This window comes from Pseudomonas sp. NPDC087185 (assembly GCF_044744955.1).
GTDB lineage: Bacteria > Pseudomonadota > Gammaproteobacteria > Pseudomonadales > Pseudomonadaceae > Aquipseudomonas.
The window spans coordinates 27114-83001 of sequence record NZ_JBIUZK010000005.1; the positions used below are offsets into that span (position 1 = coordinate 27114).

General features: G+C 63.9%; 51 protein-coding genes, 1 other RNA gene and 1 pseudogene (1 of these 53 running past the window's edge). 37 read left to right on the forward strand and 16 right to left on the reverse strand.

Going from position 1 to position 55888, the window contains the following annotated elements:
• On the reverse strand, nt 1-1237 hold a 1237-nt coding region (locus ACIPIJ_RS17735; RefSeq protein ID WP_401079001.1), incomplete at its 3' end, for a retention module-containing protein.
• Nucleotides 1238-1589: 352 nt separating this feature from the next.
• Here ACIPIJ_RS17735 and ACIPIJ_RS17740 point away from each other — a divergent pair.
• The 7 genes from ACIPIJ_RS17740 to ACIPIJ_RS17770 all read left to right on the forward strand — a co-directional run bounded on the left by ACIPIJ_RS17740 (nt 1590) and on the right by ACIPIJ_RS17770 (nt 10447).
• Entirely contained in the window at nt 1590-2927 is a 1338-nt protein-coding gene (locus tag ACIPIJ_RS17740) for a TolC family outer membrane protein (protein ID WP_401079003.1), read from the forward strand.
• Between the two features lie 43 nt (nt 2928-2970).
• The gene (locus tag ACIPIJ_RS17745) at nt 2971-5127 is read left to right on the forward strand and encodes a type I secretion system permease/ATPase (protein WP_401079005.1); all 2157 of its coding nucleotides are present in this window, start codon (nt 2971-2973) and stop codon (nt 5125-5127) included.
• 7 nt (nt 5128-5134) lie between these two features.
• Nucleotides 5135-6493, forward strand: coding sequence for an HlyD family type I secretion periplasmic adaptor subunit (locus ACIPIJ_RS17750; protein ID WP_401079840.1), 1359 nt, complete (start codon nt 5135-5137; stop codon nt 6491-6493).
• A gap of 269 nt (nt 6494-6762) precedes the next feature.
• Entirely contained in the window at nt 6763-7662 is a 900-nt protein-coding gene (locus ACIPIJ_RS17755) for a TauD/TfdA dioxygenase family protein (RefSeq protein ID WP_401079008.1), read from the forward strand.
• Nucleotides 7663-7679: 17 nt separating this feature from the next.
• On the forward strand, nt 7680-8699 hold the full coding sequence (locus ACIPIJ_RS17760; RefSeq protein ID WP_401079010.1) for an ABC transporter substrate-binding protein: 1020 nt from the start codon (nt 7680-7682) through the stop codon (nt 8697-8699).
• Nucleotides 8700-8705: 6 nt separating this feature from the next.
• Nucleotides 8706-9569 carry an ABC transporter ATP-binding protein gene (locus ACIPIJ_RS17765; RefSeq protein ID WP_401079013.1) on the forward strand — a complete coding sequence of 288 codons (864 nt, stop codon included), beginning with the start codon at nt 8706-8708 and terminating at the stop codon, nt 9567-9569.
• Nucleotides 9570-9583: 14 nt separating this feature from the next.
• Nucleotides 9584-10447 carry an ABC transporter permease gene (locus ACIPIJ_RS17770; protein ID WP_401079016.1) on the forward strand — a complete coding sequence of 288 codons (864 nt, stop codon included), beginning with the start codon at nt 9584-9586 and terminating at the stop codon, nt 10445-10447.
• Nucleotides 10448-10501: 54 nt separating this feature from the next.
• On the opposite strand, the gene ACIPIJ_RS17775 is transcribed toward ACIPIJ_RS17770, so the two are convergent.
• The gene (locus ACIPIJ_RS17775) at nt 10502-11059 is read right to left on the reverse strand and encodes a WYL domain-containing protein (protein WP_401079018.1); all 558 of its coding nucleotides are present in this window, start codon (nt 11057-11059) and stop codon (nt 10502-10504) included.
• A 206-nt stretch (nt 11060-11265) separates the two neighbouring features.
• On the opposite strand from ACIPIJ_RS17775, the gene ACIPIJ_RS17780 reads away from it, so the two are divergent.
• From ACIPIJ_RS17780 to ACIPIJ_RS17815, 8 genes are all read left to right on the forward strand, one after another.
• The gene (locus ACIPIJ_RS17780; RefSeq protein ID WP_401079021.1) at nt 11266-12060 is read left to right on the forward strand and encodes a tetratricopeptide repeat protein; all 795 of its coding nucleotides are present in this window, start codon (nt 11266-11268) and stop codon (nt 12058-12060) included.
• Nucleotides 12061-12234: 174 nt separating this feature from the next.
• Nucleotides 12235-12687, forward strand: coding sequence for a MarR family winged helix-turn-helix transcriptional regulator (locus ACIPIJ_RS17785; protein ID WP_401079024.1), 453 nt, complete (start codon nt 12235-12237; stop codon nt 12685-12687).
• Nucleotides 12684-14771 carry an FUSC family protein gene (locus ACIPIJ_RS17790; RefSeq protein WP_401079027.1) on the forward strand — a complete coding sequence of 696 codons (2088 nt, stop codon included), beginning with the start codon at nt 12684-12686 and terminating at the stop codon, nt 14769-14771. Before ACIPIJ_RS17785 ends, ACIPIJ_RS17790 begins: the two co-directional genes overlap by 4 nt.
• The gene (locus tag ACIPIJ_RS17795; RefSeq protein ID WP_274908143.1) at nt 14768-14980 is read left to right on the forward strand and encodes a DUF1656 domain-containing protein; all 213 of its coding nucleotides are present in this window, start codon (nt 14768-14770) and stop codon (nt 14978-14980) included. Before ACIPIJ_RS17790 ends, ACIPIJ_RS17795 begins: the two co-directional genes overlap by 4 nt.
• The gene (locus ACIPIJ_RS17800; protein ID WP_401079030.1) at nt 14977-15852 is read left to right on the forward strand and encodes an efflux RND transporter periplasmic adaptor subunit; all 876 of its coding nucleotides are present in this window, start codon (nt 14977-14979) and stop codon (nt 15850-15852) included. The genes ACIPIJ_RS17795 and ACIPIJ_RS17800 overlap by 4 nt, the downstream gene beginning before the upstream one ends.
• Nucleotides 15849-17267 carry an efflux transporter outer membrane subunit gene (locus ACIPIJ_RS17805; RefSeq protein ID WP_401079033.1) on the forward strand — a complete coding sequence of 473 codons (1419 nt, stop codon included), beginning with the start codon at nt 15849-15851 and terminating at the stop codon, nt 17265-17267. Before ACIPIJ_RS17800 ends, ACIPIJ_RS17805 begins: the two co-directional genes overlap by 4 nt.
• A gap of 179 nt (nt 17268-17446) precedes the next feature.
• Nucleotides 17447-19387, forward strand: a complete 1941-nt coding sequence (locus ACIPIJ_RS17810; RefSeq protein WP_401079036.1) for an FTR1 family protein — start codon at nt 17447-17449, stop codon at nt 19385-19387.
• Nucleotides 19388-19461: 74 nt separating this feature from the next.
• Complete coding sequence (locus tag ACIPIJ_RS17815) at nt 19462-19914, forward strand: YaiI/YqxD family protein (protein ID WP_401079039.1); 453 nt, start codon at nt 19462-19464, stop codon at nt 19912-19914.
• On the opposite strand, the gene elbB is transcribed toward ACIPIJ_RS17815, so the two are convergent.
• Nucleotides 19915-20580 carry an isoprenoid biosynthesis glyoxalase ElbB gene (gene elbB / locus ACIPIJ_RS17820; protein WP_401079042.1) on the reverse strand — a complete coding sequence of 222 codons (666 nt, stop codon included), beginning with the start codon at nt 20578-20580 and terminating at the stop codon, nt 19915-19917.
• Between the two features lie 113 nt (nt 20581-20693).
• On the opposite strand from elbB, the pseudogene ACIPIJ_RS17825 reads away from it, so the two are divergent.
• Nucleotides 20694-21320: pseudogene (locus ACIPIJ_RS17825) on the forward strand (sterol desaturase family protein); the annotation flags it as partial.
• Between the two features lie 501 nt (nt 21321-21821).
• Here ACIPIJ_RS17825 and ACIPIJ_RS17830 read toward each other — a convergent pair.
• Nucleotides 21822-22466 (reverse strand): DedA family protein, encoded by a 645-nt coding sequence (locus ACIPIJ_RS17830; RefSeq protein ID WP_401079045.1) that lies wholly within the window; start codon nt 22464-22466, stop codon nt 21822-21824.
• Between the two features lie 215 nt (nt 22467-22681).
• Here ACIPIJ_RS17830 and ppk1 point away from each other — a divergent pair, with 215 nt between their 5' ends.
• The gene (gene ppk1 / locus ACIPIJ_RS17835) at nt 22682-24922 is read left to right on the forward strand and encodes a polyphosphate kinase 1 (protein ID WP_401079048.1); all 2241 of its coding nucleotides are present in this window, start codon (nt 22682-22684) and stop codon (nt 24920-24922) included.
• Here ppk1 and ppx read toward each other — a convergent pair.
• Entirely contained in the window at nt 24909-26411 is a 1503-nt protein-coding gene (ppx, locus tag ACIPIJ_RS17840) for an exopolyphosphatase (RefSeq protein ID WP_401079051.1), read from the reverse strand. The two genes, ppk1 and ppx, sit on opposite strands and share 14 nt — an antisense overlap.
• A 243-nt stretch (nt 26412-26654) precedes the next feature.
• Here ppx and trxA point away from each other — a divergent pair, with 243 nt between their 5' ends.
• From trxA to ACIPIJ_RS17865, 5 genes are all read left to right on the forward strand, one after another.
• Complete coding sequence (gene trxA, locus ACIPIJ_RS17845; protein ID WP_401079054.1) at nt 26655-26984, forward strand: thioredoxin TrxA; 330 nt, start codon at nt 26655-26657, stop codon at nt 26982-26984.
• A 227-nt stretch (nt 26985-27211) separates the two neighbouring features.
• Entirely contained in the window at nt 27212-28471 is a 1260-nt protein-coding gene (gene rho, locus ACIPIJ_RS17850; protein WP_003253661.1) for a transcription termination factor Rho, read from the forward strand.
• Between the two features lie 160 nt (nt 28472-28631).
• The gene (gene ubiD, locus ACIPIJ_RS17855; RefSeq protein WP_401079057.1) at nt 28632-30098 is read left to right on the forward strand and encodes a 4-hydroxy-3-polyprenylbenzoate decarboxylase; all 1467 of its coding nucleotides are present in this window, start codon (nt 28632-28634) and stop codon (nt 30096-30098) included.
• On the forward strand, nt 30098-31066 hold the full coding sequence (locus ACIPIJ_RS17860) for a CDP-6-deoxy-delta-3,4-glucoseen reductase (protein WP_401079060.1): 969 nt from the start codon (nt 30098-30100) through the stop codon (nt 31064-31066). Before ubiD ends, ACIPIJ_RS17860 begins: the two co-directional genes overlap by 1 nt.
• Nucleotides 31067-31313: 247 nt before the next feature.
• Nucleotides 31314-31964: a gamma-glutamylcyclotransferase gene (locus ACIPIJ_RS17865; protein ID WP_401079062.1), complete on the forward strand. Its 651-nt coding sequence runs from the start codon at nt 31314-31316 to the stop codon at nt 31962-31964.
• 76 nt (nt 31965-32040) lie between these two features.
• Here ACIPIJ_RS17865 and ACIPIJ_RS17870 read toward each other — a convergent pair whose 3' ends face one another.
• Nucleotides 32041-33018, reverse strand: a complete 978-nt coding sequence (locus ACIPIJ_RS17870; protein WP_401079065.1) for an NADPH:quinone oxidoreductase family protein — start codon at nt 33016-33018, stop codon at nt 32041-32043.
• A 156-nt stretch (nt 33019-33174) separates the two neighbouring features.
• Here ACIPIJ_RS17870 and ACIPIJ_RS17875 point away from each other — a divergent pair, with 156 nt between their 5' ends.
• Nucleotides 33175-33579 (forward strand): flagellar basal body-associated protein FliL, encoded by a 405-nt coding sequence (locus ACIPIJ_RS17875; protein ID WP_401079066.1) that lies wholly within the window; start codon nt 33175-33177, stop codon nt 33577-33579.
• 113 nt (nt 33580-33692) lie between these two features.
• On the opposite strand, the gene ACIPIJ_RS17880 is transcribed toward ACIPIJ_RS17875, so the two are convergent.
• Complete coding sequence (locus ACIPIJ_RS17880) at nt 33693-34145, reverse strand: EVE domain-containing protein (RefSeq protein WP_401079069.1); 453 nt, start codon at nt 34143-34145, stop codon at nt 33693-33695.
• Nucleotides 34146-34323: 178 nt separating this feature from the next.
• Between ACIPIJ_RS17880 and ACIPIJ_RS17885 the strand changes: the two genes are divergently transcribed.
• Nucleotides 34324-34473 (forward strand): hypothetical protein, encoded by a 150-nt coding sequence (locus ACIPIJ_RS17885; protein WP_401079072.1) that lies wholly within the window; start codon nt 34324-34326, stop codon nt 34471-34473.
• A gap of 17 nt (nt 34474-34490) precedes the next feature.
• On the opposite strand, the gene ACIPIJ_RS17890 is transcribed toward ACIPIJ_RS17885, so the two are convergent.
• From ACIPIJ_RS17890 to ACIPIJ_RS17905, 4 genes are all read right to left on the reverse strand, one after another.
• A complete protein-coding gene (locus tag ACIPIJ_RS17890) occupies nt 34491-35099 on the reverse strand; it encodes a 5-formyltetrahydrofolate cyclo-ligase (RefSeq protein ID WP_401079074.1) in 609 nt (202 codons plus the stop codon).
• A gap of 71 nt (nt 35100-35170) precedes the next feature.
• Nucleotides 35171-35350, reverse strand: a non-coding RNA gene (gene ssrS / locus ACIPIJ_RS17895) — 6S RNA.
• Nucleotides 35351-35367: 17 nt separating this feature from the next.
• Entirely contained in the window at nt 35368-35688 is a 321-nt protein-coding gene (locus ACIPIJ_RS17900) for a cell division protein ZapA (RefSeq protein ID WP_346615249.1), read from the reverse strand.
• Nucleotides 35685-35867, reverse strand: a complete 183-nt coding sequence (locus ACIPIJ_RS17905) for a TIGR02449 family protein (protein WP_401079841.1) — start codon at nt 35865-35867, stop codon at nt 35685-35687. The genes ACIPIJ_RS17900 and ACIPIJ_RS17905 overlap by 4 nt, the downstream gene beginning before the upstream one ends.
• 181 nt (nt 35868-36048) lie before the next feature.
• On the opposite strand from ACIPIJ_RS17905, the gene ACIPIJ_RS17910 reads away from it, so the two are divergent.
• The 10 genes from ACIPIJ_RS17910 (at nt 36049) to gcvP (ending at nt 48317) form a co-directional block, all read left to right on the forward strand.
• Complete coding sequence (locus ACIPIJ_RS17910) at nt 36049-36603, forward strand: YecA family protein (protein WP_401079076.1); 555 nt, start codon at nt 36049-36051, stop codon at nt 36601-36603.
• Nucleotides 36604-36625: 22 nt separating this feature from the next.
• Complete coding sequence (gene pepP, locus ACIPIJ_RS17915) at nt 36626-37960, forward strand: Xaa-Pro aminopeptidase (RefSeq protein ID WP_401079079.1); 1335 nt, start codon at nt 36626-36628, stop codon at nt 37958-37960.
• Nucleotides 37957-39156 (forward strand): 2-octaprenyl-6-methoxyphenyl hydroxylase, encoded by a 1200-nt coding sequence (gene ubiH / locus ACIPIJ_RS17920; RefSeq protein WP_401079082.1) that lies wholly within the window; start codon nt 37957-37959, stop codon nt 39154-39156. The genes pepP and ubiH overlap by 4 nt, the downstream gene beginning before the upstream one ends.
• Entirely contained in the window at nt 39153-39635 is a 483-nt protein-coding gene (locus ACIPIJ_RS17925) for a DUF4442 domain-containing protein (RefSeq protein WP_401079084.1), read from the forward strand. Before ubiH ends, ACIPIJ_RS17925 begins: the two co-directional genes overlap by 4 nt.
• A 9-nt stretch (nt 39636-39644) precedes the next feature.
• Nucleotides 39645-40862, forward strand: a complete 1218-nt coding sequence (locus tag ACIPIJ_RS17930; RefSeq protein WP_401079842.1) for a 2-octaprenyl-3-methyl-6-methoxy-1,4-benzoquinol hydroxylase — start codon at nt 39645-39647, stop codon at nt 40860-40862.
• 97 nt (nt 40863-40959) lie between these two features.
• On the forward strand, nt 40960-41961 hold the full coding sequence (locus ACIPIJ_RS17935) for an extracellular solute-binding protein (protein ID WP_401079087.1): 1002 nt from the start codon (nt 40960-40962) through the stop codon (nt 41959-41961).
• A gap of 90 nt (nt 41962-42051) precedes the next feature.
• The gene (locus ACIPIJ_RS17940; protein ID WP_401079089.1) at nt 42052-43674 is read left to right on the forward strand and encodes an ABC transporter permease; all 1623 of its coding nucleotides are present in this window, start codon (nt 42052-42054) and stop codon (nt 43672-43674) included.
• Between the two features lie 123 nt (nt 43675-43797).
• Nucleotides 43798-44880 (forward strand): glycine cleavage system aminomethyltransferase GcvT, encoded by a 1083-nt coding sequence (gene gcvT / locus ACIPIJ_RS17945; protein ID WP_401079092.1) that lies wholly within the window; start codon nt 43798-43800, stop codon nt 44878-44880.
• Nucleotides 44881-44927: 47 nt separating this feature from the next.
• Nucleotides 44928-45311, forward strand: a complete 384-nt coding sequence (gene gcvH / locus ACIPIJ_RS17950) for a glycine cleavage system protein GcvH (RefSeq protein ID WP_401079094.1) — start codon at nt 44928-44930, stop codon at nt 45309-45311.
• A 132-nt stretch (nt 45312-45443) separates the two neighbouring features.
• Nucleotides 45444-48317: an aminomethyl-transferring glycine dehydrogenase gene (gcvP, locus tag ACIPIJ_RS17955; protein WP_401079097.1), complete on the forward strand. Its 2874-nt coding sequence runs from the start codon at nt 45444-45446 to the stop codon at nt 48315-48317.
• A gap of 110 nt (nt 48318-48427) precedes the next feature.
• Here gcvP and ACIPIJ_RS17960 read toward each other — a convergent pair whose 3' ends face one another.
• The 3 genes from ACIPIJ_RS17960 to ACIPIJ_RS17970 form a co-directional block, all read right to left on the reverse strand.
• Complete coding sequence (locus ACIPIJ_RS17960) at nt 48428-48742, reverse strand: DUF2388 domain-containing protein (RefSeq protein WP_401079100.1); 315 nt, start codon at nt 48740-48742, stop codon at nt 48428-48430.
• An 89-nt stretch (nt 48743-48831) separates the two neighbouring features.
• Nucleotides 48832-50502 (reverse strand): GspE/PulE family protein, encoded by a 1671-nt coding sequence (locus tag ACIPIJ_RS17965; protein ID WP_401079103.1) that lies wholly within the window; start codon nt 50500-50502, stop codon nt 48832-48834.
• Between the two features lie 97 nt (nt 50503-50599).
• Nucleotides 50600-50917, reverse strand: coding sequence for a hypothetical protein (locus tag ACIPIJ_RS17970; RefSeq protein WP_401079105.1), 318 nt, complete (start codon nt 50915-50917; stop codon nt 50600-50602).
• Between the two features lie 126 nt (nt 50918-51043).
• On the opposite strand from ACIPIJ_RS17970, the gene ACIPIJ_RS17975 reads away from it, so the two are divergent.
• Nucleotides 51044-51514: an Lrp/AsnC family transcriptional regulator gene (locus ACIPIJ_RS17975; protein ID WP_401079108.1), complete on the forward strand. Its 471-nt coding sequence runs from the start codon at nt 51044-51046 to the stop codon at nt 51512-51514.
• Nucleotides 51515-51553: 39 nt separating this feature from the next.
• Here the strand turns inward: ACIPIJ_RS17975 and ACIPIJ_RS17980 are convergent, their stop codons facing one another.
• Nucleotides 51554-52930, reverse strand: coding sequence for an inorganic triphosphatase (locus tag ACIPIJ_RS17980; protein ID WP_401079110.1), 1377 nt, complete (start codon nt 52928-52930; stop codon nt 51554-51556).
• Between the two features lie 115 nt (nt 52931-53045).
• Here ACIPIJ_RS17980 and argE point away from each other — a divergent pair, with 115 nt between their 5' ends.
• Both argE and argA read left to right on the forward strand, forming a co-directional pair.
• Nucleotides 53046-54188, forward strand: a complete 1143-nt coding sequence (argE, locus tag ACIPIJ_RS17985) for an acetylornithine deacetylase (RefSeq protein ID WP_401079112.1) — start codon at nt 53046-53048, stop codon at nt 54186-54188.
• 125 nt (nt 54189-54313) lie between these two features.
• Nucleotides 54314-55612, forward strand: coding sequence for an amino-acid N-acetyltransferase (argA, locus tag ACIPIJ_RS17990; protein WP_401079114.1), 1299 nt, complete (start codon nt 54314-54316; stop codon nt 55610-55612).
• A 67-nt stretch (nt 55613-55679) separates the two neighbouring features.
• On the opposite strand, the gene ACIPIJ_RS17995 is transcribed toward argA, so the two are convergent.
• Nucleotides 55680-55888, reverse strand: the 3' end of a protein-coding gene (locus ACIPIJ_RS17995) for a glutamine synthetase family protein (RefSeq protein ID WP_401079116.1). The gene runs 1168 nt beyond the window's last position; 209 of the gene's 1377 nt are visible here — the last part of the coding sequence; its start codon lies beyond the right edge, outside the window — the gene reads right to left on this strand; its stop codon occupies nt 55680-55682.

Genomic DNA, 55888 nt, shown 5'->3' on the forward strand with positions numbered 1-55888 from the left:
TGATGGTCTGGCCATTGGACAGGGTCACGGTCACCGGGGTCTGGGCAGGGTTGCTCAGGGTCACGGTGTAGGTGATCACGCCGCCTTCGGTCACGCTCGGCGACGCGGTGAGGGTGGCGGTGGTGGTGTCGACCGAGTCGTTGATCACGGTCTCGGCAGGCGCCGGGTTCGGCGTCAGTTGCTCGAAGTTGCCACCGGTAGCGCCGGTGATGGTGGTGCTGACCGTCGAGCCATTGTTGTAAACGTCATTGGCCGGAGTCTGGAAGTCCACGGTGCCGGTGGTCTTGCCCGCTTCAACGGTGATGGTCTGGCCATTGGACAGGGTCACGGTCACCGGGGTCTGGGCAGGGTTGCTCAGGGTCACGGTGTAGGTGATCACGCCGCCTTCGGTCACGCTTGGCGACGCGGTGAGGGTGGCAGTGGTGGTATCGACAGTATCTGTAATTTGCGTAACCGCCGGGTTTTGCGGCAGCGTCACGATCAGGTTGCCACCCCCCGTCGTACCGGTAACGGTCGTGGAAATCTGGCCGCCATCAATGTACGGCGTGTCGTTCGCCGGGATGTTCACATTGACGCTGCCGCTGGTCTGCCCGGCGGGAATGATGATCACCGCGCCGTTCGACAGGGTCACGGTCAGGTTCGCGGACGGTGCCTGGCCAACGGTGGCGGTATAGACGATTACGCCACCCGCTTCGGAAATGGAAGGGGTGGCGCTCAGGGTAAGCCCGGTATCAATCAGGGCATTGGCGTTGGTATCCAGCGCACCTGTTTCTTCCGTGTCCAGCCCGGCGGCAAAGGCCAGGGGGTCGGTTGGGAAGCCAATGGTCGGGTCCACGCTGCCCGCCGTGGCATCGAGCATCACGAAACTGTGGCCGCCACCTGCTGCGCCACCACCACCCGCGGCGGCGCCGGCTGCGGGAGCCTCCAGCTCGGTAGTCGGGTCGACACCCGAGGCAATCGCCTGCTGCAGTTCTTCCACCGACGGTGCTGCCTGCGCAGTGGCCTGGTTCAGGTCAGTGCTGCTGTCGGGCGCATCGGCGCTCCACTGGGTATCACGGCCCAGGTCGAGCAAGCGGCCATCGGCCAGCTCAAGGGTAACGGCGCCGCCCGGGCCGGTGAAAACTTCTTCACCAGCCAGCAGGCGATCGCCCTCGATCAATACGCGCCGGATGCCTTCTGGGGATACTGCGATGACTTGGCCAACAATGCTTTTAACGATGGCAACAACGCTGCTCATTAGACTCTCCGGGTTACCCGATGTGATCTGTTTCCATGTTCCGAGCGGCATGCGTGGGCCGCTGCTGACGGAATGGGTGTCGATAATATTTCCGACATATTTGACGTCAAAAACCCGTCTATAACTGTCGGCGATTAACTTTATGCCAAACTATTGACCTTATGGTCGCCATCCTAAACAATCGGCAATGTAATGTCACATTGATATTTGAACGTTTGCCATCCCTTCCTTTAGTACTAATACCAGTGCCCCTTCGGAAGCTGCTCATCGGTCAAATCAGGTTGCCATTTTCCAGGCCTGAACCGCTTCGACCGTGATTCAGGACAACAGCGCCCTCGGGGATCAGTAAAAAATGCGTGCGTCACTGTTTACCGCTCTTCCACTCGCCTTTGCCGCCTCTTTCGTACAAGCACAAACCTTGCCCGAAGCCATGCAGAAAGCCCTCGAGGTGCACCCGGAAATCCAGGCCGGGGTCAACGCCCGGGTCGCTGCGGACTATCAACTGCGGGCTGCCAAGGGCGGCTATTTGCCGCGGGTCGACGTGACCGCCGGCTACGGCCGCGAAGGCACCGATAGCCCTAGCACCGGCAACCGTTGGGAAACCCTCAACCGTGGTGAGTCAGCAATCCGACTGCGCCAGATGGTATTTGACGGTTTTGCCACCTCCAGCGAGGTGGGCCGTCAACAAGCCACCGCCAATGCCCGTGCCTACTCGCTGATGGGTACCTCCGAACGCACCGCGCTCGACGTGGCCCAGGTCTACCTGGATGTCCTCACGCGCCGCGAGATGGTGCGCCTGGCCCAGGAAAACCTGCGCAATCACGAACGCATCCTCGACCAGATCTCCTTGCGTACCAGCCGTGGTGTCGGCCGCCTTGCCGACCTCGACCAGGCCGAGGCGCGCCTGGCCCAGGCCCGCAACAACCTGATCACCGAGCAGACCAACCTGGCTGATGCCAACACCAACTACCTGAGCGTGGTTGGCCAGATGCCGGACGAACTCAGTGCCCCTGCGCCGTTCATCGACCTGCTGCCGGCGTCGCTGGATGAAGCGCGTGCGCAGATGGTGGAAAGCAGCCCGGTGTTGCGTTCGGCCGAGTCGGACATCGCCGCAGCTGAAAAGCAGTACGACGCCGCCAAGTCGAGTTTTTATCCACGCTTCGATGCAGAGCTTGGACGAACGGCCGATAACAACATAGACGGCACCGTCGGCCACAACAACGAGTGGCAGGCCATGCTGCGCATGAACTTCAACCTGTATGCCGGTGGCAGCAACAAGGCCGACCTGGAATCCAAGTCGTACCTGGCCAACCAGGCGCTGGACATCCGCAACAACGCCCTGCGCCAGCTCAATGAAGAGCTGGGTCTGGCCTGGAATGCGCAAGAGAATGCCAACGCCCAGGTGCCGATCGCCCAGCAGTACGTCGACCACAGTAACCGAGTGCGTAGCGCCTACCAGCAGCAGTTCAGCCTGGGTGAGCGTACGCTGCTCGACCTGCTCGACAGCGAAAATGAAACCTTCACTGCCCAGCGTCGTCTGGTGGAAGTGAAGAACATACAATTGTTTACTCAATACCGAATCAAGGCGACCATTGGTCAACTGCTCAAGAGCCAGGGCGTCGTAGCACCGATGGCCACCGTTGTGCAGAATGACCTGAAACCGCGAGTGAACCTGCCCGGCTTGAACTGAGGCGCACCCGCACCATCTACCGCAAGGATGAAGAGAGCGCCGCGTGGAATCCGAAGTCAGTCGAGTCCAACTCAGCCACGATCCACGCAGTCAGCATGACGATCCCTTGCTGGACAGTCTGCTGACCCTGTGTGTCCTGCATCAGAAGCCCGCCAGCCGGGCCATGCTGACCACCGGCCTGCCGTTGCCCGCGCAGCGCTTGAGCCCCGAGCTGCTGCCGCGTGCCGCTGCCCGGGCCGGCCTGCAGGGGCGCCTGCTGCAGCGCAAGCTGGAGCAGATCCCGAAGATCGCCATGCCGGCCATGCTGCTGCTCAAGGAGGGCCGCAGCGCCGTTCTTCTGGGCTGGGAGAATGACGACACCGCGCGCCTGCTGCTCAGCGAGAGCGACGGCGGTGAGGTGCTGGTCAGCCGCGATGCCCTGCAGGACGACTACAGCGGCAAGGTGTTCTTCGCCCAGCCGCAGCACAAGTTCGACGTCAACCACGGCAACCTCATACCGCGGGCCAAGTCCTGGTTCCGCGATACGCTGTTGCGCAGCAAATGGCTGTATATCGATGCCATCGCCGCCAGCCTGGTCATCAACCTGATTGCCTTGGCGGCGCCGCTGTTCGTGATGAACGTGTATGACCGCGTGGTGCCCAACCAGGCCACCTCGACGCTGTGGGTACTGGCTGCAGGCATCGGTTTCGCCTACCTGTTCGACCTGATTCTCAAGGGCCTGCGCGGCCTGTGCCTGGACCTTGCCGGCAAGAAGACCGACCTGATCATCTCGGCGACGCTGTTCGAGCGTATTGTCGGCATGTCGATGAAGTACCGCCCGGCGCGGGTCGGCAGCTTTGCCCAGAATATCCACGAGTTTCAGGGCCTGCGTGATTTCCTCGCCTCGCTCACGCTCACTACGCTGATCGACCTGCCGTTCACCCTGCTGATCCTGCTGGTCATCGCCATCATCGGCGGGCACCTGGTGTGGATCCCGATCCTTGCCTTCCCATTGGCCCTGGGCATCGGCTATGCCCTGCAGAAGCCGCTGATGGCGACCATGGAACGCACCATGGCGCTGGCCTCGGAGCGTCAGTCGAGCCTGATCGAAACCCTGGCTGGGCTGGACGCGGTCAAGGTCAACAACGCCGAGAGCGAGCGCCAGTACATGTGGGAGCAGACCCTCGGCACCCTCAGCCGCCTGGAACTGCGGGTGAAGGTGTTGTCGAGCCTGGCCATGAACATCACCCTGCTGATCCAGCAGCTGGCGGGCGTGGCGATGATCTGCGTCGGCGTGTACCTGATCATCGACGGCAACCTGAGCATGGGCGGCCTGGTGGCCTGCTACATGCTCAGCGGCCGTGCACTCGGCCCGTTGAGCTCGCTGAACGGGCTGCTGGCGCGTTACCAGCAGGCCAAGGTGACCATGGTCGCCACTGACCAGATGATGGAGCTGCCGCAGGAGCGCAACTTCGAAGAGCGCCCGCTGAGCCGGCAGGTGCTGCAGGGCGCGGTCGAATTCCGCGGCGTCGAGTTCACCTACCCCAACCAGCAGAACCAGGCGCTCAAGGGCATCAACTTGACTATTCGCCCTGGCGAAAAGGTCGGCATCATCGGCCGCAGCGGCTCGGGCAAGAGCTCGCTGGCCAAGCTCATCGTCGGTCTGTATGAACCGGACAACGGCTCCTTGCTGGTCGATGGCGTGGACATCCGCCAGATCGACGTCAGCGAGTTGCGCCACAACATCGGCTACGTGCCCCAGGACATCCAACTGCTGGCCGGCACCCTGCGCGACAACCTGGTCAGCGGCGCCCGCTACATCGAGGACGAGCTGATCCTGCAGGCCGCCGAACTGGCCGGGGTGCATGAGTTCGCCCGCCTGCACCCCGACGGCTACGAGCTGCAGGTCGGCGAGCGTGGCCAGAACCTTTCCGGTGGCCAGCGGCAGAACGTCGCCTTGGGCCGTGCGTTGCTGCTCAACCCGCAGATCCTGCTGCTCGACGAGCCCACCAGTGCCATGGACAACACCGGCGAAGAGCGCCTCAAGCAGCGCCTGAGCGCGGTGGTCGAAGGCAAGACGGTATTGCTGGTCACGCACCGGGCGTCGTTGTTGTCGCTGGTGGACCGGTTAATCGTCATCGACCGTGGACAGATCGTCGCGGATGGCCCGAAAGCCGCCGTCATGGATGCGCTGAAGAAGGGGCAGATCAGTGTTGCATAAGCTGGGTATGGGGCGTTTCAAGGACAATCTGCGCCGCTACTTCAAGGGCTCCGAGTCACTGGCCGGGCAACCCTTGCCCGAAGTCAACAAGGCGCTGATCGAAGATGCGCCACGCATCGTACGCCTGACCATCTGGGGCATCATCGCCTTCTTCCTGGTCATGATCATCTGGGCCAGCGTGGCACCCATCGACGAGGTCACGCGCGGTGAAGGCAAGGCCATCCCGTCCTCCAAGGTGCAGAAAATCCAGAACCTGGAGGGCGGCATCGTCGCCCAGATCTACGCCAAGGAAGGGGAGATCGTCGAGATCGGCCAGCCGCTGCTGCGCCTGGATGAAACCCGCTTTGCTTCCAATGTCGACGAAACCGAGGCGTCGCGCCTGGCCATGGCCCTGCGCGTGCAGCGCCTGAGTGCCGAGGTGGACGACAAACCGCTGCAAATCGACGAAGAGCTGCGCAAGGCCGCCCCCAGCCAGGCCGCCAGCGAGCAGTCGCTGTACCAGAGCCGGCGCCAGCAGTTGCAGGACGAGATCAGCGGCCTGGAGCAGCAACTGGTGCAGAAGCAGCAGGAATTGCGCGAGTTCACCTCCAAGCGCGCCCAGTACGCCAACAGCCTGCAGTTGCTGCGCCAGGAGATCGCCATGTCTGAGCCACTGGTGGCCCAGGGTGCGATTTCCCAGGTTGAAGTGTTGCGCCTGCGCCGCGCTGAAGTGGAAAACCGCGGCCAGATGGACTCCACCGCATTGGCCATCCCCCGTGCGGAAGCGGCCATCAAGGAAGTGCAGAGCAAGATCGAGGAAACCCGCGGCAAGTTCCGCAGCGAGGCACTGACCCAGCTGAACGAAGCCCGTACCGAGCTGAACAAGGCCACCGCCACGGGCAAGGCGCTGGATGATCGGGTCAGCCGTACCATGGTCACCTCGCCGGTGCGCGGTATCGTCAAGCAGTTGCTGGTCAACACCGTCGGCGGTGTGATCCAGCCGGGCAGCGACATCATCGAGATCGTGCCACTGGACGACACCTTGGTAATCGAGGCGAAGATCCTGCCCAAGGACATCGCCTTCCTCCATCCGGGCCAGGAAGCGACGGTCAAGTTCACCGCCTATGACTACACCATCTATGGTGGGATGAAGGCGAAGCTGGAGCAGATCGGTGCCGATACCATCACCGATGAAGACAAGAAGACCACCTATTACCTGATCAAGCTGCGTACCGATAAAAGCCACCTGGGCACCGATGAGAAACCGTTGCTGATCATCCCCGGGATGGTGGCCACGGTGGATATCATGACCGGCAAGAAGACCATCATGAGCTACCTGCTCAAGCCGATCATGAAAGCCCGCTCGGAGGCCCTGCGCGAGCGCTGATCGCTGGCTCACCTTCATGGCCTTGACTGGCCTCTTCGCGGGCAGGCCCGCGAAGAGGCCAGCACGGACAGCACCAAAATTGGGCAAGGCCCCCTTCATATCGTTATTCTTTAACGGTATTTAAATTATTCTTCTTATGACTTTATAGTCACCCCACTGCGTACCCGTCGACCAATCGATGCGCCGCACGACTTGAACCCACACGGGAAATCCCCGTGCGTTTCTGATCGTTGCGCGCCTTGAAGTCGCGCACTGCGTGGGAGTGAACAATGTCCGCCGCCTCGAACGCCTTGTCGTCCATCGACAGCGCCCAGCCGCAAATCTTCGAAATCCGCCCGTTCTCCGGTGCCGTCGGCGCCGAGATCATCGGCCTGGACCTGGCCAAACCAGTCACCGCCGAGGATTTCCAGCGTATTCATCGCGCCCACCTCGACCACCATGTGCTGGTGTTCCGCGACCAGCGCATCAGCCCTGAACAACAGATCGCCTTCAGCCGCCGCTTCGGCGAGCTGCAGATCCATGTGCTCAAACAGTTCCTGCTCGCCGGCCACCCCGAGATCCTGATCGTCTCCAACATTGTCGAGAACGGCCAGAACATCGGCCTGGGCGATGCCGGCAAGTTCTGGCACTCGGACCTGTCGTACAAGGAACTCCCCAGCCTCGGCTCCATGCTGCACGCCCAGGAGCTGCCCAGCGAAGGCGGCGATACCCTGTTCGCCGACATGCACAAAGCCTGGGACGCAGTGCCTGAAGCGCTGCGCCAGGTGGTCGAGGGCCGCAGCGCCGCTCACTCCTACACCGCCCGTTATGCCGAGACCAAGTTCGAAGGTAACTGGCGCCCGACCCTCACCGCAGAGCAACTGGCGCAGGTCAAGGAAGTCATCCATCCGGTGGTGCGTACCCACCCTGAAAACGGCCGCAAGGCGCTGTTCGTCAGCGAAGGTTTCACCACCCGTATCGTCGGCCTGCCGGATGACGAAAGCCGCGACGTGCTGCAGCAGCTGTATGCCCTGAGCGTGCTGGAGCAGAACATCTACCGCCACCAATGGCAGCCCCACGACCTGGTGTTCTGGGACAACCGTTCGTTGATCCACCTGGCCGCAGGCTGCCCCGGGCACCTGCGACGCAAACTGTTCCGCACCACCATCCAGGGCGATGCCCCGTTCTGACGACTGAGGAATCCATCATGCGTAAATCCATCAGCCGCCTGGCGGCAAGCATCGGCCTGGGCGCAAGCCTGGTCGTCGGCAGCCTTGCGGCGCCCACCGTGGCCCATGCTGAAGGCGAGATCCGTATCGCCGAACAGTTCGGCATCGTCTACCTGTTGCTCAACGTGGTGCGTGACCAGCACCTGATCGAGAAGCACGGCAAGGAGCAAGGCATCGACATCAAAGTCGATTGGGCCCAGCTGTCGGGCGGCGCGGCGATCAACGATGCGCTGCTGTCCGGTTCGGTCGACATCGCCGGTGCCGGCGTCGGCCCGCTGCTGACCGTGTGGGACCGTACCAAAGGCCGGCAGAACGTCAAGGCCGTGGCTTCGCTGGGCAACTTCCCGTACTACCTGGTCAGCAGCAACCCGAATGTGAAGACCATCGCCGACATCTCCGACAAGGACCGCATTGCCGTGCCGGCCGTGAGTGTCTCGGTGCAGTCGCGCTTCCTGCAGTACGCCGCCGCCCAGCAGTGGGGCGACAAGGAATACAACCGCCTCGACAAGTACACCCTGGCCGTGCCGCACCCGGACGCCACCGCCGCCTTGCTGGCCGGCGGCACCGAGCTCAACGGGCACTTCTCCAACCCGCCGTTCCAGGACCAGGCGCTGGCCAACAAGGACGTGCACGTGGTGCTCAACAGCTATGACCTGCTGGGCCCCAACTCGCCGACGCTGCTGTTCGCCACCGAAAAATTCCGCAACGACAACCCCAAGACCTACAAAGCCTTCGTCGATGCCTTGGCAGAGGCTGCGGACTTCGCGCAGAAAGACAAGGCAGCTGCGGCGGACACCTACATCCGCGTGACCAAGGCCAAGATCGACCGCGACGCGCTGATCAAGCTGATCGACAACCCGCAGTACGAGTTCACCGTCACACCGAAAAACACCTACAAGCTGGCCGACTTCCTCTATCGAGTGGGCGCCATCAAGCACAAGCCGGAATCGTGGAAGGACTACTTCTTCCAGGATGAACGCCCGCTGCAAGGGAGCTGACCGATCATGACCGCCCCATTGCCAGGCCACACGGCCAGCAACCTGAGCCGTGTCGCGACACCGCCATTACTTCAGGTGGACAACCTGAGCCTCGAATACCGCACCGCGCAGCGCGTGGTGCGGGCCACCCACCAGGTCAGCTTCGAAGTCGACCGTGCCGACCGGTTCGTATTGCTGGGCCCCTCGGGGTGCGGCAAATCCACGCTGCTCAAGGCCGTGGCCGGGTTTATCAGCCCACAGGAAGGGCAGATCCTGCTGCAGGGCCAGCCGGTCAACGGCCCAGGCCCCGATCGCATCGTGGTGTTTCAGGAGTTCGACCAGCTGCCGCCGTGGAAGACGGTGAAGCAGAACGTCATGTTCCCGTTGCGGGTGTCGGGCCAGCTCAAGCGCGCCGAGGCCGAAGAGCGGGCGTTGCATTACCTGGACAAGGTTGGCCTGGCGGCATTTGCCGACGCCTACCCGCACACCCTGTCGGGCGGGATGAAAGCGCGTGTGGCCATCGCCCGGGCGCTGGCCACGCAACCGAAGATCCTGCTGATGGACGAGCCGTTCGCCGCGCTCGATGCGCTGACCCGCCGCAAGATGCAGGAAGAACTGCTGCTGCTGTGGGAGGAAGTGCGCTTCACCTTGCTGTTCGTCACCCACTCCATCGAGGAGGCGCTGGTGGTCGGTAACCGCATCCTGCTGCTGTCGCCGCACCCGGGGCGGGTGCGGGCTGAGGTGCACAGCCACCAGTACGACCTCGGCAGCCTGGGTGCGAGTGACTTCCAGGCCAGCGCACGGCGTATCCATCGCCTGCTGTTCGACGAGGCCGAGGCCCCCGAGCAACCAGACGACCTGGGCTTCAACGACATCCGCATCGCCTACTGACAGGAGCTTCAGTCATGACCACTAGACCTGTACGTCAGGAATACGAGGTGCAGCTGGAGCCGCTGCTCAGTGTGCCTCTTGAACGCAACCTGCCGCTGGCCCAGCGCCTGTGGCAGCAGGGTTGGTTGCGCAAGGCGGTGATCCTCGTGGTGATCGCTGCGCTGTGGGAAGCCATCGCCCGCTACCAGGGCAATGACTTGCTGCTGCCGACGTTCCTGCAGACGGCGGCAGCGCTGTGGGACGGCCTGGTCAGCGGCGAATTGCCGGCCAAGGTCGGCGTGTCGCTGGTGATCCTGCTCAAGGGTTACCTGTTGGGTATCATCCTGGCCTTCGGCCTGACCAGCTTGGCCGTGTCGACACAGCTGGGGCGTGACCTGCTGGGCACGCTGACCTCGATGTTCAACCCATTGCCGGCGATCGCCCTGCTGCCGCTGGCCTTGCTGTGGTTTGGGCTGGGCGACAACAGCCTGATCTTCGTGCTGGTGCACTCGGTGCTCTGGGCGCTGGCGCTGAATACCTACGCAGGCTTTCTCGGCGTGTCGGAGACCCTGCGCATGGCCGGGCGCAACTATGGCCTGAAAGGGCTGAGGCTGGTGCTGCACATCCTGGTGCCTGCTGCGCTGCCGTCGATCCTGTCCGGGCTGAAAATCGGCTGGGCGTTTGCCTGGCGTACCTTGATCGCCGCCGAGCTGGTGTTCGGTGCCAGCAGCGGCAAGGGCGGGTTGGGCTGGTACATCTTCCAGAACCGCAACGAGCTGTATACCGACAAGGTGTTTGCCGGGCTGGCGGTGGTGATCCTGATCGGCCTGCTGGTCGAAGGGCTGGTGTTCAATACCCTGGAGCGGCTGACGGTTCGGCGCTGGGGCATGCAGCGGTAAAAAGCCTGTAATGGCTCCTTCGCCGGCAAGCCGGCGATGGGGCGGTGCAGGCAACTAGTTCTGGTACTGGGCGGCCGCACTGCTCAGGGTTTTGGCGATCTCATCCCGCAGCCCTACCGGCTGCTCCACCTTTACCCCATCCCCCTGGCTCAACACCCACCAGCGCAGCGCCCAGCCATCCTCCACCGTTGCCTGCAGCCGATGCCCCTGCTCCAGGGCCGTCAGGCGCATATCCGCGCTCAAAGGCGTGTCCCGTAGCTGCCGCGCCACCGGGTCGCTGACCCAGGCTTGCAGCTCCAGCCCATCACCTTGCGGCGGCTGTAGCGTTTCACCCCGTAGATATCCCTGCAGATCGAAGTTCCCTCGCAACTCGCCCACGGCACTCGCCGACCAATGCCAACCAAACGGAATGCTCTTGTCATTACGCTCCAGCGGGAAGATCAGCGACAGCTCGTTGAGGTCGCGCTCCACTGTGCGTTTGCTGACATTGAAGCCCACATCACGCAGGCGCCACACCAGCTCGGCGCTGGTGATGCCCGGCGAGCGGCTGGGTAGTTGGCGCAGCAGCGCCCACTGACGGCTGAGGGTGGCGCGGGTCGTGGCGAACGGCAAAAGGTAACGTCCTTGTCTAGGCTTGCCGCATCAGGATGGCGGCATGAGCAGGTCATGGCAATTAGCCACGACCCCCTCAGATCAAGGTTCCGCCATTTGGTTGCCTTGCGCCGAATCGTTCGCGACAGGTTTTGACGTGACGTCGCGCAGAATCACGCCTCATCACAGCCGCGGTCGGGGCTGTGGGTCGTTCAATGAGGATGAACATGTCTGCTGTCAGCAATATCCATTCGCTGCTCGCCCGTCTGCTGCCAGAGCAGGTCATTCCCGCCCCGACACCTGCCGGGAGGCGGCAGCGGCTGTTCGCCGGCGTAGGGTTGCCTAGCCAACGGGCGCTGCTGGTCAGCCGCCTGGACGAAGCGGCGGACCTGCAGGCGGTGTTCGCCGACCTGCGCCAGCAGGCGCTGGCCGGCAACGTGGCAGCGCTCAATGACCTCGGCTGGGTCTGGCTCAATGGCAAGTACTGGCGTGCCGACACGGTGCTGGCCGGGCATCTGCTGCGCATGGCCGCTTTGCAGGGGAATGCCGCAGCCTGGTTCAACCTGGGGCAGCAGCACTACTTCGGCAAAGGTATCGAGGTCTCCTACGTGCAGGCTGCGGAGTGTTATCGCCAGGCCTTTGACCGGGGCATGCTGCATGCCGCCGCCGCGCTGGGTGACCTGTACGAGGAAGAGGTCTGCGATGCCGAGTTTGGCTGGCAGGTCGACCTGGCCCAGGCTTATCAGTGGTTTCTTCGTGGTGCAGAGCGCGGCGAAGCGCGCTGCCGGTTCGAGGTGGGCTACCGGCTGTTACATGGTTTGCATGTGGACGCCGATACCAAGGCGGCGCTGTATTGGCTGGAGTTGGCGGCGGCGACCGGGGTGATGCAGGCGGCCGAGGAACTGGCGGTGCATTTCAGCAGGCGGGATGGCGCGCGGTATCTGGATTGGCGGGATCGGGCAGTGCAAATGGGCAGCACACTGGCGTTGGCGATGAAGCTGGAGGACCAGATCCAGCCCTGACTGATGGATTGGCTTCTTCGCGGCTAAACCCGCGAAGAGGCCTGAACAGTGGCCGTAGAAACTGCCAAATGAACAACAATTCATCCAACCCCCCCGTCGCCCCCGGTTGACGAGAGGGGGAGGGCCAGGCGTATATTGATAGTTAGCAAACTATGAATATCCTTGGTTCCTCAGATGACGCTTGATTCCCTGCGCCTGCAAGTCAGCACCGGCATGGTCGTTGCCGCCCGCCATTGGCGGCGGATCTGCCATACGGCCTTGACCAGCTACGGTATCTCCGAGGCCTGCGCCGCCCCCCTGCTGATGATCGTGCGCCTGGGCGATGGCGTGCACCAGGTCGCCGTGGCCCAGGCTGCGGGCCTGGAAAGCCCATCGCTGGTGCGCCTGCTCGACCAGCTGTGCAAGGCCGGCCTGGTGTGCCGCAGCGAGGACCCCCTCGACCGCCGCGCCAAGGCCCTGAGCCTCACCACCGAAGGCCGCGCCCTGGCCGAAGCCATCGAAGCCGAACTGGTGCGTGTACGCCACGACGTGCTGCAGGGCATCGACGAGGCCGACCTGCAAGCTGCCTTGCGCGTGCTGCGCGCCTTCGAGGCCGCAGGCCTGGGCGGCACTGGCGGGGTGGCATGAACGGTTTCTTCAGTTCGGTACCGCCCGCTCGCGACTGGTTCTACGGCGTGCGCACCTTTGCCGCGTCGATGATCGCCCTGTACATCGCCTTGTTGATGCAGCTGCCGCGCCCGTACTGGGCGATGGCCACCGTCTATATCGTCTCCAGCCCGTTTGTCGGGCCAACCAGCTCCAAGGCGCTGTACCGCGCCGTGGGCACGCTGCTGGGTGCCGGCGGTGCCATCTTCCTGGTGCCGCCCCTGGTGCAGTCGCCCTTGTTGCTGACGGTCGCCATCGCCTTGTGGACAGGCACCCTGCTGTACCTGTCACTGAACCTGCGCACGGCCAACAACTACGTGCTGATGCTGGCTGGCTACACGCTGCCGATGATCGCCTTGGCGGTGGTTGACAACCCGTTGGCGGTGTTCGACGTAGCCTCGTCCCGTGCGCAGGAAATCTGCCTGGGGATTGTCTGCGCCGCAGTCGTTGGCGCGATCTTCTGGCCACGCCGGCTGGCGCCGGTGGTGGTCGGCGCCACGGGCAGCTGGTTCGGCGAAGCGATCCGCTACAGCGATACCTACCTCGCCCGTGATGTGGCCGCCGACAAGGTGGGCGGCATGCGCGGTTCCATGGTCGCCACGTTCAATTCGCTGGAGTTGATGATTGGCCAGCTCGGCCACGAGGGTGCCGGCCCGCATACCCTGAAGAACGCCCGCGAACTGCGCGGGCGGATGATCCACCTGCTGCCGGTGATCGATGCCCTCGACGATGCCCTGGTGGCGCTCGAAGGGCGTGCCCCTGCGCAATTCGCCCAGCTGCAACCGGTGCTCGACGGCGCCCGCGAATGGCTCAAAGGCACCGCCGACAATGCCTCGGTCGCACGCTGGGCCGCCCTGCACGAGCAGATCGACCGCCTGCAACCCGGCGCCGCCGCGCTCGACCAGCGCGCCGAGTTGCTGCTGTCCAACGCGCTTTACCGCCTGACCGAATGGGCCGACCTCTGGCAGGACTGCTGCACCCTGCAACATGCCCTGCGCACCGATGACCCCAAGCCGTGGCGTGCGGTGTACCGCCACTGGCGCCTGGGGCGCCTGACGCCGTTCTTCGACCGTGGCCTGATGCTCTACTCGGTGCTGTCCACCGTGCTGGCAATCATCGTTGCCTGCGGCCTGTGGATCGGCCTGGGCTGGAACGACGGCGCCAGCGCGGTGATCCTGGCCGCCGTGTCGTGCAGCTTCTTCGCTGCGATGGACGACCCGGCACCGCAGATCTACCGGTTCTTCTTCTGGACGTTGATGTCGGTGATCTTCTCCAGCCTGTACCTGTTCCTGGTGCTGCCCAACCTGCACGACTTCCCGATGCTGGTGCTTGCCTTCGCCGTGCCGTTCATCTGCGTCGGCACGCTGACCGTGCAGCCGCGTTTCTATTTGGGCACCTTGCTGACCATCGTCAACACCTCGACCTTCATCAGCATCCAGGGCGCCTACGACGCCGACTTCTTCAGCTTCCTCAACGCCAACCTGGCCGGCCCCGTGGGGCTGCTGTTCGCCTTCATCTGGACGCTGGTGATGCGCCCGTTCGGCGTCGAACTGGCGGCCAAGCGCATGACCCGCTTCGCCTGGCGCGACATCGTCGAGATGACCGAACCGGCGACCCTCGCCGAGCACCGTCAGGTCGGCGTGCAGATGCTTGACCGCCTGATGCAGCACCTGCCGCGCTTGTCGCAGACCGGACAGGACAGCGGCGTGGCGCTGCGCGACCTGCGTGTGGGCCTGAACCTGCTTGACCTGCTGGCCTACCTGCCCCGTGCCGGCAGCCAGGCCCGTGAGCGCCTGCAAACGGTGATCGAAGAGGTCGGCGGCCACTACGCCGCCTGCCTGCGCGCCGGCGAGCGCCTGCATGCCCCGGCGGCGCTGCTGCGCAACATGGAGCGCGCGCGCCTGGCGCTGAACCTGGATGAGTTGTACGAACGCGGCGATGCCCGCACCCACCTGCTGCATGCCCTGAGCGGCCTGCGCCTGGCGTTGTTGCCGGGTGTCGAGGTGATGCTCGAGCCAGCCGAACAACCGCAACTGCCCCCCGGCCTGGACGGAGCGCCCCTGTGATCGGTGAACTGGATATCAGCGGGGTATTCCTGCCCACGCTGCTGGTGATGATGTTTGGTACCTACCTGCTGTTTCTTGGGGTGCATGCGGTGCTGGTGCGTGTGCATTTCTACCGCCTGGTCTGGCACCGGGCGTTGTTCAATGTTGCCCTGTATGCCGTGCTGCTTGGCGCGGTGGACCACTTTTGCCGAAGCCTGATGCTGCCATGAAAAAACCTTTGCTGACCTTGGGCCGCGTGGTCCTGACCTTGCTGGTAGTGACCTTTGCCGCCGTGCTCGTGTGGCAGATGGTGGTGTACTACCTGTTCGCCCCCTGGACCCGCGACGGCCACATCCGTGCCGACGTGATTCAGATCGCCCCGGATGTTTCCGGGTTGATCCAGAAGGTCGAGGTGCGCGACAACCAGACCGTCAAGCGCGGTGACGTGCTGTTCACCATCGACCAGGACCGCTTCACCCTGGCCTTGCGCCAGGCCAAGGCGACCCTCGGCGAGCGTCAGGAAACCCTGGCCCAGGCCTCCCGCGAAGCCCAGCGCAACCGCAAGCTGGGCAACCTGGTGGCAGCCGAGCAGCTGGAAGAAAGCCAGTCCCGCGAAGCCCGTGCCCGCTCGGCGGTCAGCGAGGCCCAGGTGGCGGTGGACACCGCCCAGCTCAACCTCGACCGTTCAGTGGTGCGCAGCCCGGTGGACGGCTACCTCAACGACCGCGCCCCGCGCAACCACGAATTCGTCACTGCTGGCCGCCCGGTGCTGTCGGTGGTCGACAGCGCTTCGTACCACGTCGATGGTTACTTTGAAGAAACCAAGCTGGGTGGCATCCACATTGGCGATGCCGTGGACATCCGCGTGATGGGCGACAACACTCGCCTGCGCGGCCATGTGCAGAGCTTCGCCGCTGGCATCGAAGACCGTGACCGCAGCAGCGGCGCCAACCTGCTGCCCAACGTCAACCCGGCGTTCAGCTGGGTGCGCCTGGCCCAACGGATCCCGGTGCGTATCGCCTTCGACCAAGTGCCGGAAGACTTCCGCATGATCGCCGGGCGCACCGCCACGGTGTCGATCATCGAGGGTCAGCAGCCATGAAGCAGCTGATCCTGGCTGGTTTCTGCCTGTCGCTGGGCGCTTGCATGATGGTCGGCCCGGACTACGAACTGCCCAAGGACGCGGCCGTGCAGCGCAGCGACCTCAACGGCCCGCTGCGCCAGGATGCCGACAGTGTGGTGTCGGCACCGGTGCCCGAGGACTGGTGGCAGCTGTATCAGGATCAACGGCTCAACGCGCTGGTGCGCCAGGCGCTGAGTGCCAACACCGAACTGCGCGTGGCAGCGGCCAACATCGCCAAGGCCCGCGCGCAGGTTGAAGTGGCCGAATCGCAGGGCGGCTTCAGCGGCGGCGTCAAAGCCGGTGCGCAGCGCCTGCAGGAGTCCGGTGAAGCCTTCCTGCTGACCGAGAAGGTGCCGGTGGCCAATATCGGCGAGGCAATCATCAGCGCGTCTTACCAGTTCGACCTGTGGGGCACCTTCAAGCGTGGTACCGAAGCCGCCAAGGCCAATGCCGACGCGGTACAGGCCGCTGCCGACACCGCGCGCATCACCCTGGTGGCCGATGTAGTCAAGGCCTACACCCAGGTGTGCTCGGCCAACGAGGAATACCACATCGCCCGCGAGTCGCTCGACCTGCAGCAGCAGAGCGTCCAGCTCAACCAACGCCTGCGCGATGCGGGCCGCGGCGACGAAACCCAGGTCACCCGCTCGCAGACCCAGTTCAAGTCGCTGCGCGCCGAGTTGCCGCGTTTCAAGGCCGAGCGTGAAACGGGCCTCTATACCCTGGCGGCGCTGCTGGCCAAGCCGGTGGAACAACTGCCGGCAGGCACGGCCGATTGTGCCGAGTTGCCGCACCTCAACCAGTTGGTCCCGGTCGGCGACGGTGCCGCACTGCTCAAACGCCGCCCCGACGTACGCCAGGCCGAACGCCAACTCGCAGCCGCCACCGCGACCATCGGCGTGGCCACCGGTGCGCTGTACCCGGACATCAGCATCGGTGCCCAGGTCGGCACCATCGGTATTCTCGAGAACCTGGGCGAGCCTGCAACCAACCGCTGGGGCTTTGGCCCGCAGGTCAGCTGGAGCATCCCCACCAACGGCACCCGTGCGCGCATTCGTATGGCTGAGGCTTCGACTCAAGCCGCGCTGGCGCATTTCGATGGGGTGGTACTGAACGCCATCCGCGAGACCCAGACCCGCCTGGCGCAGTACAGCGCCTTGCTGGACCGGCGTGATGCGTTGGCCGAGGCGGAGAAGTCGGCCAAGGAAGCAGCGGACCAGACGCACCGCTACTACCAGGCCGGGCGCGAATCGTTCCTGGCGGACTTGCAGGCAACGCGGACCTACACCGACATGCGTGCCCAGCTGGCAGCGGCGAACAGCCAAGTGGCGGTGGGGCAGATTGGCGTGTTCCTGGCACTGGGCGGTGGCTGGAAGGATACCGCCAAGCCTTGAGGCCCACTCGCCGGCAAGCCGGCTCCCACAGGTACAGCACTGCTCCGAGGCTCGGTGCAATCCCTGTAGGAGCCGGCTTGCCGGCGATGGGCAGCAAAGCAGACCCATCGCTGGTTTGTTGCAAGATTTTTCATGAAATCCGCCCACAACCCTTGAGGCAAGCAAAGTGGAAGTGAACAATGTTCTCTTTCGCATTTCCCTTGAGACTGGCCATGAAAACCCGTTCCCGTCTGTTCGCCTGGTTGCCGGCTGTGCTGCTCGGCCCGGTGCTGGCGCTATGCAGCTCCCTGGCCCAGGCCGAAGCACCTGCCGAGGCCACCAAGGCCCTGCACCTGCTTGACTACATCGGCGCCGACTACCCGCCGACCGTGAGCGACGGCAAGGTCGTCGACAGCGGCGAATACCGCGAGCAACAGGAATTCAGCGGGGTTCTGGCCGACCTGGTCAAAGGCCTGCCGGCCAATGCCGAACAAAATGCTCTGGAGCAAGGCGTTGAAGACCTGCGCCAGGCTATCGAGCAACGCCAGGAAGGCGCCGCCGTCGCCAAGCAGGCCCGCCAGCTGGGCGCGCGCCTGGCGGTGGCCTACGAGGTCAGCCAGGCCCCGGTCATTACCCCGGACCCAGCCCGTGGTGCTTCGCTGTATGCGCAGAACTGCTCGATCTGCCACGGTGACACGGGTGCAGGCGATGGCCCCGCTGGCGTCGGCCTGGAGCCGGCACCGGCCAACCTGCGCGACGTCGCGCGCCTCGACCAGCTGAGCCTGTTCGACCTCTACAACACCCTGGCGCTGGGCATCGACGGCACCGAAATGCCGTCCTTCGCCGACCAGCTCGATGACCGCCAGCGCTGGGACGTGGCGGCCTACATTGCCAGTTTCACCGCCAATCCGCAGGCAGCCAAGGGTGACAAGGCCTGGAACCTGGCCGACCTGGCCCGCCAGACCCCGGCTGAAGTCGCCAGTACCGAAGGCGCCGCAGCCGTGGAGGCATTCCGCGCCCAGCGTGCCCAGCCGCCACAGGTCAAGCGTGGCCCCGCGCAGTTGCTCGAATACACCGCCAGCACCCTGGACAAGAGCCTGGCAGCTTACCGCGCAGGCGATCACGACCAGGCCTATGACCTGTCGGTAGCGGCCTATCTGGAGGGCTTCGAGCTGGTGGAAAGCTCGCTGGACAACATCGACACCCAGGCACGCAAGGACACCGAAAAATCACTGATGGCCTACCGTCAGTCGCTGCAGGACGGCTTGCCGGTCGCCCAGGCAGAGCAGCGGCTGACCGAGGCCAAGGCCAAACTCGACCAAGCCTCCAAATTGCTGGGCAGCGATGGCCTGAGCTGGTCGCTGAGCTACATCTCGGGCCTGCTGATCCTGCTGCGTGAGGGCCTTGAAGCGATTCTGGTGCTGGCCGCAATCCTGGCCTTCCTGCGCAACACCGGCCAGCAATCAGCAGTGCGTAGCGTCAACATCGGCTGGGGCCTGGCGCTGGTCGCCGGTTTTGCCACCTGGGCCCTGGCGGCCTATGTGATCGATGTCGGCGGCGCCCAGCGTGAGCTGCTGGAAGGCTGCACGGCGCTGTTCGCGGCGGTGATGGTGCTGTGGCTCGGCGTGTGGATGCACGACCGCCGCCATGCCGCCGCCTGGCAGGACTACATCAAGAGCAGCCTGGTCAGCGGCGGCGGGCGTTTCGGCTTTGCCGTGCTGGCGTTCTTCTCGGTGTACCGCGAGCTGTTCGAAGTGATCCTGTTCTATGAAACCCTGTGGCTGCAGGCCGGCCCGGCCGGTCATCAAGCGGTGATGGCCGGTGGGGCGACGGCGCTGGTGCTGCTGGTGGGTCTGGCCTGGGTAATCTTGCGTGGTTCGGCAAAACTGCCGCTGTCGCTGTTCTTCAGCATCAACGCCGCCTTGCTGTGCGCGCTGTCGGTGGTGTTTGCCGGGCATGGCGTGAAAGCGCTGCAAGAGGCCGGCGTGCTGGGCACGCGGCCGGTGGCGTTCTTCGAGTTCGACTGGCTGGGGATTCATGCCGATGCATACTCGCTGGCGGCACAGTCGGTGGCGTTGCTGGCGATTGTGGTGCTTTATGGGCGTAGTCGCCTGGCAGAGAAGCGCCGGGCTGCTGTTTAGTCGTTGATGCTGCCGGCCACATCGCGGGTTTACCCGCGAAGCGGCCGGCACAGATCTGAGGAGAGAATTGCTACATGCGCATATGGATCGACGCCGACGCCTGCCCCAAGGCAGCCAAGGACCTGATCGTCAAATTCGCCCTCAAGCGCAAGCTCGAGGTGATCATGGTGGCCGGCCAGGCCGTGGCCAAACCGGCGTTCGCCGTGGTACGGCTGATCGTGGTGCCCAGCGGCATGGACGCCGCCGACGATTACCTGGTCGAGCATGCCGTGCCTGGCGAACTGGTGATCTGCAGCGATGTACCGCTGGCCGACCGGCTGATCAAGAAGGGCGTCGCGGCGCTGGACCCGCGTGGCCGCGAGTTCGACGAACGCAACATGGGCGACCGCCTGGCCGCGCGCAACCTGTTTACCGAACTGCGCGAGCAGGGCCAGGTAGGTGGTGGGCAGGCGCCCTATGGCGAACGCGAGAAGCAGGCGTTCGCCAACGCGCTGGACCGTATCCTCACGCGCCTCAGCAAGGGCTGATCAGTCGCCCTCGTGGGTCAATTCCAGCACCCGGTCCACCAGCTTGTAGATGCCGCCAGCCGCCTCGCTGATCGACTTGGCTACCATGTACGCCGGGGTGGTCACCAGCTTGCGCTGGGTGTCTTCAACGATGTCATGCACATCACACTCTTCATGGGTGCCGCCCATCTTGACCACCGCGGCGGCGGTGCCGGCATCGTTACCGATGGTGCACACCACGCCCGGGCCATAGATTTTCGCCGCCAGCGCCGGTGAGATGCAGATCAGGCCGACCGGCTTGCAGGCCTCGGCAAAGGCTTCAGCCAGGGCCAGGACATCCGGCTGTACCGTGCAATCGGTACCTTCCACGGCAAAGTTGGACAGGTTTTTCGCCGCACCAAAGCCGCCAGGCACGATCAGCGCATCGAAGTCTTCAACCTTGGCTTCACGAATGTCCTTCACCTCGCCACGGGCGATACGCGCCGACTCCACCAGCACATTGCGCGACTCGGGCATCACTTCGCCGGTGAGGTGGTCGATCACATGCATCTGCGCGATGTTCGGGGCAAAGCACTGCACCTGCGCGCCGCGCTGGTCGAGGCGCAGCAGGGTGATCACGCTTTCATGGATTTCGGCGCCGTCGTAGACGCCACAGCCGGAAAGTATCACCGCTACTTTTTTCGTCATGCTCATTACTCCAGTGTCGAGGCGCTAAATGTCCTCTAGTTTGGCAGATGTGGCCATAGGGATTGCCGTGGGTGCATCCTAATCTCTGTGGATACCCTTCGAGGCTGCTGTCCATGGACCTGATTCTGCTGGCCGTGCCGTTTTTCTTCGTGTTGATCGCGGTTGAACTGGTCGCCGACCGTGTGCGTGGCCAGCGCAATTTCACCCTGGCCGACTCGATCAACAGCCTGAGCACCGGCGTGCTGTCCACCAGCACCGGCTTGCTGACCAAAGGGGTGGGGCTGCTGACCTACGCGCTGGCCTGGGAGCACCTGGCGTTGCTGCGTTTGCCGGCGAACGCCTGGTGGGCCTGGCTGCTGGCCTTCGTGCTCTACGACTTCTGTTACTACTGGCTGCACCGCCTGGGCCACGAGCGCAACGTGCTGTGGGCAGCCCATTCGGTGCACCACCAGAGCGAGGAGTACAACCTCACCACTGCGCTGCGCCAGACCAGCAGCGGCTTCCTCTTTTCGTGGATCTTCTACCTGCCGTTGGCACTGGTCGGCGTGCCGCCTTTGGTGTTCATCACCGTGGCGTCGCTCAACCTGCTGTACCAGTTCTGGGTGCATACCCGGCACATTCCCAAGTTGGGCTGGCTTGAATGGGTGCTGATCACGCCGTCCAACCATCGCGTCCACCATGCGCAAAATCCTGTTTACTTGGATCGTAACTACGGCGGTGTGTTCATTCTTTGGGACCGCCTGTTCGGCACCTTCAAGGAAGAAGACCCGGCCGAGCCTGTGGTGTTTGGCGTGACCACGCCGCTGGCCAGCTGGAACCCGCTGTGGGCCAACCTGCAGTTCTACGCCCAGCTCTGGGGCGACGCCCGGCGCACCGAACGCCTGTGGGACAAGCTGCGCATCTGGTTCATGCCCACCGGCTGGCGGCCGGCCGATGTGGCTGCGCGTTATCCACAGGCCAAGCAGAACCTGGCGCTGTTCCGCAAATTCGAGATCGCCCTGGGAAGGGCGCAGCAGGTTTATGTGGTGCTGCAGTTCGCCGTCTACGTGGCGTTGGGCAGTTACCTGATGGACGCCGCCGAACGCGTGCCGACAGCGGCCCTGGTGCTGGGTGGGGCGGTGATGGCGCTGGGGTTGTTCGCCTTGGGCGCGGCCCTTGAGGACAGGCCGTGGGCAGGGCGCCTGGAGCTGGCGCGCCTGCTGGTGAATGCGCCGGCCTTGTACCTGGCCGGCGCGCTGGGCTTATGGGCGGTTACGCCTCTGGCCTGGTTCCTGCTCGTGTTTTACAGCCTGCTCAGCCTCTGGGGCCTGGCTCGCTGCCGCCGCCTTGCGCTCCGCGCGCAGCGTGCGGAAGCGTCGGCGCAGCCACAGCAGGGCACCCAGCAGCAGCAGGCCGCCGAGCACCCATAGCTCGTACTTCTTCACATTGCCCAGCATGCCTTCGAGAATGGCCCCAAAGTGGTACGCGGCAGCGCCCAGGGCCAAGGCCCAGATGGCCGCGCCGATGCCGTTGAGCAGCAGGTAGCGGCGCGGCGGGTAGCCGGACAGGCCGATGGCCACCGGCATGACCGTGCGCAGGCCATAGACGAAGCGGAAACTCAGCACCCAGATGTCGGGGTGGCGGCGAATATGCTCCAGCGCGCGATCCCCCATGGCCTGCCAGCGTGGCTTGCGCGCGAGGATTTTGCGCCCGTGGCGGCGGCCCATGAAGTACCACAGCTGGTCGCCGGCGTAGCTGCCGAAGAACGCCACGATCACCACCAGGCTGATGTCCATGTACCCGCGGAACGCAAGAAACCCTGCAAGCACCAGGATGGTCTCGCCTTCAAAGAAGGTGCCTAGAAAAAGGGCAAAGTAGCCGAAATCCTGCAGGAATTGTTGAAGCATTTTCTGAGGTGCTGGCGAAATGAACGCGCAGCCTACCCCTTCGCGCGCATTCGTGAAAGTGTCCAAATGTGTCTCGACGTGAACAATTCCTACAAGGACAATGGCTTTGCCCTCAAGCTGCGGCTTGCATCAGTCTGTAACACAGACGTCATAATGGCTGCTTATCGTCCCGCTCAATAGATGATAGGGCGTTAACGTCCTCCAGGAACGTCCAGATGAATAATGAAGCGCTTACACCTGTCGTGATCAAGGATGCCGAGGCTGTCCCCGAAGAGCGGGTGCAGACCCCGCCCGATCTGCCAGAGCCCCCGGAACCCGTGGCCGAGGCCGTTGCCGCAGCCGCACCGGTGCATGCGCCCGCGCCGGCCATCGCCATCCCGAGCCTGGACGACAGCAGCCTGTACATTCATCGTGAGCTGTCGCAACTGCAGTTCAACATCCGCGTGCTGGAGCAGGCGCTGGATGAGTCCTACCCGCTGCTCGAGCGCCTGAAGTTCCTGCTGATTTTCTCCAGCAACCTCGACGAGTTCTTCGAGATCCGCGTGGCGGGCCTGAAGAAGCAGATCAACTTCGCCCGCGAACAGGCCGGTGCCGATGGCCTGCAGCCGCACCAGGCGCTGGCGCGCATCAGCGAGCTGGTGCACATCGAAGTGGAGCGTCAATACGCAATCCTCAACGATGTGTTGCTGCCGGAGCTGGAAAAGCACGCTATCCGCTTCATCCGTCGCCGTTACTGGACGCCCAAGCTCAAGGCCTGGGTTCGCCGCTACTTCCGCGATGAGATCGCGCCGATCATCACGCCGATCGGCCTCGACCCGACCCACCCGTTCCCGTTGCTGGTGAACAAGAGCCTCAACTTCATCGTCGAACTCGAAGGCGTCGACGCCTTCGGCCGCGACTCGGGCCTGGCGATCATCCCGGCACCGCGCCTGCTGCCGCGTGTCATCCGCGTGCCGGAAGAGGTTGGCGGCGCGGGCGACAACCACGTGTTCCTGTCATCGATGATCCACGCCCATGCCGACGACCTGTTCCAGGGCATGAAGGTCAAGGGCTGCTACCAGTTCCGCCTGACGCGTAACGCCGACCTGGCGCTGGACTCCGAAGAAGTCGACGACCTGGCCCGCGCCCTGCGCGGCGAGCTGTTCTCGCGCCGTTACGGCGATGCCGTGCGCCTGGAAGTGGCCGACACCTGCCCGAAACACCTGTCCGACTACCTGCTCAAGCAGTTCAGCCTGAGCGAGAGCGAGCTTTACCAGGTCAACGGCCCGGTCAACCTGACCCGCCTGTTCAGCATCACCAGCCTGGACAGCCACCCGGAGCTGCAGTACACGCCGTTCACCCCGGCGATCCCCAAGCTGCTGGTGAATGCCGACAACATCTTCAGCGTGATCAGCAAGCAGGACATCCTGCTGATGCACCCGTTCGAGTCCTTCACCCCGGTAGTCGACCTGCTGCGCCAGGCCGCCAAGGACCCGCACGTGCTTGCCGTGCGCCAGACCTTGTACCGTTCCGGGGCCAACTCGGAAATCGTCGACGCGCTGGTCGATGCGGCGCGTAACGGCAAGGAGGTCACTGCGGTGATCGAACTGCGTGCGCGTTTCGACGAGGAGTCCAACCTGCAGATGGCCAGCCGCCTGCAGGCCGCTGGCGCGGTGGTGATCTACGGCGTGGTCGGCTTCAAGACACACGCCAAGATGATGCTGATCCTGCGCCGCGAGCAGGGCGAGATCGTCCGCTACGCGCACCTGGGTACCGGTAACTACCACGCCGGCAACGCCCGCCTGTACACCGACTACAGCCTGCTGACCTCCGACGATGCCCTCACCGAAGACGTCGGCAAGCTATTCAGCCAGCTGATCGGCATGGGCAAGACGCTGCGCATGAAAAAACTGTTGCATGCGCCGTTTACCTTGAAAAAGGGCATGCTCGACATGATCGCCCGGGAAACCCAGTTCGCCCTGGATGGCAAGCCCGCGCACATCATCGCCAAGTTCAACTCGCTGACCGACGCCAAGGTCATCAAGGCGCTGTACAAGGCCAGCCAGTCGGGCGTGAAGATCGACCTGGTGGTGCGTGGCATGTGCTGCCTGCGCCCAGGCATCGCGGGGGTGTCGCACAACATCCAGGTGCGCTCGATCATCGGCCGCTTCCTCGAACACACCCGGGTGTTCTACTTCCTCAACGGCGGCGAAGAGCAGATCTACCTGTCGAGCGCCGACTGGATGGAGCGCAACCTCGACAAGCGTGTCGAGACCTGTTTCCCGGTGGAGGGCAAGAAGCTGCTGCTACGGGTGAAGAAGGAGCTGGAAGGTTACCTGACTGACAACACCCATGCCTGGACGCTGCAGCCTGACGGGCGCTACGTGCGCAGCAGCCCGACCGGCAACCAGAACCCGCGCAGTGCCCAGGCAACCCTGCTGGAGCGCCTGAGCAACCCGGTCCTCAACGTACGCTGAGGACGAAATTGACCCGGGCCAGCCACTCCGCCTCGTTGGCGAAGTCGGCCTGGGTCAGCTGGTTCTGCTCCAGCCAGCCCTGCGGGAAGACCACGTCGAGGCTGTTGTTGGCGGCCTCAAGCTGGACCTTCGGCATCTGTTGGGTACCACGGATGTGATGGAACAGGATGGCGAAGCGCAGCAGCACGCACAGGCGCAGCAGCTTCACACCTTCATCGCCCAGGTCGGCGAACTTCTCCTTGGGGATGTTGCGGCGGTGGCCACGCACCAAGAGCGCCATCATCTGCTGGTCTTCACGCGAGAAGCCCGAGAGGTCGGAGTGCTCAATCAGGTAGGCGCCATGCTTGTGGTAGTGGTAGTGGGCAATGTCCAGGCCAATTTCGTGAATTTTGGCTGCCCAGCCCAGTAGATCGCGCCAATTTCCCTCTTCAAGGTCCCACGCCTTGGCTACCTGGTCGAAGGCGTGCAGGGCCTTGCGCTCGACGCGTGCAGCCTGGCCATGGTCGACGTGGTAACGCTCCATCAGCGAGTTAAGGGTGCGCTCGCGCACGTCTTCATGGTGGTGGCGGCCGAGCAGGTCGAACAGCACGCCTTCTCGCAGGGCGCCGTCGCAGTGGTCCATGCGTTGCAGTTCCAGCGCGTCGAAAATCGCTTCGAGAATCGCCAGGCCGGCCGGGAAGATGGTGCGCCGGTCGGGTTTGACGCCGTCGAAATCGATCTTGTCGACCTCACCGAGCTTGAACATCTTGCGTTTGACCCAGGCCAGGCCGTCGGCATTGACCTCGCCACTCCCCAGGCCCCCGGCCTTGATTGCGGCGCCGATGGCGCGGATGGTCCCGGAGGAGCCGATGGCTTCGTCCCAGGTCAGGCGGTGCAGGGCGTTTTCGATGCTCATCAGTTCCAGGCGCGCAGCGGTGTAGGCTTGGGCGTAGCGTGCCGGGGTGATCTTGCCGTCGCGGAAATAACGCTGGGTGAAGCTGACGCAGCCCATCTGCAGGCTTTCGCGCAGCAGCGGCTCGAAGCGCTGGCCGATGATGAACTCGGTGCTGCCGCCGCCGATGTCGGCGACCAGGCGTTTGCCGGGGGTATCGGCCAGGGTGTGGGAGACGCCCAGGTAGATCAGGCGCGCTTCTTCACGGCCTGAGATCACCTCGACCGGGTGCCCAAGGATCGCCTCGGCACGCTGGATGAATTCGTTGCGGTTGCGCGCTTCGCGCAGGGCATTGGTGCCAACGATGCGCACGGCGCCCGCAGGCATGCCGTTGATCAGTTGGGCAAAGCGCTTGAGGCATTCAAGGCCGCGCTCCATCGCTTCTTCGCTGAGCATGCGCGCTTCGTCGATGCCGGCGGCCAGCTGAACCTTTTCGCCGAGACGCTCGAGAATGCGGATCTCGGTATGGTGAGCCTTGGCCACGACCATGTGGAAACTGTTGGAGCCGAGGTCGATGGCGGCGATCAGGGACAGGTTCTTCGCGGTGGTATGCGGCATGATCTGGGGGTTCTCGGTCGTTAACCTGGCAATCGTGCCACGATCCGGGGCTGTCGCCAACGCGCGGCACGCCAAGGCTTGATACAAGGCAATGTGCCATTCGATGGTATGACACTTGTGTGACGGTTTCGATTCGTGGCGTCTTGCACAACTATAGTGACACTCAATCGTCCGCGGCTTCCTGTAGACCGTGGGTGCGGCTATCATGGGCCACGTTTTTTGCTTACGACCCTGGAGATATCCATGAGCAGCGATCTGATCAAACACGTCACCGACGCCACCTTCGAGGCCGAAGTCCTGCAAGCCCAAGGCCCGGTGCTGGTCGACTACTGGGCTGAATGGTGCGGCCCATGCAAGATGATCGCGCCAGTCCTGGACGACATCGCTTCCACCTACGAAGGTAAACTGACCGTCGCCAAGCTGAACATCGACGACAACCAGGAAACCCCGGCCAAGCACGGCGTGCGTGGCATCCCGACGCTGATGCTGTTCAAGAACGGCAACGTCGAGGCCACCAAGGTCGGCGCACTGTCCAAATCACAGCTGCAAGCGTTCCTCGACGCCCACCTGTGATGTGAAAAAGCCCCGGAAATACCGGGGCTTTTCTTTTCCAACCCACTAGACGTCGAAAAAAGCAAGTGTTACATTCGGCCTCGCACTGCTTCTCCAGTGCCCCCTGCACGCCGTCGCCGACGCACTCCTAATTAGAATCTGTGCGCGATCCTATCGCCTTCTAGCGGCGCGGCTTCATTAAGCCAGAAGCTTAATCCTCCCTCATACATGATTACGTCACTCCCCTTATGAACCTGACTGAACTCAAGCAAAAGCCGATTACCGATCTGCTGGAAATGGCCGAACAGATGGGCATCGAAAACATGGCCCGTTCGCGCAAACAGGACGTGATTTTCGCCCTGCTGAAGAAGCACGCGAAAAGCGGCGAAGAGATCTCGGGTGACGGCGTGCTGGAGATTCTCCAGGATGGTTTCGGTTTCCTGCGTTCCGCTGATGCGTCCTACCTGGCCGGCCCTGACGACATCTACGTCTCGCCCAGCCAGATCCGCCGCTTCAACCTGCGTACCGGCGACACCATCGTCGGCAAGATCCGCCCGCCAAAGGAAGGGGAGCGTTACTTCGCCCTGCTGAAGGTCGACACGATCAACTTCGATCGCCCGGAAAACGCGAAGAACAAGATCCTGTTCGAAAACCTGACGCCGCTGTTTCCGAACAAGCGCTTGAAGATGGAAGCCGGCAACGGTTCCACCGAAGACCTGACCGGCCGCGTCATCGACCTGTGCGCCCCGATCGGCAAAGGCCAGCGTGGCCTGATCGTCGCCCCGCCGAAAGCGGGTAAAACGATCATGCTGCAGAACATCGCGGCGAACATCACCCGTAACAACCCCGAGTGCCACCTGATCGTTCTGCTGATCGACGAGCGCCCGGAAGAAGTGACCGAAATGCAGCGCACCGTGCGCGGCGAAGTGGTCGCCTCGACCTTCGACGAGCCGCCGACCCGCCACGTGCAGGTTGCCGAGATGGTCATCGAGAAGGCCAAGCGCCTAGTCGAGCACAAGAAGGATGTGGTCATCCTGCTCGACTCCATCACCCGTCTGGCGCGGGCTTACAACACCGTGATCCCGAGCTCCGGCAAGGTCCTGACCGGTGGTGTCGACGCTCACGCCCTGGAGAAGCCGAAGCGCTTCTTCGGCGCCGCGCGTAACATCGAGGAAGGCGGTTCTCTGACCATCATCGCCACCGCGCTGGTTGAAACCGGCTCGAAGATGGACGAAGTGATCTACGAAGAGTTCAAGGGTACCGGCAACATGGAGCTGCCCCTGGACCGTCGTATCGCCGAGAAGCGTGTATTCCCGGCCATCAACATCAACCGCTCCGGCACCCGCCGCGAAGAGCTGCTGACCGCTGATGATGAACTGCAGCGCATGTGGATCCTGCGCAAGCTGCTGCACCCGATGGACGAGATCGCCGCCATCGAGTTCCTGGTCGACAAGCTCAAGCAGACCAAGACCAACGACGAGTTCTTCCTGTCGATGAAGCGCAAGTAAGCGGTTAGCTCGTTCAAGTAATGATTGGGGCTGCTTCGCAGCCCATCGCCGGCAAGCCGGCGATGGGGCGCGAAGCGGCCCCAAGTCATTTTTGGCCATTGCACGCCGTTCGGCGCTACACTCTGCACCCCGACCGATACGGCCAATACGAGGCTCATGCATGCAGTATCGCGATTTGCGCGACTTCATCCGTGGCCTGGAGCAGCGCGGCGAACTCAAGCGCATCCAGGTTCCGATCTCCCCCGTCCTGGAAATGACCGAGGTGTGCGACCGCACCCTGCGTGCCAAGGGCCCGGCCTTGCTGTTCGAAAAGCCCACAGGCTTCGACATCCCGGTGCTGGGTAACCTGTTCGGTACCCCGGAACGGGTAGCCATGGGCATGGGTGCCGAGTCGGTCGATGAGCTGCGCGAGATCGGCAAGCTGCTGGCCTTCCTCAAGGAGCCGGAGCCGCCGAAGGGCCTGAAAGACGCCTGGTCGAAGCTGCCGATCTTCAAGAAAGTCGTGTCGATGGCGCCGAAAGTGGTCAAGGATGCGGTGTGCCAGGAAGTCGTAGTCGAGGGCGATGACGTCGACCTGGGCCAGCTGCCGATCCAGCACTGCTGGCCGGGCGATGTGGCGCCGCTGATCACCTGGGGCCTGACCGTGACCCGCGGCCCGAACAAGGACCGCCAGAACCTGGGCATCTATCGCCAGCAGGTGATCGGCCGCAACAAGGTCATCATGCGTTGGCTGAGCCACCGTGGCGGTGCGCTGGACTACCGCGAATGGTGCGAAAAGAACCCTGGTCAGCCGTTCCCGGTTGCCGTGGCCCTGGGCGCCGACCCTGCGACCATTCTCGGCGCCGTGACGCCGGTGCCTGACACCCTGTCCGAGTACGCCTTCGCCGGCCTGCTGCGCGGCAACCGCACCGAGCTGGTCAAGTGCCGCGGCAGCAACCTGCAGGTGCCGGCCACCGCCGAGATCATCCTCGAAGGCGTGATCCACCCAGGTGAGATGGCGCCAGAAGGCCCTTACGGCGACCATACCGGCTACTACAACGAGGTGGACAGCTTCCCGGTGTTCACCGTCGAGCGCATCACCCATCGGCAAAAACCGATCTACCACAGCACCTACACCGGTCGGCCGCCTGATGAACCGGCGATCCTTGGCGTTGCGCTGAACGAAGTGTTCGTGCCGATCCTGCAGAAGCAGTTCCCGGAGATCGTCGACTTCTACCTGCCGCCGGAAGGGTGCTCGTACCGCATGGCGGTGGTGACCATCAAGAAGCAGTACCCCGGCCACGCCAAGCGCGTGATGCTGGGTGTGTGGTCGTTCCTGCGACAGTTCATGTACACCAAATTCGTTATCGTCACCGACGACGACATCAACGCCCGCGACTGGAATGACGTGATCTGGGCCGTCACCACGCGCATGGACCCCAAGCGTGATACGGTGATGATCGACAACACGCCGATCGACTACCTCGACTTCGCGTCGCCGGTATCGGGCCTGGGGTCGAAGATGGGCCTGGATGCCACGCACAAGTGGCCGGGCGAAACGACACGCGAATGGGGCCGGGTCATCGTCAAGGACGAAGCCGTCACCCGCCGCATCGATGAGCTGTGGGATCAGTTGGGAATAGATTGATGCAGGTAACGTTGCAGCCGTCCGGGGCGGTGCTGGCGCTCGAACCCGGGGAACGGATCCTGGATGGAGCGCGGCGGCTGGGCTATGAGTGCCCGAACAGCTGCCGCAATGGCAATTGCCATGTCTGCGCCGCATTGTTGGTCGAAGGTCGCGTTCGTCAGGACGGTGAGGTGCGTGACCATGGCGAGCTGTTCACGTGCATCGCCGAACCGCTGGAGGACTGTGTTTTGCTCTGGGATGGTGTGCTGGCCCTGGGCGAGCTGCCAGTACGCAAGCTGGCATGCAGTGTCGTCGAATGTGTCGACGTCGGTGGCGACGTCTGGCGCGTGCGGCTGCGCGCGCCGGCGGGCAAGCCGTTGCGCTATCACGCCGGGCAGTACCTGATGATCGAGCGCGAGGGCGGCAAGCCGGCAGCCTTCTCGCTGGCGTCGGCACCCCATAGCGGGCGCGAGCTGGAGCTGCACGTGCTGGCGCGTGAAGCCAGCGCCCTGCAGTTGCTCGAGCAATTGCAGCGCAATGGCCTGGCGCGGGTCGAGATGCCGTTTGGTGATACCCACCTGGCCGAGTTGCCCGATGGCCCGCTGGTGCTGATTGCCGCCGGTACCGGCATGGGCCAGATGCACAGCCTGGTCGAACATTGCCGCGCCCAAGGCTTCAAGCACCCGGTTCATCTCTACTGGGGGGTACGCCGCCCGGAGGACTTCTACGCCATCGAGCATTGGGACGAATGGCAGCGCCTGCCCAACCTGTTCCTGCACAAGGTGGTCAGCGACCTGTGTGGCTGGGAAGGCCGTTGCGGGATGCTGCACGAGGCCGTGTGCGAAGACGTGCAGGACCTGAATACGGTCCACGTCTATGCCAGTGGCTCGCCCAACATGGTGTATGCCACCCTCGATGCGCTGGTCGAGGCCGGCATGGATGCGCACCGCATGCGTGCCGATGTGTTTGCCTACGCGCCGCGTGGTTAATAACCGAAGTTTCTGGCCGTGGGTATAAGGCGGTATTTGTTACCGCCTTGGCTAATAACTTTCGCTCGACTCGAAACGCTACGTTCCAATCGTCGGAAGTTCGCGCGAAACTTGGGTTTCGGGACTTGAGTGTTGGCGTGTTTCTATCCTAAGGTGAATGCAGGCACCCACGGTGGTGGGGCGCAAGCCCCGTCTCGCAGCGGCTCTCGCCACATCGGTAGTTCACAGGGAATAATGGCGGCAGCTTATGTCGGCACTTGAAAGTTTGTCCTGGAAAAGTTCTTATCCTCCGGCGCTCGACTTCGGCCAGCAACTGACCCGCGAGCAATTGCTCAACTCCATGCACATGACCATGTCGCGCCATGAAGGTGGGCCCGTTTGGTTGTTCGCCTATGGTTCGTTGATCTGGCGCCCGGAGTGCAGTTCGGTTGAGCGTCAGCGTGCACGCGTGCATGGCTATCACCGTGGGCTTTACCTGTGGTCGCACGAGCACCGTGGCACGCCGGAAACGCCGGGCCTGGTGTTCGGCTTGGACCGCGGTGGTTCGTGCAGTGGTTTTGCCTATCGCCTGGATGAAAGCAACCTCGACGATTCGCTGATGGCCCTGTGGCAAAGGGAGATGCCGTACCCGGCGTACCGGCCGCACTGGCTCAGTTGCCGGCTGGGGGATGGCAGCAAGGTTCAGGCGCTTGGGTTTGTGCTGGAGCGGCATTTGCCGTGCTACGCCGGCAATCTGCCGGACACCTTGCTCAGTCAAATCCTGGCAAGCGCCAAGGGGCGTTATGGCACCACGCGCGAGTACGTCGAGCAGACGTTGAATGCACTGCGTAATCACCAGATGCCGGACCGCAACCTGGAGGCGCGCTTTAGGCGCTGCCATAACCTGCGCGAAGTCTGATCGCTCATTTGGCTTGCCGGCTTCATCGCGGGTTAACACGCGATGAGGCCAGTGCAGGCAACCTGGCAGCAATGCCTTACCTGGCCAGCACCACCAACTTACCCACAGCCTTCCTCTGCCCCAACTGCTCGATCGCAGCCCCAGCTTCGGCCAGTGGATAAGTCTGCGACACCAGCGGCTTCAGCTTGCCCTCGGCATGCCAGGCAAACAGCTGCCGGAAGTTGGCCGCGTTGTCCTCCGGTTGGCGCTGCGCAAACGAACCCCAGAATACGCCCAGCACCGCTGCCCCCTTGAGCAGCACCAGGTTTGCCGCCATCTGCGGGATCGTGCCGCTGGCAAAGCCGACCACCAGCAACCGGCCATTCCAGGCCAGCCCGCGCACCGCCTGGTCGAACAGCTCGCCGCCGACCGGGTCGTAGATCACATCCACGCCCTGGCCGCCGGTCAGGCGCTTGATTTCGTCCTTGAGGCTGGCCTGGCTGTAATCGATCAGCTCGTCCGCCCCCGCCGCCTTGGCCACGGCGAGTTTGTCGGCGCTGCTGGCCGCCGCGATCACCTTGGCGCCCATGGCCTTGCCGATCTCCACTGCCGCCAGGCCGACACCCCCGGACGCACCCAGCACCAGCAGGGTTTCCCCGGGCTGCAGCTGGCCGCGTTGCCTGAGCGCATGCATCGAGGTGCCGTAGGTCATCCCAAACGCGGCAGCGGTGGTGAAGTCCATGGTTTCGGGAATGGGCATCACGTTGTAGAACGGCACGGCTACCTGTTCGGCGAACGCACCCCAACCGGTCAGGGCCATGACCCTATCACCCACCCTGAACGCGCCGGCGCGCTCACCCACTGCGCTGACCAAGCCCGCTGCCTCGCCGCCCGGCGAGAACGGCAGGGGCGGTTGGAACTGGTATTTGCCCTCGATAATCAGGGTATCGGGGAAGTTGACCCCGGCCGCCTGCACGTCGAGCAGGACCTCGTTCTTCTTCGGCGTCGGGCTGGCCACCTCTTCCAGTACCAGGTCCCGTGCAGGGCCCAGGGTTTTGCACAACACAGCTTTCATCGGGCTATTCCTTTGCGTGTAGTGGCCGATAAGTGTAGGAGGACCGCGTGCCGGGTCAACGAGCATGGTCCGTCCTGATGGGTTGGCATAAGCCGGGGCTTGGGTTTGAGCGGCGCGCTGGGTAAGCTGGCGCCAATTGTTTTGAGGAGCGAATTCGTGAAAGCGTGGATCTTGATGGTGCTGGCCCTGATGCTGCCAGCGGCGGCCATGGCCGAAGAAGCCAAGGAAGGGGCCCCCAAGGTTTCCTACATCAGCCTGAGCCCGCCCTTCGTCGGCAACTACGCCCTCGACGGCAGCCCCAGGCTGCGCGTGTACAAGGCCGACGTCGCCCTGCGCGTGACCGGCGATGAAGCCGCCAAGGCGGTGAAACACCACGAACCGCTGATTCGCAATCAGCTGGTGGCGCTGTTCACCCAGCAGGGTGTGGATAACATGAGTAACGTCGAAGCCAAGGAAGCGCTGCGCCAGCAAGCGCTGAAGCAGGTGCAGCAGGTGATGGAAGCGGAAGAGGGCAAGCCGATTGTCGAAGATCTGCTGTTCAATAACCTGATTGTGCAGTGATCTGAGCAAACGGCTTCAATTCAAAAATCAAAGTTTACGCGGTCCCTGCGGGCGCGGGTTTACCGCGCCCACGCCGTTAGCGTTGTTCATGCGATAGGCGAGGTAACTTCCGGTCACCGCGCAAGCGCGACAATCGCCGCCCACTGCTCCTCGGTCACTGGCATCACCGATAACCGCGTCCCTTTCTGCACCAGTGGCAACTCCGCCAGCGCACTCTGCTGCTTGAGCAACCCAAGCCCCAGCACCTGCCTGAACGTCTTCACGTGCGCCACATCCACCGCGCTCCATGGGTTCTTTTCGGCACTGGCCTTGGCATCGTGGTAGTGGCTCTCGGGGTCCAGTGCAGTCGGGTCCGGGTAGGCCGCTGCAGTGATCCGGGCTATCCCGGCAATCCCGGGTTGCGGGCAGCTGGAGTGATAGAAGAAAAACTCATCGCCTACGCTCATGGCCCGCAGGAAGTTGCGTGCCTGGTAGTTGCGCACCCCGTCCCAACGCGCTTCGCCCAAATGGCCCAGGCCTTCGATCGAGAGCTCGTCGGGCTCGGATTTCATCAGCCAATAGGCCATGGATGCTGCTCCTGAAAAGGGTTGAAACAACCTGTTGCACGAAACCGACAGCCGGTTGGCGTCAACGTTTGCGTGCTGGCTCAGGTTGGCGGAAAATGCGCCGATTTTAACGCTAGACGCTCCGGCGACACCAAGAAGGTCGTCGAGCCTGAACAGTATGCCTGGGGGGCATTCTTCGATGAATCAACGTAAACCGGACCTGCTTTGGGTCCTGGTCTTCATCTTCGGCCTGGGTGTGGTCACCACCGGTTATGCGCAAGGTATCTGGGAGCGCAAGCTCGATATCGCCTATCAGACCCCGGTCGACACCAGCCAGCCGCAACGCTGATTCTCTGCTGACGCCACTCAGCTTGGCGCCAGGTACCAGCCACGGTCCGAGACCGTGCCCTGCAGTGGTACGTCCCAACTGGCCTGGGCCAGCCGTTCGACCTTCTGGCATTCATGAGCCAGTCCCAGCAGCAGCGGTTTTTTCCACGTTTTACGGCGGGCCTGGTAAGCCAGGCTGCGATCGTAGAAGCCACCGCCCATGCCAAGTCGCCCGCCGACTTCATCGAAGCCCACCAGCGGCAGCAGGATCAGGTCCAGCGACCAGATCGGGCGTTGTCGCCGACGATCGGTCAGTGGCTCTGGAATACGGAAGCGGTTGCGCTTGAGCTGCTCACCCTGTTCGAAACGCTGGAACACCATGCGCGTGCGCGGCCAGGCGTGCAGCACCGGCAGGTAGACGCGTTTGCCCCGGCGCTGGGCCTCGCGCAGCAGCAGGCGTGGGTCGATTTCAGCGTCGTTGGGCAGGTACAGGGCAATGTGCCGAGCGCGGCGGAACAGCGGGTGCTGTGCCAGCTGGCGATACAGGCCCAATGAGGCCTGGCGTTGCTGGGCGGGCGTGAGTGCGCGACGGGCATTGCGCAGCAGGCGACGAAGCTGGGGGCGGGTGAGCGGCGCGGTGTCGGTCATGGCACAGGCGTTCCCGGGTGTCGAAGCGTAAGGCGAGAATTGCCCGCCGGTCAGGGCGGGCAATTGAAATCAGGCTCCCCGATAAGACCGCTATCGGTGTAGCCCTTGAACCCGAAAGTTCAAGGTGGAGATTGCAGGGGGCGTTAAGGCTTTCCGTCGGGCGGACATGCACACCGGCCCCAGCGTGCAACCCCCGTGGTTGTGCGTATCGGCTCAGGGACATAACCGACTGGCGCATCCCCCAGGGAGTGGCGCCAGTATACCAATCTCAGCCAATTTTGGTATCCGCATCGTCGGACAACGCCTTGTCCACGCGATCGAGCAGGTCGCGGACCTGCTCGCGGGTGGCGTTGCCAGCAGGCGCGTCAGTGCGATCTTCCTGGCGGTGCAGCATCTCGTGGGTGATGTTCAACGCCGCCATGACCGCAATGCGGTCGGCGCCGATCACCTTGCCGCTGCTGCGGATCTCGCGCATCTTGCCGTCCAGGTAGCGTGCGGCGCTGACCAGGTTGTTGCGTTCTTCCGGCGGGCAGATGATTGAGTATTCCTTGTCCAGGATCTGCACGGTGACGCTATTGCTTGAACTCATGAGTCTTGCTCCAGGGCCTTGAGGCGTAAGATCATCGACTCGACCTTGCGCTTGGCGATCTCGTTCTTTTCGATGAGGTGGGCGCGCTCTTCGCGCCAGGACTTTTCCTGAGCTACTAGGAGTGCATTCTGCCGTTTTAGTTGCTCGACGCGGTCGATCAGCGACTCAAACCGGCTCATCAATGCTTGCAGGTCGTTCTCTTGCGTGGGTTGCACTCGATTCGCTCCGTCATGAATCACCCGTCGATGATGCCTCTCCCTGAACGGTGGCGGCCAGTGCCGATGGTCTTGGCGCGCCTGCCGGTGCTAGGATACAAGGCCTTCATTCTAGTCAAATGCGCCGTCTGGCGCCTAGCCGACCATGCCTAATACCCAATCGCCTTACATCGCCTTCGCCATGCTGCTCTCGAGCAATGGCCATCCTGTCACTCCTGCCGAGCTGCACGGCTTGCTGGTCGGGCGCAGCTGCGCCGGTGCCGGCTTCGATGCCGACGCCTGGCTGGCCGACGCCGCTCAACTGCTTGAAATCGAACCGGGTGACACGGTTCGCAATGCCCTGATCGGCCTTCAGGAGATGGTCAAGGGCGAGCTGACCAGCGATGACATGGCCATCGTGCTTCTGCTGCCTACCGATGACGCTGCGCTGGCCGACCGTGCTGCGGCACTGGGCCAGTGGTGCCAGGGTTTCATCACAGGCTTCGGCCTGAACGCGGGCGGCAAGGACCTTTCCGACGAGGCCAAGGACGTACTGCAGGACCTGGTTGCGATCTCTCAAGTCCAGGAAGCCCTCGAAGAGTCCGAAGACGGCGAGAGCGACTACATGGAAGTCATGGAATACCTGCGTGTGGCGCCGCTGCTGCTGTTCTCCGAGCTGGCCAAGCCGGCGGCACCCGCCTCCAAGCCATCGCTGCACTGATCAACCGGGGGTCGTCCTGCCCATGAGCCACATACCCAAGGCCGAATATGCCCGTCGGCGCAAGGCGCTGATGGCGCAGATGGTCCCGAACAGCATTGCCATCCTGCCAGCTGCCGCGGTTGCCATCCGCAACCGCGACGTCGAGCACGTATACCGCCAGGACAGCGATTTCCAGTACCTCAGCGGCTTCCCCGAGCCCGAGGCGGTGATCGCCTTGATCCCTGGGCGCGAGCATGGCGAGTACGTGCTGTTCTGCCGCGAGCGCAACCCTGAGCGCGAGCAATGGGACGGCCTGCGTGCCGGCCAGGAAGGTGCGGTCCGTGACTTCGGCGCGGACGATGCTTTTCCGATCACCGACATCGACGAGATCCTGCCCGGCCTGATCGAAGGCCGCGAGCGGGTCTACAGCGCCATGGGCAGCAACCCCGAGTTCGACCGTCGGCTGATGGACTGGATCAACGTGATCCGCTCCAAGGCGCGCCTCGGCGCGCAGCCGCCGAACGAGTTCGTTGCGCTGGATCACCTGCTGCACGACATGCGCCTGTATAAATCGGCGGCAGAGGTGAAAGTGATGCGCGCAGCCGCAGATATTTCCGCCCGCGCCCATGTGCGGGCCATGCAGGCCTGTCGGGCCGGGCTGCACGAATACAGCCTGGAAGCCGAGCTGGACTACGAATTCCGTAAAGGCGGGGCGAAAATGCCTGCCTACGGCTCGATCGTCGCCGCTGGCCGCAACGGCTGCATCCTGCACTACCAGGAGAACAATGCCCCGCTCAAGGACGGTGACCTGGTGTTGATCGACGCCGGCTGCGAAATCGACTGCTATGCCAGTGACATCACCCGCACCTTCCCGGTCAGCGGGCGTTTCTCGCCTGAGCAGAAGGCCATCTATGAGCTGGTGCTCAAGGCCCAGGCCGCCGCATTCGCCGAAATTGCCCCGGGCAAGCACTGGAACCACGCGCATGAAGCGACCGTGCGGGTGATCACCGAAGGCCTGGTGGAACTCGGGTTGCTCAAGGGCGATGTGCAGGCGTTGATCGACAGCGAAGCCTATCGCGCCTTCTACATGCACCGCGCCGGGCACTGGCTGGGCATGGATGTGCACGATGTGGGCGAATACAAGGTCGGTGGCCAGTGGCGGGTACTGGAGCCAGGCATGGCGCTGACCGTCGAGCCGGGCATCTACATTGCCGGCGACAACCAGAGTGTCGCGAAAAAATGGCGCGGCATCGGCGTAAGGATCGAGGACGACGTGGTGGTGACCAGGCAAGGTTGTGAAATTCTGACGTCGGGCGTGCCCAGGACGGTCGCCGAGATCGAGGCGCTGATGCAGGCCGCACGTAAGGACGCTGCATGAGCCGCGTCAACCTGGCGATCATTGGTGGCGGCCTGGTCGGTGCCAGCCTGGCCCTGGCCCTGCATACCGGCGCCAAGGCGCGTGGCTGGAAGATCCTGCTGATCGAGCCGTTCGCCCCCGGCGACAGCTTCCAGCCCAGCTACGACGCGCGCTCCTCGGCGCTGTCGTTCGGTACCCGGCAGATCTATCAGCACCTGGGCCTGTGGCAAACCATCAGCCCGCGTGCCGAGCCGATCCGGCAGATCCAGGTCTCCGACCGTGGGCGCTTCGGCTCCACCCGCCTGGATGCGCTGGAAGAAGGCGTGCCGGCGCTGGGCTATGTGGTCGAGAACGCCTGGCTGGGCCAGTGCCTGTGGCAAGGCCTGGACACCGAGGTGGTGAGCTGGCGCTGCCCGGCCGAGGTCAAGGCACTGCAGGCGATTGCCGGTGGCTACCGCCTGCAACTGGACGATGACACCAGCCTGGAATGCGACCTTGCGGTGCTGGCCGACGGTGGCCGCTCTGGGTTGCGTGAGCAACTGGGCATCCATGTGCGTCGCACGCCGTACGAACAAAGCGCGCTGATCGCCAACATCACCCCCGGCGAGGCCCATTGTGGCCAGGCCTTTGAACGCTTTACCGAGCAAGGCCCCATGGCCCTGCTGCCGTTGCCTGATAACCGCTGCGCGCTGGTCTGGACCCGCCAAGGGATGGACGCCAAGCGCCTGGCCGAGGTCGATGAGCGCAGCTTCCTGCGTGAACTGCAGGATGCCTTCGGCTACCGCCTCGGCGCCTTGCGCCAGGTCGGCGCACGGCACCTCTACCCGCTGGCGCTGGTCGAGGCCGAAGAGCAGGTACGCCCGCACCTGGTGGTGCTGGGCAATGCCGCGCACAGCCTGCACCCCATCGCCGGGCAGGGTTTCAACCTGTCGCTGCGTGATGTGCAGTCGCTGGCTGACGCACTGCTGGCCGGCCCGCAGCAGCCGGGCGACCTGACGACCCTGCAGGCTTATCAGCAACGCCAGCGGCTCGACCAGGCCCTGACCATCGGTTTTTCTGACCAGGTCACCCGCCTGTTCGGCAGCAACCAGCCGTTGCTGGCGGCCGGGCGCAACCTCGGTCTGCTTGGGCTCGACCTGCTGCCGCCGGCAAAGAGCTGGTTCGCCCGCCAGGCCATGGGCCTGGGTACCCGCCCCGATCCGCGGGGCCAGGCATGAGCAACCCGCGCCGCCTGGCGCGACGTGCACGCATGTTGCGCTGGATGCTGAACCTCTACCCGCCGTACCTCGGTGCCGGGATCCGCATCCAGCACATCAGCCCGGACATGCGCAGCGTCAAGGTGCGCATGAAGCTGACCCGCTGGAACCGCAACTACGTCGGTACCCAATTCGGTGGCAGCCTGTACTCCATGGTCGATCCGTTCTACATGCTGCTGCTGATCGAGCAGCTGGGCCGTGAGTACATCGTCTGGGACAAGGCAGCCAGCATCGACTTCATTTCGCCGGGCAAGGGCCCGGTGTATGCAGAATTCCACGTCGATGACGCGCTGCTGGATGAGATCCGCCAGCAGACCGCCAGCGGCAAGAAGTACCTGCCCCGTTTGCAGGTCGATATCCGCGACGGTGCCGGCGAGCTGGTGGCGCGGGTCGATAAAACCCTATACGTGCGGCTCAAGCCGCAAGCGAGGCAGGCGTAAGGCATGGAAATGCGCGCAGATCTGTTGATTGTCGGTGCCGGTATGGTCGGCAGCGCCCTGGCCTTGGCCTTGCGCCACAGCGGCCTGGAAATTCTCCTGCTCGACGGGGGCCCGTTGTCGGTGAAACCGTTCGATGGCGCTGCCCCGTTCGAACCGCGCGTCAGCGCCCTGTCGGCAGCCAGCCAGCGCATTCTCGAGCGCGTGGGCGCCTGGGAAGGGATCGCCAAGCGGCGTGTTTCGCCGTATTCGGACATGCAGGTGTGGGACGGCAGCGGTACCGGGCAGATCCACTTCTCGGCGGCCAGTGTGCACGCCCAGGTGCTTGGCCACATCGTCGAGAACCGTGTCGTTCAGGATGGCCTGCTGGAGCGCCTGCACGACAGCGATATCGGCCTGCTGCCCAATGCTCGCCTGGAGCAGATGCGCCGTTCCGGCGATGAGTGGCTGCTGACCCTGGCCGATGGCCGCCGCCTGCGTGCGCCGCTGGTGGTGGCTGCCGACGGGGCCAATTCGGCGGTGCGGCGCCTGGCCGGTTGCGAAACCCGCGAGTGGGATTACCTGCACCACGCCATTGTCACCAGCGTACGCTGCAGCGCGACGCATCAGGCAACGGCCTGGCAGCGCTTCACCGACGAAGGGCCGCTGGCGTTCCTGCCGTTGTCGCGTGACGGCCAGCAAGACTGGTGTTCGATCGTCTGGTCGACCACGCCGGAACACGCCGAGCAGATCATGGCGTTGGACGCCCAGGCCTTCCTCAAGGCCCTGGAACGCGCCTTCGAGGGGCGATTGGGCGAAGTGTTGCAAGCCGACCCGCGGGTCTGCGTGCCGCTGCGCCAGCGCCACGCCAAGCGCTATGTGGACGAAGGGCTGGCGCTGATCGGCGATGCCGCGCACACCATCCACCCGTTGGCCGGGCAGGGCGTCAACCTGGGCTTCCTCGATGCCGCTGTGCTGGCCGAGGTGCTGGTCAATGCCGGCGGGCGTGGTGAGCGCCTGGCGGATGTGAAAGTGCTGAGCCGCTATGAGCGCCGGCGCATGCCGCACAACCTGGCATTGATGGCGGCGATGGAAGGCTTCGAGCGGTTGTTCCAGGCCAACCCGCTGCCGTTGCGCTGGTTGCGAAACAGTGGGTTGAAGCTGGTGGAGCAGATGCCGGAGGCCAAGGCATTGTTCGTGCGCCAGGCGCTGGGGCTGACCGGCGACCTGCCTGAGTTGGCCAAGCCCTGAGGGTCCCTTGCAACATCCGGTAACGGCTGGGTAGGTGAGCCAGAAAATGGGATTCACTACCATTTGCGCCTCTCATACGATCCGAGGAGTGCTTTCCATGTTGCCACGCAAGCCCCTACTGGCCGCCCTGGCCCTGACCCTGTTCGGCGGCACGGCCCAGGCGGCGGACGAAGTGGTGGTGTACTCCTCGCGCATTGACGAGCTGATCAAGCCGGTGTTCGACGCCTACACCGCCAAGACCGGGGTCAAGATCAAGTTCATCACCGACAAGGAAGCCCCGCTGATGCAGCGCATCAAGGCCGAGGGCGAAAACGGGGTGGCCGACCTGCTGCTGACCGTCGATGCCGGCAACCTCTGGCAGGCCGAGCAGATGGGCATTCTGCAGCCGATCAAGTCGCCCATCATCGACCAGAACATCCCTTCGCAGTACCGCGCGTCTTCCCACGACTGGACTGGCTTGAGCCTGCGTGCGCGGACCATCGTCTACTCCACCGAGCGGGTCAAGCCGGCAGAGTTGAGCACCTACGAAGCACTGGCCGACAAGAACTGGGAGGGCCGCCTGTGCCTGCGCACGGCGAAAAAGGTCTACAACCAGTCGCTGACCGCCACGCTGATCGAGAACCATGGCGAAGCCAAGACCGAGCAGATCGTCAAAGGCTGGGTGAACAACCTCTCCACCGACGTGTTCTCCGATGACAATGCAGTGATCCAGGCTGTCGCGGCGGGCCAGTGTGATGTCGGGGTGGTCAACACCTACTACTATGGCCGCTTGCACAAGGAAAAGCCGGATCTGCCGGTGAAGATCTTCTGGCCCAACCAGGGCGACCGTGGCGTGCACGTCAACCTGTCGGGCATCGGCCTGACCCAGCATGCGCCGCATCCGGAGGCTGCCAAGAAGCTGGTGGAATGGATGACCGGCGAGGAGGCGCAGAAGTTGTTCGCCGACATCAACCAGGAGTTCCCGGCCAACCCGAAGGTCAAGCCATCGGATGAAGTCGCGGCCTGGGGCAACTTCAAGGCTGACAGCATTCCGGTCGAAGTGGCCGGCAAACGCCAGGCCGAGGCCATTCGCTTGATGGACCGGGCTGGCTGGAACTGAGTTATTCTTCCGGGGCCTGCATGGGCCCCTTCGCGGGCAAACCCGCGAACGACCGCACAGCGGTCACAGACTGCCACAGAGACATAAGACTTGCCCCACACCCCCCAACGTCGCTGGTACCTCCCGGTCACCCTGACCGCCGCCCTAGTGCTCCTGCCCCTGAGCGTCCTGCTGCTGTCCTGGCAGTCGGTCGACCTGCAGATCTGGTCGCACCTGCTCGACACCCAGATGAGCCGCCTGCTTGGCAACACCCTCACCCTGGTGCTGGGGGTAGGCGTAGGCGTGACCCTACTCGGCGTCAGCCTGGCCTGGCTCACCAGCCTTTGCGAATTCCCCGGCAGACGCTGGCTGGATTGGGCGCTGATGCTGCCGTTCGCTATCCCCGCCTATGTGCTGGCCTTCGTCTTCGTCGGCCTGCTGGATTTTGCCGGCCCCGTGCAAAGCGCCTTGCGCGAGGTGTTCGGGCCGATGCGCCTGCCGCGGGTACGTTCCACCGGTGGGGTGATCATTGTCCTGGTGCTGGTGTTCTACCCCTACGTCTACCTGCTCGCGCGCACGGCGTTCCTGGCCCAGGGCAAGGGCCTGATGGAGGCGGCGCGGGTGCTTGGCCTGTCGCCGCTGCAAGCCTTCTGGCGGGTTGCCCTGCCGATGGCACGGCCAGCCATTGGCGCTGGCATCGCGCTGGCCTTGATGGAGACGCTGGCCGATTTCGGTGCCGTGGCGGTGTTCAATTTCGACACCTTCACCACGGCCATCTACAAGACCTGGTACGGCTTCTTCAGCCTCTCCAGCGCGGCCCAACTGGCCAGCTTGTTGCTGCTGGCGGTGATGGTGGTGCTGTACGGCGAACGCCGTGCCCGCGGTGCGGCGCGCAGCGGTAACGAACGCCCTCGCGGGCAGGCGCTCTACCATCTGCGGGGCATCAAGGCGCTGATGGCCAGTGGCTGGTGCCTGCTGGTGTTCGCCTGTGCATTCGTCATCCCGCTGCTGCAGTTGCTGACGTGGTTCTGGCAGCGCGGGCGGCATGACCTGGATGAGCGTTACATCGGCCTGGTGCTGCACACGCTTTACCTGGGCGCCATGGCCGCCTTGATCACGGTGTGCGTGGCGCTGCTGCTGGCCTTTGCCCGGCGGCAGGCCCCGACCGGCGGCATCCGTGCCGGGGTCGGCCTGGCCAACTTGGGCTATGCCTTGCCCGGTTCGGTACTGGCCGTGTCGATCATGCTGGCCTTCAGTTACCTCGACAATCAGCTGGTGATCCCGCTGTCCACGTGGCTGGGCGGTGCCGGCAAGCCGCTGCTGCTGGGCAGCCTGGCGGCGTTGCTGCTGGCCTATCTGGTGCGGTTTATCGCCGTGGCCTATGGGCCACTGGAGGGCAGCCTGGAGCGCATCCGCCCGTCGCTGCCGGAGGCTTCGCGCAGCCTGGGCGTCGGTGGCGCGAGATTGTTTTTCAAGGTGTATCTGCCACTGCTGGTCCCAGGCGCGCTCAGCGCCGCGCTGTTGGTTTTCGTCGACGTGCTGAAGGAAATGCCCGCCACCTTGCTGATGCGCCCGTTCGGCTGGGACACCCTCGCGGTCCGGGTGTTCGAGATGACCAGCGAAGGCGAGTGGGCGCGTGCCTCGCTGCCTGCCTTGACCCTGGTGCTGGTGGGGTTGCTGCCGGTCATCGGCCTGATTCGCCGCTCCGCCAAACGCCCCGGTCACAATCACTGAAGGTGCCAGCCCGCGCCCTTGCGGCTACAATGCGCGGCATTCGCGCGACGGGTCCTACAAGAAGAGCTGACGACTAAACGTCATCGACCGCCGCCGCTTCGCCACGCCCGGAAGGAGAAACCCATGGGACAGCGCACGCTTTTATACGACCTGCACCTGGCGCTTGGCGCCAAGACGGTCGATTTCGGTGGCTGGGACATGCCCCTGCACTATGGCTCGCAGGTCGAGGAGCACCATCAGGTGCGCAGTGACTGTGGGGTGTTCGATGTTTCCCACATGACCGTGATCGACATCGATGGCAGCGATGCCGGCGCCTGGCTGCTGCGACTACTGGCCAACGACGTTGGCCGCCTCGAAGGTGTCGGCAAGGCACTGTACAGCCCGCTGCTCAACGAAGCGGGCGGGGTCATCGACGACCTGATCGTCTACCGGACTGAACCCGGTTATCGTTTGGTCACCAACGCCGCCACTCGGGCCAAGGTGCTGGCTTGGCTCGAAGCCCAGAGCAGCGGGTTTTCGGTCGGTATCGAGGTGCGCCCGGACCTGGCCATTCTCGCTATCCAGGGGCCCCAGGCCCGGGAAAAGGTCGCCGCCTTGCTCAGTGCCTCGCGTGCAGCATTGATTCGCGAGCTGCGCCCCTTCGAAGGGCTGGCCGAGGGCGACTGGTTCATTGCCCGCACGGGTTATACCGGTGAAGATGGGCTGGAGATCATCCTCCCGGGCCACGAGGCCGTCGCTTTCTACAACGACCTGGTCGGCGCCGGTATCGCCCCCAGCGGTCTGGGCGCCCGCGACACGCTGCGCCTGGAGGCCGGCATGAACCTCTACGGCCAGGACATCGACGAAAGTCATACTCCGCTGACGTCCAACCTGGGGTGGAGCATTGCCTGGGAGCCCGCCGAGCGCGACTTCATCGGCCGCACCGGCCTGCTGGCGGAAATCGAGCATGGCGTGCAGGACAAACTGGTCGGCCTGGTGCTGGAAGAACGCGGTGTTTTGCGTGCCCACCAGGTGGTTCGCGTGGCCGGTATTGGCGAAGGGGAGATCACCAGTGGTAGTTTCTCTCCTACGTTGAGCAAATCCATTGCCCTGGCGCGTGTACCCATGGCCACCGGCGACCGTGCCGAGGTAGAGATTCGCGGCAAGTGGTACCCGGTGCGGGTGGTCAAACCGACCTTCGTGCGCCACGGCAAGATTCTGATCTGAACAATTAACGGCGGGCCGACCGCTGACCCAATCGAGGAATACAAGACATGAGCAATATCCCCGCCGATCTGCGTTTTGCCGAAAGCCATGAGTGGGCCCGTCTGGAAAGCGACGGCACAGTGACCGTTGGCATCAGCGACCACGCACAGGAAGCCCTGGGTGACGTCGTGTTCGTCGAACTGGCAGAAGTCGGCAAGGTGTTCGGCCAAGGCGACGCCGCTGGCGTGGTCGAGTCGGTTAAGGCCGCTTCGGACATCTATGCCCCGATCGGTGGCGAAGTGATCGCGGTCAACGAAGCGCTGGCCGATAGCCCGGAACAGCTCAACGAAGAGCCTTACGATGCCTGGATCTTCAAGCTGAAGCCCAGCAACCCGGCGGAACTGGACAACCTGCTGGATGCTGCCGGTTACAAGGCTGCTATCGGCGAATAAGCCCCAGCGCACCCTTCGCGGGTAAACCCGCGAAGAGGCCAGCCCTGCATCTGCAAGTTTCCCCGCAGAATCGGCAATCCTTCCTAGACTTATAAGTCTCCATGAGGCCTGGTCTAGGAAGAGAGCGTCGTCATGTCCCAGTCGCCATCCCTGCATCAACTGCAAGAGCTCAACCCGTTCCTGCGCCGCCATCTGGGGCCCGATGCCTCGGAGCAGCAGGCCATGCTCAGCGCCCTCGGCCTGAACAACCGCAGCGAGCTGATCGAGCAGACCGTCCCGCCGGGCATCCGCTTCAACCGCGCACTCGACCTGCCACCGGCACTGGACGAACAGGCCGCGCTGGCCAAACTGGCCGGCTACGCCGAGCAGAACCAGGTCTGGACCAGCCTGATCGGCATGGGCTACCACGGCACCGTCACGCCAACCGTCATCCTGCGCAACGTGTTGGAAAACCCCGGCTGGTACACCGCCTATACGCCTTATCAGCCAGAAATCGCCCAAGGCCGGCTGGAAGCCCTGCTCAATTTCCAACAAATGGTCATCGACCTCACAGGCCTTGCCCTGGCCAATGCCTCGCTGCTGGATGAAGCCACCGCAGCTGCCGAAGCCATGGCCCTGGCCAAACGCGTGGCGCGCAACAAGAGCAATGCGTTCTTTGCCGACGAACACTGCCACCCGCAAACATTGTCAGTGCTGAAAACCCGAGCGGAAGGTTTCGGTTTCGAGCTGATCGTCGACGCTGTGGATAACCTCGCCCAGCACCAGGTATTCGGTGCTTTGCTGCAGTATCCAGACACTCATGGCGAGGTGCGTGACCTGCGCCCGCTGATCGATCAGTTGCACAGCCAGCAAGCCCTCGCCTGCGTGGCGGCCGACTTGCTCAGCTTGGTGGTGTTGACCCCGCCTGGCGAGCTCGGCGCCGATGTGGTGCTGGGTTCGACCCAGCGCTTTGGTGTACCCATGGGCTACGGTGGCCCCCATGCGGCCTACTTCGCCTGCCGCGACGACTACAAACGGGCCATGCCGGGGCGCATCATCGGGGTATCGCGCGATGCCCGTGGCAACACCGCGCTGCGCATGGCCCTGCAGACCCGCGAGCAGCATATCCGCCGCGAGAAGGCCAACTCCAACATCTGCACGGCCCAGGTGCTGCTGGCCAACATTGCCGGCTTCTATGCTGTTTACCACGGCCCTGAGGGCTTGCAACGCATCGCCCAGCGCGTGCACCGGCTGACCTTCGTGCTGGCCGCCGGCCTCGAAGCCAAAGGCATCAAACGCCTCAACCAGCATTTCTTCGACACCCTCACCCTGGATGTCGGCGGTGCACAGGCGGCGATCATCGAGAGCGCGGAAGCGGCGCAGATCAACCTGCGCATTCTCGGGCGCGGGCACCTGGGCGTGAGCCTGGACGAGACCTCCAATGAAAGCACTGTGCTGAGGCTGTTCGACATCTTCCTCGGGGTGGATCACGGCCTGGACATCGCCGCGCTCGACCAGCAAGCCCTGCCCGAAGGCATTCCTGCGGCACTGGCAAGGCGTACGCCGTTCCTTGCTCACCCGGTGTTCAACCTGCACCACAGCGAAACCGAGATGCTGCGCTACCTCAAGCAGCTGGAAAACAAGGACCTGGCGCTGAACCAATCGATGATCCCGCTGGGTTCCTGCACCATGAAGCTCAACGCCACCAGCGAGATGATCCCCATCACCTGGCCAGCCTTCGCCAATCTCCATCCCTTTGCGCCTGCGGCCCAGGCCACCGGCTACAAGGCGATGATCGACGAGCTGGAGAGCTGGTTGTGCGCCATCACCGGTTTTGACGCCATCTGCATGCAGCCCAACTCCGGTGCCCAGGGTGAGTACGCCGGGCTGATGGCGATCACCCGTTACCACCGCAGCCGGCATCAGCCGCAACGCACGCTGTGCCTGATCCCTTCGTCGGCCCACGGCACCAACCCCGCTTCGGCACAGATGGCCGGCATGGAGGTCGTGATCGTCGACTGTGACGATGACGGCAACGTCGACCTCGAAGACCTCAAGGCCAAGGCCCAGGCAGCGGGGGACCGGTTGTCTTGCCTGATGGTCACCTATCCCTCCACGCATGGGGTGTACGAAGAAGGCATTCGTGAAATCTGTGAGGTCGTGCACCAGCACGGCGGCCAGGTGTACATGGACGGCGCCAACCTCAACGCCCAGGTCGGGCTGGCGCGGCCGGCCGACATCGGTGCCGATGTGTCGCACATGAACCTGCACAAGACCTTCTGCATCCCCCATGGCGGTGGCGGCCCGGGCATGGGGCCGATTGGTATCCGGGGTCACCTGAAACCGTTCGTCGCCAGTCACCCGGTGGTGCCGGTGCCGGGCCTGGACCCGAATAACAGCGCAGTCAGCGCCGCGCCCTGGGGCAGTGCGAGCATTCTGCCGATCAGTTGGATGTACATCGCCATGATGGGCCCGCAGCTGGCCGATGCCAGCGAAGTGGCGATCCTCTCCGCCAACTACCTTGCCCGCCAGCTCGGTGGCGCCTTCCCCGTGCTGTACCGAGGCCGCAACCAGCGGGTGGCGCATGAATGCATTCTGGACCTGAGGCCGCTCAAGGCGCAGACCGGCATCAGCGAGGAGGATGTCGCCAAGCGCCTGATGGACTATGGATTCCATGCCCCGACCATGTCATTCCCGGTACCGGGCACCCTGATGGTCGAGCCGACCGAGAGCGAATCGAAGGCCGAGCTGGACCGGTTCGTAGAGGCGATGCTGGCGATCCGTGCGGAGATTGACGCGGTGCAGGACGGCACCTGGCCGGCAGAGGACAACCCGCTCAAGCATGCGCCGCATACCCTGGCCGATGTGCTGGCACCGTGGCACCGACCGTACAGCCTGGAGCAGGCGGTCGCCCCCAGCGCTCACGTGCGCCAGCACAAATACTGGCCAGCGGTGAACCGGGTCGACAATGTGTATGGAGACAGGAATCTGTTCTGTGCGTGTGTGCCGGTCGAGGCGTACCGCTGATATCGGTGTTGGCTTCATCGCCGGCAAGCCGGCTCCCACAGGTGCTGCACTGGATTTGAAAGCGGCGGGGTACTGTGGGAGCGGCTTTGCCCGCGAAAAGGGCGGCGCGGTTATTCGGCTACAGCGTTTTTGGCCAGGATGGCATTCGCCAGTTCCATGTCGCTGGCTTGCATCCCGGGGTTCTCAGCCCGCACTTGACGCATCGCTGCCTCCAGATACGGCCCGCGAATTTCGCCCTCGCTGGCCACAAAGCTGCCGGCGTCATCCTGCGCTGCGATGACCAATTTGTGATCGCGGGAGGTCAGGTAGGTGGATGCCGTCGTCGCGCCGGACGAAATCACGTTACGCCAGAAGGTGTCGGCAAAGGCGGAGCCAACGGGCAGCGAAAGCAGGGCAGCGGCTGCGATGGCGGTTTTGAGACGCATGATAAAACACCTCGAAGGGTGAGGGCTGATGGTGCCCGCTTGGATCGTGCAAAAGGGGCGCAAGTTCCTTGTATGCAAGGGTTTTTCGCTCACCCACAAACCCGAAACACTTCCTCGGCAAGGGTCAGCCCACGGGCGACTTTGGCCTCGCCGCAGCGGCGCAGGTCCAGCAGCCCTTCATCCTGGGCCTGTTGCCGCAAGCTGGCCAGATCGGCGCCCGCGCCGATCCGGGCACGCAGGCTTTCGCTTGGCACCAACAGCTCGAACAGCCCGGTGCGGCCGTGAAAGCCGGTGCCCCTGCACAGCAGGCACGGCCGGCCGCTGGCTTGGCATTCATGGCACAGCAAGCGCACCAGGCGCTGAGCCATCACCCCAGCCAGGGTCGCCTTGATCAGGTAATCGGCCACGCCCAGCTCCAGCAGGCGGGTGATGGCGCCACAGGTATCGTTGGTGTGCAGGGTCGACAGCACCAAGTGCCCGGTCAGGGCTGCCTGCACCGCCACCAGGGCCGTCTCGCGGTCGCGGATTTCGCCGATCATGATGATGTCCGGGTCCTGGCGCAGCAGGGCGCGCACGCCGTTGGCAAAACCCAGGTCCAGGGCCGGTTGTACCTGCAACTGGTTGAACGCCGGCTCCAGGCGCTCGATCGGGTCTTCGATGGTGCACAGGTTGACCTCGGGCGTGGCCAGCCGCTTGAGGCTGGCGTAGAGCGTACTGGTCTTGCCCGAGCCAGTGGGGCCGGTGACCAGCAGGATGCCCTGGCGGCGCTGCAGCAGTGTCTGCCACTGTGCAAGCTGGTCGCCTTCCAGGCCAAGGTGATCGAAGTCCTCCTGCAGCTGCTGCGGGTCGAACAGCCTCAGCACCAGCTTCTCGCCAAAGGGCGTGGGCAGGGTCGACAGGCGCAGCTCCACTTCGCCGCCACCGGCCAGGCTGCTCTTGACGCGGCCGTCCTGCGGGCGGCGTTTTTCCGCAACATCCATGCGGCCCAGGTGCTTCAGGCGGCTGACGACGGCCAGGGTCACGCTGGCAGGAAAGGCGTACACCGTGTGCAACAGGCCATCTATGCGGTAGCGCAGGCGGCCCTGTTCGCGGCGCGGCTCCAGGTGGATATCGCTGGCGCGCTGCTCGATGGCGTACTGCAGCAGCCAATCGACGATGTGCACGATATGCGCATCGTCGGCCGTTGCCTCGCCCTGGCGCTTGCCCAGCTCCAGCAGTTGCTCCAGCTCGCCGAGGCTGGCCGATTGCTGGTGCTGAGCACCCTGCACCGAGTGCGCCAGGCGGAACAGTGACTGGCCCAGTTGGCGCAGCTGAAGCGGGCTGGCCAGCACCCGGCGGATCGGTTTGCCCAGGCTGCGCGACAGGTCGGTTTGCCAGTCGTGCTGGAACGGCTGTGCGCTGGCCACGGTGATGCCGCTGCTGTCGCTGGCGAGAATGAGGATGCCGTGGCGTTGGGCGAAGGCCGGGGAGATCAGCCCGTTGATCTGAGACAAGTCGAGCTGCAGGGGGTCGATACGCCGATAAGGCTGGCCGACCTTGCTCGCCAGCCACTGGCACAAGCTGTCCAGGTGCAGGCGCTGGCCGGGGTGCAGGCGGTCTTCCAGGTTCAGGGCGGCGATGGTTTCCAGGGGGTGACTGAAAGGCCGTGGGGTAGCGAGTTCGAGTACCTGCAGTGCATCGCTGGCGGTCAGGCATCGGTCGGCTTGCAGGGCATCCAGCAGGCCTTTGAGGTCGAGGGATAAATCGTCGGGTTTGTGCATGGCGGCATCCGTGCCAGGTGGTGAGTGCCTGGTGAAGGCTAGCCGGGGCTGCTGGAAGAAGCGCTGAAAAGGGTTTCGGGATCTTGCTGTGCCGCGATCAGACCACCGCCAGCTCAACCCGCATCTGGTTTTCCAGCGTGACCTCGCCGACACACACCAGGTTGCGCAATTTTTGCGCAATCACTTCGGCCCGGTGCCAGCTCAGCCCGCCAATGCCGATTTCGATGTCGAGCAGATCTTCCTGCTGGCTCACCTGCACGGTGTGCGGTGTCAGAAACTGCAGGGCGAACAGGTTGAGCACCCGGCACAGCGTGTCCGGCTCCGCTTCGGCCTGCAGGCGATAGCTCACGCTGCTGTGGCTGGCGTTGGCGGCCCAGGCGTCGGATCGGGGCAGGGGGCGTTCGAGTGCGTTCATGCTGGTCTCCGCTGAAGTGGGAGAAATTCTTGCACGTTGGCGCCGGCATTTTTTCGCTATGATTCGAAGAATTTGCCACGTGTGCAAATTGATCAATTCGAAAAAATGTCATTTGAGGAATCATTAATGCAAGGCGAACTGGATGCCTATGACCGGCGCATTCTTGAACTGCTGCAGGAGGACGCTTCACTGTCCAGCGCGCAGATCGCGGAGCGCGTAGGCCTGTCGCAGTCGCCGTGCTGGCGACGCATCCAGCGGCTGAAGGAGGAGGGGGTAATCCGCGGCCAAGTGACTTTGCTCGACCGCAAGAAGGTCGGCCTGAACACGCAGATTTTCGCCGAGGTGAAACTCAACGCCCATGGCCGTTCCAACTTCACCGAATTCACCGAGGCGATCCGCGGTTTTCCGGAGGTGCTGGAGTGTTATGTGCTGATGGGGGCGGTGGACTTCCTGCTGCGGATCGTTACGCAGGATATCGAAGCTTATGAACGGTTCTTCTTCGAAAAACTGTCGAATGTGCCGGGGATTCAGGAGGTCAATTCGATTGTGGCGCTGTCCGAGATCAAGTCCACCACCAGCCTGCCACTGATGCGGTGAAGCCATCGCCGGCTTGCCGGCGATGGGGGCGCTGGGCAATCAAGCCTTGAGCAGGTGCTTCCAGCCACGGCTCTGATCGATCGCACGGGCCTGCTCGATGCGCGCCTCGAGCAACTCGCCCGGCTCTTCGCCCAGCGGCAGTTCGGCCAGTTCGTGCAGCTTTTTCAGGTCGCCATACAGGCGGTCCATCTGCGGTGCTTCCAGCACCTGACGCGCATGGTGCAGCCAGGCGAGCAGCTGTTCGATACGGGGCAGCTGCTCAGCCAGGTCTTCTGGGCGCTGGGTGTACAGCGGCAGCTTCAGCGCACGGCCCTCTTCGCCCAGCAGGTGTGCCAGCCAGCTGGCCAGTTGCGCCTTGCCCTGGCGCTCGCCGCGGCCCTTGCGCTCAACGGTCCAGGCGCGGGCCAGCAGCCAGCGCGAGGTTTCCAGGGAGAACTGGCCCCAGCGCACGTCTTCGAGCTCTTCAAGGAACTGCTCGGGCGCTGCGCGGCGGATGTCTTCGTCGTCGTTGCCGGCCTGCACCAGCGGGCGCCAGTCTTCCAGCAGCGCGTCGAGGCTGGCGCGCAGGTCGCGGGTGGTGGGGCGCGGCGCGGCCTGGCCCAGGCTTGCGACCAGTGCACGCAGCTCGGCCAGGGACTGCACCCAGTCCTGCAGCAGGCGCCAGTGGCCATTGTGGCGGTACTGCTCGGCCAGGCGCTGGCTGCTGCCGAGCAACTGCCAGGCGAGGGCGGTGAAGGCATCATCCAAGGCCATTTCGGCGTCCAGCTCGGTGCTCGGCAGGCCCAGCTCGTAGCTGTCCGGCGCCAGCAGGCGGTAGCCGCGCTCGGCCTTGCTGATGTCGCATGGCATCAGCGGCAGGCTGGCCGCAAGCTCCGCGGCCAGTTCCAGCAGGGCTTCGGGAGCGCCTTCGCGCAGTTCCAGCTCCAGCTCGCAGATCGCTTCCTTGCGCTTGCCGGCAATGACGAAGCCTTGGTCCAGCGCCGCCTCGATCACCACCTTGCTCTTGCCGCGGCCCCAGGCGATTTCAGCGAACTCGCGGGTGAAATCGGTGGTGAACAGCGGCTTGATGGTTTTCTTGTCCAGCTCGGCCAGCTGCTCGGGCCAGCAGGTGGCGTCGAGCTTTTTCAGGTCGAGCTTGACCTTGTCCAGCTGCCACTCGAACTCATTGCGCTCGGACAGCCCGGCGACGCTCTGGCCGCGGCACTTCAAGGTCTGGATGATGGCCTCGCCATCGCGGCGCAGGCGCAGCGCAACACGGGCCGCAGAAAGCTCGCGCTCCGGGGTGTCGAAGTACTGGTTGAGCAGTTCGCGGGTCTGCCAGCCGGACTTGTTGCGCTTTTTCAGCAGAGGGTGCTCGCGCAGTGCGGCCAGGGTGTCGCGGCTGGCGCGAAGCTTGAGTTCGGTTTCTTTGTGCATCGCAGGCTCGAAGGGAAGGCGTGATTGCCGTGCAGTCTACAGGACTGGGCCGGCAACGGTTTATTCCTTACGGCGGATGGCCCTATGATGGGCAACGCTTCCGAGGAGTACGCGCATGCCGTTGCCAACGCTGAAAGACCAGTTTGCCGCTTTGATCGCCGCGCCCTCGGTCAGTTGCACCCAACCCGCACTGGACCAGTCCAACCGCCAGGTCATCGACCTGCTGGCCGGCTGGTTGGGCGACCTGGGTTTCCGTTGCGACATCCAGCAGGTCAGCCCTGGCAAGTTCAACTTGCTGGCCAGCCGTGGCACCGGCCCGGGCGGCTTGGTGCTGGCCGGCCATAGCGATACGGTGCCGTACGATGAGCAGCTGTGGGCCAGCGACCCGCTGAAGCTGACCGAGGTTGACGGCCGCTGGGTGGGCCTGGGCAGCTGCGACATGAAGGGCTTTTTCGCCCTGGTCATCGAAGCGGTGATTCCGCTGCTGGAGCATGACTTCAAGCAGCCGTTGCTGATCCTCGCCACGTGCGACGAAGAAAGTTCGATGTCCGGCGCCCGCGCCCTGGCCGAGGCCGGCCAGCCGCTGGGCCGCGCGGCGGTCATCGGTGAGCCGACGGGCCTGCGGCCGATCCGCATGCACAAGGGCATTCTCATGGACCGCATCGATATCCTTGGCCGCAGTGGCCATTCGTCCGACCCCAATCTGGGCCGCAGCGCGATGGAAGCCATGCACGCGGTGATGGGCGAGCTCATGGCCCTGCGCCGGCAATGGCAGGAAACCTTCCGCAACCCGCAGTTCACTGTGCCCACGCCGACCCTGAACTTCGGCTGCATCCACGGCGGCGACAACCCCAACCGCATCTGCGGGCAATGCGCCCTGGAGTTCGACCTGCGCCCGCTGCCGGGTATGGATGTCGAGCAGTTGCGTGCGGCCATCCGCGAAAAACTTCAGCCTGTGGCCGAGCGCCATGAGGTGCGCATCGACTACGCGCCACTGTTCCCGGAAGTGCCTGCGTTCGAGCAAGCCGCCGACGCCGAGCTGGTGCAAGTGGCCGAGCGCCTGACCGGCCATCGCGCCGAGGCGGTGGCGTTTGGCACCGAGGCGCCTTATCTTCAGCAGCTGGGTTGCCAGACCATCGTGCTTGGCCCTGGCGACATTGCCTGTGCCCACCAGCCCGGCGAATACCTTGAAATGTCACGAATCGAGCCTACCGTGCGTCTATTGCGTGACCTGATCCGGCACTATTGCCTGAATTAAACGTCCACCCTGCTGATTCGTTCTTGCCTAGAGGAGACCGCGCGTGACCGCAAGCCTGTTCCGACGATGATCCTGAACGCCGTGTGATCCAACGTTCTCCGTCCACTTTATCCACAGGCCCTGTCATGCCCGATTACGTCAACTGGCTGCGTCATGCTTCCCCGTACATCAATGCCCATCGCGACTGCACCTTTGTGGTCATGCTCCCCGGCGATGGGGTTGAACACCCGAATTTCGGCAATATCGTCCACGACCTGGTGCTGTTGCACAGCCTCGGCGTGCGCCTGGTGCTGGTGCACGGTTCGCGCCCACAGATCGAGAGCCGCCTTGCCGCCCGTGGGCTGACCCCGCACTACCACCGTGGCCTGCGCATCACCGATGCGGCCACCCTGGACTGCGTGATCGACGCGGTGGGGGCCTTGCGCCTGGCCATCGAAGCGCGCCTGTCGATGGACATCGCCGCCTCGCCGATGCAGGGGTCGCGCCTGCGCGTGGCCTGCGGCAACCTGGTGACCGCGCGGCCTATCGGCGTGCTCGAAGGGGTCGACTACCACCACACCGGCGAAGTCCGGCGCATCGATCGCAAGGGCATCAGCCGCCTGCTCGATGAGCGCTCCATCGTGCTGCTGTCGCCGTTGGGCTACTCGCCGACCGGCGAGATCTTCAACCTCGCCTGCGAAGACGTGGCCACCCGCGCCGCCATCGAACTGGGTGCCGACAAGCTGCTGCTGTTCGGCGCCGAACCCGGCTTGCTGGACGAGCACGGCAAGCTGGTGCGCGAGCTGCGCCCGCAGCACATCGCACCGCACTTGGCCAGGCTGGGCAGCGATTACCAGGGCGAGCTGCTGGATGCCGCCGCCGAGGCCTGCAAAGGCGGCGTGGCGCGTAGCCATATCGTCAGCTATGCCGAGGACGGTGCACTGTTGACCGAGCTGTTCACCCGCGGCGGTGGCGGCACGCTTGTGTCGCAAGAGCAGTTCGAAGTGGTGCGCGAGGCGACCATCGAGGATGTCGGTGGTTTGCTGGAGCTGATCAGCCCGCTGGAAGAGCAGGGCATCCTGGTGCGCCGTTCGCGCGAAGTGCTGGAGCGCGAGATCGAACAGTTCAGCGTGGTTGAACGCGAGGGCATGATCATCGCCTGCGCGGCGCTGTACCCGATTGCCGACTCGCAGGCCGGTGAGCTGGCGTGCCTGGCGGTGAACCCGGAGTACCGCCATGGCGGGCGCGGTGACGAGCTGCTGGAACGGATTGAGAGCCGGGCGCGGCAGTTGGGCCTGAATACGCTGTTCGTGCTTACCACGCGGACCGCGCACTGGTTCCGCGAGCGTGGTTTTGCGCCGAGTGGGGTAGAGCGGCTGCCGGCGGCGCGGGCGTCGCTGTACAACTACCAGCGTAATTCGAAGATTTTCGAGAAGTCACTGTAATGCAGTGGCTGCGCAGCGGCCCCAAGATCCCAATGAAAAACGCCGCCCCAGAGGGCGGCGTTTTCATTTACACGGTATGCAGATACCAGTTGTACTCGAGGTCGGAGATCGAGTGTTCGAACTCCTCCAGCTCGCTCTCCTTGCACGCGACGAAGATGTCGATGTACTTCGGATCGATGTACTTGTTCAGGATCTCGCTGTCGTCCAGCTCGCGTAGGGCATCGCGCAGGTTGTTCGGTAGGCTCTGCTCAAGCTGCTCGTACGAGTTGCCTTCGA

What these genes read in the sequence shown, in the direction of transcription:
- ACIPIJ_RS17740 (WP_401079003.1), top strand. Translation starts at nt 1,590, where the DNA reads ATGCGTGCGTCACTGTTTACCGCTCTTCCACTCGCCTTTGCCGCCTCT.
- ACIPIJ_RS17750 (WP_401079840.1), top strand. Translation starts at nt 5,135, where the DNA reads ATGGGGCGTTTCAAGGACAATCTGCGCCGCTACTTCAAGGGCTCCGAG.
- ACIPIJ_RS17755 (WP_401079008.1), top strand. Translation starts at nt 6,763, where the DNA reads ATGTCCGCCGCCTCGAACGCCTTGTCGTCCATCGACAGCGCCCAGCCG.
- ACIPIJ_RS17760 (WP_401079010.1), top strand. Translation starts at nt 7,680, where the DNA reads ATGCGTAAATCCATCAGCCGCCTGGCGGCAAGCATCGGCCTGGGCGCA.
- ACIPIJ_RS17765 (WP_401079013.1), top strand. Translation starts at nt 8,706, where the DNA reads ATGACCGCCCCATTGCCAGGCCACACGGCCAGCAACCTGAGCCGTGTC.
- ACIPIJ_RS17770 (WP_401079016.1), top strand. Translation starts at nt 9,584, where the DNA reads ATGACCACTAGACCTGTACGTCAGGAATACGAGGTGCAGCTGGAGCCG.
- ACIPIJ_RS17780 (WP_401079021.1), top strand. Translation starts at nt 11,266, where the DNA reads ATGTCTGCTGTCAGCAATATCCATTCGCTGCTCGCCCGTCTGCTGCCA.
- ACIPIJ_RS17785 (WP_401079024.1), top strand. Translation starts at nt 12,235, where the DNA reads ATGACGCTTGATTCCCTGCGCCTGCAAGTCAGCACCGGCATGGTCGTT.
- ACIPIJ_RS17790 (WP_401079027.1), top strand. Translation starts at nt 12,684, where the DNA reads ATGAACGGTTTCTTCAGTTCGGTACCGCCCGCTCGCGACTGGTTCTAC.
- ACIPIJ_RS17800 (WP_401079030.1), top strand. Translation starts at nt 14,977, where the DNA reads ATGAAAAAACCTTTGCTGACCTTGGGCCGCGTGGTCCTGACCTTGCTG.
- ACIPIJ_RS17805 (WP_401079033.1), top strand. Translation starts at nt 15,849, where the DNA reads ATGAAGCAGCTGATCCTGGCTGGTTTCTGCCTGTCGCTGGGCGCTTGC.
- ACIPIJ_RS17810 (WP_401079036.1), top strand. Translation starts at nt 17,447, where the DNA reads ATGTTCTCTTTCGCATTTCCCTTGAGACTGGCCATGAAAACCCGTTCC.
- ACIPIJ_RS17815 (WP_401079039.1), top strand. Translation starts at nt 19,462, where the DNA reads ATGCGCATATGGATCGACGCCGACGCCTGCCCCAAGGCAGCCAAGGAC.
- elbB (WP_401079042.1), bottom strand. Translation starts at nt 20,580, where the DNA reads ATGACGAAAAAAGTAGCGGTGATACTTTCCGGCTGTGGCGTCTACGAC.
- ACIPIJ_RS17830 (WP_401079045.1), bottom strand. Translation starts at nt 22,466, where the DNA reads ATGCTTCAACAATTCCTGCAGGATTTCGGCTACTTTGCCCTTTTTCTA.
- ppk1 (WP_401079048.1), top strand. Translation starts at nt 22,682, where the DNA reads ATGAATAATGAAGCGCTTACACCTGTCGTGATCAAGGATGCCGAGGCT.
- ppx (WP_401079051.1), bottom strand. Translation starts at nt 26,411, where the DNA reads ATGCCGCATACCACCGCGAAGAACCTGTCCCTGATCGCCGCCATCGAC.
- trxA (WP_401079054.1), top strand. Translation starts at nt 26,655, where the DNA reads ATGAGCAGCGATCTGATCAAACACGTCACCGACGCCACCTTCGAGGCC.
- rho (WP_003253661.1), top strand. Translation starts at nt 27,212, where the DNA reads ATGAACCTGACTGAACTCAAGCAAAAGCCGATTACCGATCTGCTGGAA.
- ubiD (WP_401079057.1), top strand. Translation starts at nt 28,632, where the DNA reads ATGCAGTATCGCGATTTGCGCGACTTCATCCGTGGCCTGGAGCAGCGC.
- ACIPIJ_RS17860 (WP_401079060.1), top strand. Translation starts at nt 30,098, where the DNA reads ATGCAGGTAACGTTGCAGCCGTCCGGGGCGGTGCTGGCGCTCGAACCC.
- ACIPIJ_RS17865 (WP_401079062.1), top strand. Translation starts at nt 31,314, where the DNA reads ATGTCGGCACTTGAAAGTTTGTCCTGGAAAAGTTCTTATCCTCCGGCG.
- ACIPIJ_RS17870 (WP_401079065.1), bottom strand. Translation starts at nt 33,018, where the DNA reads ATGAAAGCTGTGTTGTGCAAAACCCTGGGCCCTGCACGGGACCTGGTA.
- ACIPIJ_RS17880 (WP_401079069.1), bottom strand. Translation starts at nt 34,145, where the DNA reads ATGGCCTATTGGCTGATGAAATCCGAGCCCGACGAGCTCTCGATCGAA.
- ACIPIJ_RS17885 (WP_401079072.1), top strand. Translation starts at nt 34,324, where the DNA reads ATGAATCAACGTAAACCGGACCTGCTTTGGGTCCTGGTCTTCATCTTC.
- ACIPIJ_RS17890 (WP_401079074.1), bottom strand. Translation starts at nt 35,099, where the DNA reads ATGACCGACACCGCGCCGCTCACCCGCCCCCAGCTTCGTCGCCTGCTG.
- ACIPIJ_RS17900 (WP_346615249.1), bottom strand. Translation starts at nt 35,688, where the DNA reads ATGAGTTCAAGCAATAGCGTCACCGTGCAGATCCTGGACAAGGAATAC.
- ACIPIJ_RS17905 (WP_401079841.1), bottom strand. Translation starts at nt 35,867, where the DNA reads ATGAGCCGGTTTGAGTCGCTGATCGACCGCGTCGAGCAACTAAAACGG.
- ACIPIJ_RS17910 (WP_401079076.1), top strand. Translation starts at nt 36,049, where the DNA reads ATGCCTAATACCCAATCGCCTTACATCGCCTTCGCCATGCTGCTCTCG.
- pepP (WP_401079079.1), top strand. Translation starts at nt 36,626, where the DNA reads ATGAGCCACATACCCAAGGCCGAATATGCCCGTCGGCGCAAGGCGCTG.
- ubiH (WP_401079082.1), top strand. Translation starts at nt 37,957, where the DNA reads ATGAGCCGCGTCAACCTGGCGATCATTGGTGGCGGCCTGGTCGGTGCC.
- ACIPIJ_RS17925 (WP_401079084.1), top strand. Translation starts at nt 39,153, where the DNA reads ATGAGCAACCCGCGCCGCCTGGCGCGACGTGCACGCATGTTGCGCTGG.
- ACIPIJ_RS17930 (WP_401079842.1), top strand. Translation starts at nt 39,645, where the DNA reads ATGCGCGCAGATCTGTTGATTGTCGGTGCCGGTATGGTCGGCAGCGCC.
- ACIPIJ_RS17935 (WP_401079087.1), top strand. Translation starts at nt 40,960, where the DNA reads ATGTTGCCACGCAAGCCCCTACTGGCCGCCCTGGCCCTGACCCTGTTC.
- gcvT (WP_401079092.1), top strand. Translation starts at nt 43,798, where the DNA reads ATGGGACAGCGCACGCTTTTATACGACCTGCACCTGGCGCTTGGCGCC.
- gcvH (WP_401079094.1), top strand. Translation starts at nt 44,928, where the DNA reads ATGAGCAATATCCCCGCCGATCTGCGTTTTGCCGAAAGCCATGAGTGG.
- gcvP (WP_401079097.1), top strand. Translation starts at nt 45,444, where the DNA reads ATGTCCCAGTCGCCATCCCTGCATCAACTGCAAGAGCTCAACCCGTTC.
- ACIPIJ_RS17960 (WP_401079100.1), bottom strand. Translation starts at nt 48,742, where the DNA reads ATGCGTCTCAAAACCGCCATCGCAGCCGCTGCCCTGCTTTCGCTGCCC.
- ACIPIJ_RS17965 (WP_401079103.1), bottom strand. Translation starts at nt 50,502, where the DNA reads ATGCACAAACCCGACGATTTATCCCTCGACCTCAAAGGCCTGCTGGAT.
- ACIPIJ_RS17970 (WP_401079105.1), bottom strand. Translation starts at nt 50,917, where the DNA reads ATGAACGCACTCGAACGCCCCCTGCCCCGATCCGACGCCTGGGCCGCC.
- ACIPIJ_RS17975 (WP_401079108.1), top strand. Translation starts at nt 51,044, where the DNA reads ATGCAAGGCGAACTGGATGCCTATGACCGGCGCATTCTTGAACTGCTG.
- ACIPIJ_RS17980 (WP_401079110.1), bottom strand. Translation starts at nt 52,930, where the DNA reads ATGCACAAAGAAACCGAACTCAAGCTTCGCGCCAGCCGCGACACCCTG.
- argE (WP_401079112.1), top strand. Translation starts at nt 53,046, where the DNA reads ATGCCGTTGCCAACGCTGAAAGACCAGTTTGCCGCTTTGATCGCCGCG.
- argA (WP_401079114.1), top strand. Translation starts at nt 54,314, where the DNA reads ATGCCCGATTACGTCAACTGGCTGCGTCATGCTTCCCCGTACATCAAT.